Annotated in this window: 55 protein-coding genes, 6 tRNA genes and 1 riboswitch (2 of these 62 only partly in view); of the genes, 36 read left to right on the top strand and 25 right to left on the bottom strand. The window is 67.2% G+C overall.

Translation table 11 applies throughout. The features are described from left to right. The 3 genes in view from ACZ9BC_RS15605 to ACZ9BC_RS15595 are tightly spaced (at most 1 nt apart) and all read left to right on the top strand, a layout consistent with a single transcriptional unit that may run on beyond the window. Positions 1–425 carry the 3' portion of a DUF5998 family protein gene (locus tag ACZ9BC_RS15605; RefSeq protein WP_079597118.1) on the top strand. 319 nt of this gene lie to the left of the window's left edge, so 425 of the gene's 744 nt are visible here — the last part of the coding sequence; its start codon lies beyond the left edge, outside the window; the stop codon is at positions 423–425. Position 426: 1 nt separating this feature from the next. Further along, positions 427–1,650, top strand: coding sequence for an alkaline phosphatase family protein (locus ACZ9BC_RS15600; RefSeq protein ID WP_476246731.1), 1,224 nt, complete (start codon positions 427–429; stop codon positions 1,648–1,650). Beyond that, the gene (locus ACZ9BC_RS15595; protein ID WP_476246730.1) at positions 1,643–2,377 is read left to right on the top strand and encodes a thymidine kinase; all 735 of its coding nucleotides are present in this window, start codon (positions 1,643–1,645) and stop codon (positions 2,375–2,377) included. Before ACZ9BC_RS15600 ends, ACZ9BC_RS15595 begins: the two co-directional genes overlap by 8 nt. A gap of 98 nt (positions 2,378–2,475) precedes the next feature. On the opposite strand, the gene sepH is transcribed toward ACZ9BC_RS15595, so the two are convergent. Then, positions 2,476–3,843, bottom strand: a complete 1,368-nt coding sequence (sepH, locus tag ACZ9BC_RS15590; RefSeq protein WP_476246729.1) for a septation protein SepH — start codon at positions 3,841–3,843, stop codon at positions 2,476–2,478. A 193-nt stretch (positions 3,844–4,036) separates the two neighbouring features. After that, on the bottom strand, positions 4,037–4,525 hold the full coding sequence (locus ACZ9BC_RS15585) for a DUF3093 domain-containing protein (protein WP_476246728.1): 489 nt from the start codon (positions 4,523–4,525) through the stop codon (positions 4,037–4,039). A 146-nt stretch (positions 4,526–4,671) separates the two neighbouring features. Between ACZ9BC_RS15585 and dut the strand changes: the two genes are divergently transcribed. The 4 genes from dut (at position 4,672) to ACZ9BC_RS15565 (ending at position 7,128) form a co-directional block, all read left to right on the top strand. Further along, positions 4,672–5,196 carry a dUTP diphosphatase gene (gene dut, locus ACZ9BC_RS15580; RefSeq protein WP_079597113.1) on the top strand — a complete coding sequence of 175 codons (525 nt, stop codon included), beginning with the start codon at positions 4,672–4,674 and terminating at the stop codon, positions 5,194–5,196. Positions 5,197–5,301: 105 nt separating this feature from the next. Beyond that, on the top strand, positions 5,302–6,015 hold the full coding sequence (locus ACZ9BC_RS15575) for a DUF3710 domain-containing protein (protein WP_476246727.1): 714 nt from the start codon (positions 5,302–5,304) through the stop codon (positions 6,013–6,015). Continuing rightward, positions 6,008–6,364, top strand: a complete 357-nt coding sequence (locus ACZ9BC_RS15570) for a single stranded DNA-binding domain-containing protein (RefSeq protein WP_476246726.1) — start codon at positions 6,008–6,010, stop codon at positions 6,362–6,364. Before ACZ9BC_RS15575 ends, ACZ9BC_RS15570 begins: the two co-directional genes overlap by 8 nt. Continuing rightward, on the top strand, positions 6,361–7,128 hold the full coding sequence (locus ACZ9BC_RS15565) for a DUF3159 domain-containing protein (protein ID WP_476246725.1): 768 nt from the start codon (positions 6,361–6,363) through the stop codon (positions 7,126–7,128). The genes ACZ9BC_RS15570 and ACZ9BC_RS15565 overlap by 4 nt, the downstream gene beginning before the upstream one ends. Before the next feature lie 5 nt (positions 7,129–7,133). On the opposite strand, the gene ACZ9BC_RS15560 is transcribed toward ACZ9BC_RS15565, so the two are convergent. Further along, complete coding sequence (locus tag ACZ9BC_RS15560) at positions 7,134–7,892, bottom strand: potassium channel family protein (RefSeq protein ID WP_476246724.1); 759 nt, start codon at positions 7,890–7,892, stop codon at positions 7,134–7,136. Next, entirely contained in the window at positions 7,889–8,563 is a 675-nt protein-coding gene (locus ACZ9BC_RS15555; RefSeq protein ID WP_476246723.1) for a potassium channel family protein, read from the bottom strand. The genes ACZ9BC_RS15560 and ACZ9BC_RS15555 overlap by 4 nt, the downstream gene beginning before the upstream one ends. 119 nt (positions 8,564–8,682) lie before the next feature. On the opposite strand from ACZ9BC_RS15555, the gene ACZ9BC_RS15550 reads away from it, so the two are divergent. The 8 genes from ACZ9BC_RS15550 (at position 8,683) to ACZ9BC_RS15515 (ending at position 20,319) form a co-directional block, all read left to right on the top strand. Then, positions 8,683–10,659 carry an APC family permease gene (locus tag ACZ9BC_RS15550; protein WP_476246722.1) on the top strand — a complete coding sequence of 659 codons (1,977 nt, stop codon included), beginning with the start codon at positions 8,683–8,685 and terminating at the stop codon, positions 10,657–10,659. Next, positions 10,656–12,047 carry a class I SAM-dependent RNA methyltransferase gene (locus ACZ9BC_RS15545; protein ID WP_476246721.1) on the top strand — a complete coding sequence of 464 codons (1,392 nt, stop codon included), beginning with the start codon at positions 10,656–10,658 and terminating at the stop codon, positions 12,045–12,047. The genes ACZ9BC_RS15550 and ACZ9BC_RS15545 overlap by 4 nt, the downstream gene beginning before the upstream one ends. Before the next feature lie 153 nt (positions 12,048–12,200). Beyond that, on the top strand, positions 12,201–15,026 hold the full coding sequence (locus tag ACZ9BC_RS15540; protein ID WP_476246720.1) for an aconitate hydratase: 2,826 nt from the start codon (positions 12,201–12,203) through the stop codon (positions 15,024–15,026). A gap of 129 nt (positions 15,027–15,155) precedes the next feature. After that, positions 15,156–17,129: a 1-deoxy-D-xylulose-5-phosphate synthase gene (gene dxs / locus ACZ9BC_RS15535; RefSeq protein ID WP_476246719.1), complete on the top strand. Its 1,974-nt coding sequence runs from the start codon at positions 15,156–15,158 to the stop codon at positions 17,127–17,129. Beyond that, positions 17,126–17,743 carry a DUF402 domain-containing protein gene (locus ACZ9BC_RS15530; RefSeq protein WP_476246718.1) on the top strand — a complete coding sequence of 206 codons (618 nt, stop codon included), beginning with the start codon at positions 17,126–17,128 and terminating at the stop codon, positions 17,741–17,743. The genes dxs and ACZ9BC_RS15530 overlap by 4 nt, the downstream gene beginning before the upstream one ends. Next, positions 17,740–18,300, top strand: a complete 561-nt coding sequence (locus tag ACZ9BC_RS15525) for a hypothetical protein (protein WP_476246717.1) — start codon at positions 17,740–17,742, stop codon at positions 18,298–18,300. Before ACZ9BC_RS15530 ends, ACZ9BC_RS15525 begins: the two co-directional genes overlap by 4 nt. A gap of 9 nt (positions 18,301–18,309) precedes the next feature. Then, positions 18,310–19,287, top strand: a complete 978-nt coding sequence (locus ACZ9BC_RS15520) for an aldo/keto reductase (RefSeq protein ID WP_476246716.1) — start codon at positions 18,310–18,312, stop codon at positions 19,285–19,287. A gap of 6 nt (positions 19,288–19,293) precedes the next feature. After that, the gene (locus ACZ9BC_RS15515) at positions 19,294–20,319 is read left to right on the top strand and encodes a nucleoside hydrolase (protein WP_476246715.1); all 1,026 of its coding nucleotides are present in this window, start codon (positions 19,294–19,296) and stop codon (positions 20,317–20,319) included. 5 nt (positions 20,320–20,324) lie between these two features. On the opposite strand, the gene ACZ9BC_RS15510 is transcribed toward ACZ9BC_RS15515, so the two are convergent. Beyond that, on the bottom strand, positions 20,325–21,749 hold the full coding sequence (locus ACZ9BC_RS15510; RefSeq protein ID WP_476246714.1) for a mycothione reductase: 1,425 nt from the start codon (positions 21,747–21,749) through the stop codon (positions 20,325–20,327). Positions 21,750–21,939: 190 nt separating this feature from the next. Here ACZ9BC_RS15510 and ACZ9BC_RS15505 point away from each other — a divergent pair, with 190 nt between their 5' ends. The 3 genes from ACZ9BC_RS15505 to ACZ9BC_RS15495 are packed head-to-tail and all read left to right on the top strand — an operon-like array spanning position 21,940 to position 25,099. Next, a complete protein-coding gene (locus tag ACZ9BC_RS15505) occupies positions 21,940–22,782 on the top strand; it encodes an ECF transporter S component (RefSeq protein ID WP_476246713.1) in 843 nt (280 codons plus the stop codon). A 17-nt stretch (positions 22,783–22,799) separates the two neighbouring features. Beyond that, positions 22,800–23,543, top strand: coding sequence for an energy-coupling factor transporter transmembrane component T (locus ACZ9BC_RS15500; protein WP_476246712.1), 744 nt, complete (start codon positions 22,800–22,802; stop codon positions 23,541–23,543). A gap of 2 nt (positions 23,544–23,545) precedes the next feature. Next, the gene (locus ACZ9BC_RS15495; protein ID WP_476246711.1) at positions 23,546–25,099 is read left to right on the top strand and encodes an ABC transporter ATP-binding protein; all 1,554 of its coding nucleotides are present in this window, start codon (positions 23,546–23,548) and stop codon (positions 25,097–25,099) included. Between the two features lie 10 nt (positions 25,100–25,109). Here the strand turns inward: ACZ9BC_RS15495 and ACZ9BC_RS15490 are convergent, their stop codons facing one another. The 9 genes from ACZ9BC_RS15490 to ACZ9BC_RS15450 form a co-directional block, all read right to left on the bottom strand. After that, positions 25,110–27,290, bottom strand: a complete 2,181-nt coding sequence (locus ACZ9BC_RS15490; RefSeq protein ID WP_476246710.1) for a 3-hydroxyacyl-CoA dehydrogenase NAD-binding domain-containing protein — start codon at positions 27,288–27,290, stop codon at positions 25,110–25,112. After that, complete coding sequence (locus ACZ9BC_RS15485) at positions 27,287–28,555, bottom strand: thiolase family protein (protein ID WP_476246709.1); 1,269 nt, start codon at positions 28,553–28,555, stop codon at positions 27,287–27,289. The genes ACZ9BC_RS15490 and ACZ9BC_RS15485 overlap by 4 nt, the downstream gene beginning before the upstream one ends. Positions 28,556–28,719: 164 nt before the next feature. After that, on the bottom strand, positions 28,720–30,057 hold the full coding sequence (locus ACZ9BC_RS15480) for an HRDC domain-containing protein (protein ID WP_476246708.1): 1,338 nt from the start codon (positions 30,055–30,057) through the stop codon (positions 28,720–28,722). A 55-nt stretch (positions 30,058–30,112) separates the two neighbouring features. After that, positions 30,113–30,763, bottom strand: coding sequence for a DUF3000 domain-containing protein (locus ACZ9BC_RS15475; protein WP_476246707.1), 651 nt, complete (start codon positions 30,761–30,763; stop codon positions 30,113–30,115). 55 nt (positions 30,764–30,818) lie between these two features. After that, complete coding sequence (locus tag ACZ9BC_RS15470; RefSeq protein WP_476246818.1) at positions 30,819–31,916, bottom strand: threonine aldolase family protein; 1,098 nt, start codon at positions 31,914–31,916, stop codon at positions 30,819–30,821. Between the two features lie 58 nt (positions 31,917–31,974). Beyond that, positions 31,975–32,712 carry an SDR family oxidoreductase gene (locus ACZ9BC_RS15465; protein ID WP_476246706.1) on the bottom strand — a complete coding sequence of 246 codons (738 nt, stop codon included), beginning with the start codon at positions 32,710–32,712 and terminating at the stop codon, positions 31,975–31,977. After that, on the bottom strand, positions 32,709–34,076 hold the full coding sequence (locus tag ACZ9BC_RS15460) for a DUF6421 family protein (protein WP_476246705.1): 1,368 nt from the start codon (positions 34,074–34,076) through the stop codon (positions 32,709–32,711). The genes ACZ9BC_RS15465 and ACZ9BC_RS15460 overlap by 4 nt, the downstream gene beginning before the upstream one ends. Positions 34,077–34,221: 145 nt before the next feature. Next, complete coding sequence (gene msrB / locus ACZ9BC_RS15455; RefSeq protein ID WP_476246704.1) at positions 34,222–34,746, bottom strand: peptide-methionine (R)-S-oxide reductase MsrB; 525 nt, start codon at positions 34,744–34,746, stop codon at positions 34,222–34,224. A gap of 14 nt (positions 34,747–34,760) precedes the next feature. Further along, positions 34,761–35,252, bottom strand: coding sequence for a hypothetical protein (locus tag ACZ9BC_RS15450; RefSeq protein WP_079597089.1), 492 nt, complete (start codon positions 35,250–35,252; stop codon positions 34,761–34,763). A gap of 114 nt (positions 35,253–35,366) precedes the next feature. Here ACZ9BC_RS15450 and ACZ9BC_RS15445 point away from each other — a divergent pair, with 114 nt between their 5' ends. After that, on the top strand, positions 35,367–36,656 hold the full coding sequence (locus ACZ9BC_RS15445; RefSeq protein WP_476246703.1) for an alpha/beta hydrolase family protein: 1,290 nt from the start codon (positions 35,367–35,369) through the stop codon (positions 36,654–36,656). 77 nt (positions 36,657–36,733) lie between these two features. Here ACZ9BC_RS15445 and ybaK read toward each other — a convergent pair whose 3' ends face one another. From ybaK to ACZ9BC_RS15430, 3 genes are read right to left on the bottom strand one after another with little or no spacing between them, the layout of a single operon-like run. Further along, entirely contained in the window at positions 36,734–37,246 is a 513-nt protein-coding gene (gene ybaK, locus ACZ9BC_RS15440; protein WP_476246702.1) for a Cys-tRNA(Pro) deacylase, read from the bottom strand. A 5-nt stretch (positions 37,247–37,251) separates the two neighbouring features. Further along, positions 37,252–37,716: a SufE family protein gene (locus tag ACZ9BC_RS15435; RefSeq protein ID WP_476246701.1), complete on the bottom strand. Its 465-nt coding sequence runs from the start codon at positions 37,714–37,716 to the stop codon at positions 37,252–37,254. Positions 37,717–37,746: 30 nt separating this feature from the next. Continuing rightward, positions 37,747–38,670, bottom strand: a complete 924-nt coding sequence (locus ACZ9BC_RS15430; RefSeq protein WP_079597084.1) for a sulfurtransferase — start codon at positions 38,668–38,670, stop codon at positions 37,747–37,749. 228 nt (positions 38,671–38,898) lie between these two features. Here ACZ9BC_RS15430 and zapE point away from each other — a divergent pair, with 228 nt between their 5' ends. Beyond that, entirely contained in the window at positions 38,899–39,936 is a 1,038-nt protein-coding gene (gene zapE, locus ACZ9BC_RS15425; RefSeq protein WP_079597083.1) for a cell division protein ZapE, read from the top strand. Here zapE and ACZ9BC_RS15420 read toward each other — a convergent pair. The 7 genes from ACZ9BC_RS15420 to ACZ9BC_RS15390 form a co-directional block, all read right to left on the bottom strand. After that, positions 39,893–41,167: a benzoate/H(+) symporter BenE family transporter gene (locus ACZ9BC_RS15420; RefSeq protein WP_476246700.1), complete on the bottom strand. Its 1,275-nt coding sequence runs from the start codon at positions 41,165–41,167 to the stop codon at positions 39,893–39,895. The genes zapE and ACZ9BC_RS15420 overlap by 44 nt on opposite strands. Before the next feature lie 142 nt (positions 41,168–41,309). Continuing rightward, positions 41,310–41,573 carry an antitoxin gene (locus ACZ9BC_RS15415; RefSeq protein ID WP_079597232.1) on the bottom strand — a complete coding sequence of 88 codons (264 nt, stop codon included), beginning with the start codon at positions 41,571–41,573 and terminating at the stop codon, positions 41,310–41,312. A 224-nt stretch (positions 41,574–41,797) separates the two neighbouring features. Further along, positions 41,798–41,869, bottom strand: a tRNA-Val gene (locus ACZ9BC_RS15410). 43 nt (positions 41,870–41,912) lie between these two features. Then, positions 41,913–41,985, bottom strand: a tRNA-Gly gene (locus ACZ9BC_RS15405). A gap of 56 nt (positions 41,986–42,041) precedes the next feature. Next, positions 42,042–42,113: transfer RNA gene (locus ACZ9BC_RS15400), tRNA-Val, on the bottom strand. Positions 42,114–42,153: 40 nt separating this feature from the next. After that, positions 42,154–42,224: transfer RNA gene (locus ACZ9BC_RS15395), tRNA-Cys, on the bottom strand. A 45-nt stretch (positions 42,225–42,269) separates the two neighbouring features. Then, positions 42,270–42,342 (bottom strand) — tRNA-Gly (locus tag ACZ9BC_RS15390). A gap of 307 nt (positions 42,343–42,649) precedes the next feature. Between ACZ9BC_RS15390 and ACZ9BC_RS15385 the strand changes: the two genes are divergently transcribed. The 14 genes from ACZ9BC_RS15385 (at position 42,650) to hisF (ending at position 53,869) form a co-directional block, all read left to right on the top strand. Beyond that, positions 42,650–42,724: transfer RNA gene (locus ACZ9BC_RS15385), tRNA-Val, on the top strand. Positions 42,725–42,826: 102 nt separating this feature from the next. After that, positions 42,827–43,687 (top strand): cytochrome, encoded by an 861-nt coding sequence (locus tag ACZ9BC_RS15380; protein ID WP_476246699.1) that lies wholly within the window; start codon positions 42,827–42,829, stop codon positions 43,685–43,687. 63 nt (positions 43,688–43,750) lie between these two features. Then, positions 43,751–44,338 (top strand): peptide deformylase, encoded by a 588-nt coding sequence (gene def / locus ACZ9BC_RS15375; RefSeq protein ID WP_476246698.1) that lies wholly within the window; start codon positions 43,751–43,753, stop codon positions 44,336–44,338. Beyond that, the gene (gene fmt / locus ACZ9BC_RS15370) at positions 44,335–45,255 is read left to right on the top strand and encodes a methionyl-tRNA formyltransferase (protein ID WP_476246697.1); all 921 of its coding nucleotides are present in this window, start codon (positions 44,335–44,337) and stop codon (positions 45,253–45,255) included. Before def ends, fmt begins: the two co-directional genes overlap by 4 nt. Continuing rightward, positions 45,252–46,829 carry an RsmB/NOP family class I SAM-dependent RNA methyltransferase gene (locus ACZ9BC_RS15365; protein WP_476246696.1) on the top strand — a complete coding sequence of 526 codons (1,578 nt, stop codon included), beginning with the start codon at positions 45,252–45,254 and terminating at the stop codon, positions 46,827–46,829. The genes fmt and ACZ9BC_RS15365 overlap by 4 nt, the downstream gene beginning before the upstream one ends. A gap of 11 nt (positions 46,830–46,840) precedes the next feature. Further along, positions 46,841–47,518 (top strand): ribulose-phosphate 3-epimerase, encoded by a 678-nt coding sequence (gene rpe, locus ACZ9BC_RS15360; RefSeq protein ID WP_476246817.1) that lies wholly within the window; start codon positions 46,841–46,843, stop codon positions 47,516–47,518. 39 nt (positions 47,519–47,557) lie between these two features. Then, positions 47,558–47,707: riboswitch (FMN riboswitch) on the top strand. Positions 47,708–48,020: 313 nt separating this feature from the next. Then, positions 48,021–49,106 carry a bifunctional diaminohydroxyphosphoribosylaminopyrimidine deaminase/5-amino-6-(5-phosphoribosylamino)uracil reductase RibD gene (gene ribD / locus ACZ9BC_RS15355; RefSeq protein ID WP_476246816.1) on the top strand — a complete coding sequence of 362 codons (1,086 nt, stop codon included), beginning with the start codon at positions 48,021–48,023 and terminating at the stop codon, positions 49,104–49,106. Then, positions 49,106–49,750: a riboflavin synthase gene (locus ACZ9BC_RS15350; RefSeq protein ID WP_476246695.1), complete on the top strand. Its 645-nt coding sequence runs from the start codon at positions 49,106–49,108 to the stop codon at positions 49,748–49,750. The genes ribD and ACZ9BC_RS15350 overlap by 1 nt, the downstream gene beginning before the upstream one ends. After that, positions 49,747–50,508, top strand: a complete 762-nt coding sequence (gene ribB, locus ACZ9BC_RS15345) for a 3,4-dihydroxy-2-butanone-4-phosphate synthase (RefSeq protein ID WP_476246694.1) — start codon at positions 49,747–49,749, stop codon at positions 50,506–50,508. Before ACZ9BC_RS15350 ends, ribB begins: the two co-directional genes overlap by 4 nt. Next, the gene (ribA, locus tag ACZ9BC_RS15340; protein ID WP_476246693.1) at positions 50,505–51,236 is read left to right on the top strand and encodes a GTP cyclohydrolase II; all 732 of its coding nucleotides are present in this window, start codon (positions 50,505–50,507) and stop codon (positions 51,234–51,236) included. Before ribB ends, ribA begins: the two co-directional genes overlap by 4 nt. 17 nt (positions 51,237–51,253) lie before the next feature. Next, a complete protein-coding gene (ribH, locus tag ACZ9BC_RS15335) occupies positions 51,254–51,739 on the top strand; it encodes a 6,7-dimethyl-8-ribityllumazine synthase (protein ID WP_079597073.1) in 486 nt (161 codons plus the stop codon). A gap of 95 nt (positions 51,740–51,834) precedes the next feature. Then, positions 51,835–52,098 (top strand): phosphoribosyl-ATP diphosphatase, encoded by a 264-nt coding sequence (locus ACZ9BC_RS15330; RefSeq protein WP_009358176.1) that lies wholly within the window; start codon positions 51,835–51,837, stop codon positions 52,096–52,098. An 88-nt stretch (positions 52,099–52,186) separates the two neighbouring features. Next, a complete protein-coding gene (gene hisG / locus ACZ9BC_RS15325) occupies positions 52,187–53,047 on the top strand; it encodes an ATP phosphoribosyltransferase (RefSeq protein WP_476246692.1) in 861 nt (286 codons plus the stop codon). 45 nt (positions 53,048–53,092) lie between these two features. After that, on the top strand, positions 53,093–53,869 hold the full coding sequence (gene hisF / locus ACZ9BC_RS15320) for an imidazole glycerol phosphate synthase subunit HisF (RefSeq protein ID WP_079597071.1): 777 nt from the start codon (positions 53,093–53,095) through the stop codon (positions 53,867–53,869). 67 nt (positions 53,870–53,936) lie between these two features. On the opposite strand, the gene ACZ9BC_RS15315 is transcribed toward hisF, so the two are convergent. Beyond that, a complete protein-coding gene (locus tag ACZ9BC_RS15315) occupies positions 53,937–54,581 on the bottom strand; it encodes a TIGR03085 family metal-binding protein (protein WP_079597230.1) in 645 nt (214 codons plus the stop codon). A gap of 111 nt (positions 54,582–54,692) precedes the next feature. Here ACZ9BC_RS15315 and hisI point away from each other — a divergent pair, with 111 nt between their 5' ends. Beyond that, positions 54,693–55,136 carry a phosphoribosyl-AMP cyclohydrolase gene (hisI, locus tag ACZ9BC_RS15310; protein ID WP_476246691.1) on the top strand — a complete coding sequence of 148 codons (444 nt, stop codon included), beginning with the start codon at positions 54,693–54,695 and terminating at the stop codon, positions 55,134–55,136. Positions 55,137–55,256: 120 nt separating this feature from the next. Continuing rightward, on the top strand, positions 55,257–55,682 hold the beginning of the coding sequence (locus ACZ9BC_RS15305; RefSeq protein ID WP_476246690.1) for an anthranilate synthase component I. Its footprint extends 1,137 nt past the window's final position; the window shows 426 of its 1,563 coding nt (coding positions 1–426); it begins with the start codon at positions 55,257–55,259; its stop codon lies beyond the right edge, outside the window.

Genomic DNA, 55,682 nt, shown 5'->3' with positions numbered 1-55,682 from the left:
AACAGATCGTCGCGCAGATCTCCACCGAATCCGTGCCTGTCTCCCAGATCCGTTCCGTGGTGCTCAGCTATATGTATGCGCAGCCGCAGGACTACAAGCCCTCCGATCCGGTCCGCGAACTGACGCTGTCCATCGCCTGGTCCGGCGGCCAGCGGCTGGATATGGGTCCCGCCAGCTGCGGTGACCCGCAATGCGAGGCGGACCACGGCTACACCGGCACCATCGCCCAGGAGGACATCGTCCTGCGCATCAGCGCGGAGGCGGACGGCCTGCAGGCGGTCCAGGACGCCAAGCTGTTTGCCCGCGCGCTGCGCGCGGTGAACACCGGCTCCAGCAGCCCGGTTCCGCACGTGCAGTCACTGCCGCCAAGGCCCCGCGCCGGTGTGTTCGGCACGCGCCTGAGCCGCGGCCACCAGCAGCGCTGAGATGCCGGAAGAACGCCACCCCGCCCCCAGCGTCCCCTCCGCCCCGGCCGGCCAGGCTTCCGGCCTCCCACCGGCACCGGCCTACGGCCGGCGGTCTGTCGCCGACGTGCTCACCAGCGCGGCGGCAAGCCTCGGTATTGACGGTTTCGCCAACACGCTGGGCCTGCCCGCCGCCTCACGGGTGTGCGTGGTCCTGGCCGATGGCCTTGGACGGAACCTGCTGAAGCAGAAAACCGCACACACCCCGTTCCTGCGGTCGGTCATCCAGGCCGGGCAGGGTGACATTCCGGTCTGGCTCGACTCGGCGTTCCCTTCCACCACCGCAGCCGCGCTGGCAAGCTTTGGGACGGGCCTGCCGCCCGGGCAGCACGGCATGGTGGGCTACGACGTGCTCGACCCGGAGCAGGACAAGGTGGTCAACCTGCTGGGGAACTGGGATCCGGGCGTTGACCCGGAGCAGTGGCAGCCTTTCCCCACCGTGCTTGAGCGCGCTGCCGGGCAGGTGGACGTCACCACCATCAGCCTGCCCCAGTTCGGCGACTCGCCCATGACCCGGGCCGCCCTCCGCGGCGGCCGGTTCCTGCCTGCCACCACAGCCCACGCCCGGACGGCTGCCGCCGCCGAAGCCATGGCCGGTTCCGGCCCGTCGCTGATGTATTTCTACCTGAACGACCTGGACAAGGCCGGACACCGCTACGGCTGCCAGTCGGAGCAATGGGAGCACCAGCTTGAGGAGCTCGATGCCACCATGAAGCGGCTTCACGCCTCCCTTCCGGCCGGCACCAGCATCCTTCTCACTGCCGACCACGGCATGCTGGACGTGCCCGAGCAGCACCGGATTGACTTCTCGGCCGACCCCGCCCTGGTGGACGGCGTCCGGCACACTGCCGGCGAGCCCAGGATGGTGCACCTGTACCTGGAGGAGGGCGGCGACCGGGACCGCCTGCTCGCCGCCTGGCGCGCACGGTTCGGCGGACGGGTCTGGGCCTTCACAAGGGAAGAAGCGCTGGCCGCCGGCCTGTTCGGCGACGTCCGTCCCGCCGTCGAAGGCAGGATCGGTGACATCATGATCGCGGCGCGGGACAGCCTTGCCCTGTACGACACCCGGCGCAGCCGCCCCACCGCCATGGAGGTGGTGGGCCAGCACGGCTCGCTGACGAAAGCCGAGCGGGAGGTTCCGCTGCTGTTTTTCCAGGCCGGCGGCAAGGGTGCCCGCCGTGGCTGAACTCGTGTTTTTCTCCGGCACCATGGACTGCGGCAAATCGACGCTGGCGCTGCAGATGGACTACAACCACCGGGCGAGGGGACGGGGCGGGGTACGGTTCAGCCGGAACGACCGCGCCGGTGAATCCCGGATCTCCAGCCGGCTGGGCCTGGAAAAGGACGCCGTGGAAGTGGGCGACGGTACTGACTTCTGGGAGGAAGTCATGCGGCGGCGCACCCAGGGACAGCGCGTGGACTACCTTATCTGTGACGAAGCCCAGTTCTACTCGCCCGAGCAGGTGGAACAGCTTGCCAAAGTCGTTGACGAGATTGACGTGGACGTTTTTGCCTTCGGCATCACCGCCGATTTCCGCACCCGGCTGTTTCCGGGCTCGCAACGGCTCATCGAGCTGGCGGACCGGGTGCAGGTGCTGCAGGTGGAGGCGCTGTGCTGGTGCGGGCGCCGTGCCACGCACAACGCCAGAACGGTCGACGGCGTGATGGTCACCGAGGGCGCGCAGGTGGTGGTGGGCGACGTGGACATGGCACTGGAGGCGACCGCTTCCGCCGGTGCCGGCAGTACTCCGGTAGTGGGCTATGAGACGCTGTGCCGCCGCCACTACATGAGGCGCGTCACCGCCCATGGTGCCAATCTCATGGCCGAACAGGACCAGTTGCTGCCCTTCGAGGTGGACGCCTGCCTGTGGCGCGGCGCGGGCGGACCCGGCACGGGACAAGGCGCCCCATAGCTCTTAGCGTTCACCGGCCCGGAACGAATTGATGCGGCTGCCACAGTAAGTGATACGCCGCTGGTGCGCGATGGAACTTCGGCGGTTAGCGGACCGTGCTAGTCGCCGCGGGTGCCGAAGACGATCTCGTCCCAGGACGGCACACTGGAACGCTTGGGCCGGGACGGCTGGCGTTCCGGCGCGTCCGTCTCGGGCAACTGGCCTGTTGCAGGAGAGCCCTCGTCGTGGCGTGATGCCCTGCGCCGGACATTTCCACCCAGCAGTTCGTCGAGTCCGGCACCGGAAGACGGGGACGTGCCCGTTCCTGCGCCAGTGCCGAGTGCAGGTCCGGCATCTCCCTCAGCGGATGGCGTGGCCACGGACGGACGAGTGGGGGACGCAACGATGGTGATTTCGCGTGTCTCTGTACTGACGCCGTCGTGCAGCCGCAAGGCCTCTTCGGTTGGATCATGGTGCGGCGGAATGAGGCTGAGCCTGGACAACATCGAGGGGCGGGTGTCGCGCCGGCGGATGAAGGAATCGCCCTTGGCGGCGGGAGCGTCGTCGTTCTTTTCCTGCGGCTCCGGGTCCTGCTCTTCCGGTTCCGGAACGACCTCCGAGGGCCGCGGATGGGCGGCCGGCACGCCGTGCGTCAGCAGCATTGCGAGGGCGTCGTCGGAGTCCTCGTCCACGCCCAGCCGCTGTCCGCGGCGTGACCGGAGCATGTCCAGCAGGCCGTCCGACTCCTTGCCGGGAGACTGGGCAGGCCCGGTGTGGGTGGCGGGGCCGGTGCGTGCGGTGTCCGCATCGGTCTCGAAGTCGAAGGGGCGGTCTGACACGGCCGAGAGGCGCCGGGCGGGGACGGGGCCGTCGAGAGGTTCAAGTTCACTGAGCTGCTGCGCCCAGCGGTTGGCATTGTGCAGGGACCTGCGGGCAGGGCTGAAAGTCCAGAGTGCCGGCGGCTCCTCGCCGATGCCCGCCGTGCCGTCGGTTTTCGGCTCAAAACTGGCCGAAACTGTCCAGGTACCGTCCTGCCGGCGCCAGGAATCCCACTCAACTGTTGAGGGATCGATGCCATGGGCGGACAGCCGATGGGCCACCATCTCGGCCAGGGTTGCCGGGTTGTCACCGAAGGCTGAACGGTAGGCGTCGTGGCCGGGGGAGGGCGTGGCAACCTCCACCTTGCGTGCCTGCTGCGCCACGTACTCCCGTTCCGCCAGGACCGGGCCCTCGTAGCGTTCAACCTTTGCGAGCGGCAGGCCGGACAGTTCGGCAACATCGGCGGCCGTGGCACCGGCACGGATCCGTGCCTGGATATCCCGCGGGGACATGGGAATGGCAGGCCGCTCGGCCGACCGCTTTCCCATTGTCCGGCTCGCCGTCCTCAGCGCTTCGTCGATCGGCAGCTGGAACATCTCGCCGCCGGCACTGCTCAACAGGAGGTGCGTCCCGTCGTCGTGCACGCCTACAAGCCGTAGATCCTGCATACAAATCCTCCACCCTGGCATTACTATCAACCGAAACTCTGCCATCCGCTGCACCTGTTTTGGCTCAAGGGGCAGGGCGCGCCGCGATTTTCCGCAGGATCCGGGCAAGTCCGGGGAAGGAAGGGGCAGGTAACAGGGCTGCAAGTCCTGCTGCAAGGGCTGCGAAGGGCCAGGCCTGAAGCCGGGACGGGCACTACCTGCGGGTCAGGGCCGCGGTGAGTTGGTCGGGATTCCTGGTGGAGGCCAGCCAGTAAGGGGTCCGGTCTGCCGGGTCGGTGATGTCCACCTTCACTACCGGATCGATCCAGCCCCGGATGCAGAGGTATGCCAGTCCGTTGAGCCGCGTCCCGCGTTCCGCTGTTGCTTCCTCGCCGCGGAACTGCTGGACGGCTCCCACGAACTTGCGCTCGATGGTGGCCCGCCCCACGGTCAGGGCGTCTTCGGTCACCATGATGCTGGGGGTGGACAGAATCAGGAGGACGGCAATGATGGCAAAGAGCACCGCTGCGGCGGTGTAGCCGGCGGCCGCACTGATGGGGGCGAACACCAGGATCCCGGCCCCGGAGACGCCGGCCGCGATGATCCACATCCAGGCGTTGGGCCAGAGTTTCTCCTTGTAGATCACCGGCGCTCCCGTGGACGGCTGGTGGGGAACGGGCGCAGGGGAGCTTGATTCGGGCATGCGCCAAGCTTTCCACCTTTGCCTGGCTATTTCATCTTGGCGCTTGGCGGTACATGGTGTGCTGGCCGCGTCCGCCGGAGCGCGTCCTGGAGATGGAGGGCAGCGCCCTAGGACGGATACGGGCACGCGGGTTAGAGTGAGTGACTGTGACTGACCAACCCGCCACACTTGACACTGTTTCCGGCGACGCGCCCGCAGGCCTGGCCGCCGGCGCTCCGGCTCCCACCCTCGAAGTCCAGCTGAAGATGCTGGACCCCGGCCTGGAAGCGCCCTCCTACGCGCACCCGGGCGACGCCGGCGCCGACCTCCGTGCCAGGGAAGACGTCGTCCTGCAGCCGGGGGAGCGCAGGCTTGTCCCCACTGGGGTGGCCATTGCGCTTCCGCATGGCTTCGTGGCCCTGATCCATCCGCGGTCCGGCCTGGCCACCAAGCACGGCCTCACCATCGTGAACGCCCCCGGAACAGTGGATGCAGGCTACCGCGGTGAAATTTCCGTCACGCTGTTGAACACCGATGCGAGCCAGGCCATAGAACTCCGGCGCGGCGATAGAATTGCGCAGATGGTCATCCAGCGCGTCGAGCATGCGCAGTTCATCCCCGTCAACGAATTGAGCGACTCCGTGCGCGGCACGGGAGGCTTCGGGTCAACCGGCGGCTTCAACCTGCCCTGAGCCTGATTCATTTCCCCGGCAGCTGGCCGGCCGGGGACAGCATAGAACGACGGCGGGGCCGCCTTGGGCCGGACCGGAACTTTCATAATTAAGGAGACACCCCTCATGGTCTTTGGGCTCGGCAGGAAAGCCAAGAAGGAACAGGCAGCCGAACCGGACGAGCCGCTGACGGCCGCGGATGCCGCAGAGGCCGTTGCGGACGGCATCGGACGCCGCACCAGCGGGCCGTTCGATGAATCCGAGATCAGCAGCCGCGACGGCTACGTTGACCTTGGCGCGCTCCTGATCACCCCCAGCGAGGGCCTCCAGCTGCGCCTCGAGGTGGAGGAAGCCACCCAGCGCGTTGTCGCGGTCACCCTCGACCTCAACGGGTCCAGCCTCCAGCTGCAGGCGTTCGCCGCCCCGAAGACGGAGGAGCTGTGGGACGAGATCCGCGGCCAGATCGGGCAATCCGTGGGCGCCCAGGGCGGCCAGGTGGAGGAAATTGAAGGCACTTTCGGAACCGAACTCGTGGCCAAGCTTCCCGCAGGCCTCCCCGACGGCAGCCAGGGCTACCGTGTGGCCCGCTTCATCGGCGTCGACGGTCCCCGCTGGTTCCTCCGTGGTGTCCTGGGCGGTGCAGCGGCCCTGGAACGCGAGGCAGCAGAACCACTCGAGGCCCTGTTCCGGCAGGTGGTGGTGATCCGCGGCGACAGCCCCATGCCGCCCCGTGACCTGCTCCAGCTGCGGCTGCCCAAGGACGCAACCACCACGCCGCCCCCGGCTGCCCCCAACCTGCAGGAACCAGAGCGTGGGCCCGAAACCACATCAATTGGCTGATCCTGTGCCAGGGGGAACATCACGCGGCGACGCCCGGATCATCCCCCTCAGCCAACTGCCGCCCAAGGGCCGGGTGCTCTGCCAGGGACGCATCGAATCCATCACCTACGTCCCGGCTGACCGGACGGCCGCCTTCAGTGCCATCGTTTCCGACGCCGAACCCGAACGGGCGGGTGTTGTGCAGGGCCGGCGTGCCAGGCTCCGCGTGGTGTGGCTCGGACGCAGGCGGGTGCCGGGCATTGAAGCGGGAACCGAACTCCGGCTCGAAGGCATGCTGTCCCGCAGTGAGGGCATGCCCACCATGTTCAACCCCCGCTACGAGATACTTTCCCACCAGGAGAACGAATGACCGCGCCCCAGCCCGACCCGTCCCAGCCCGAGGTCAGCGGCCAGGAAAGGGACCCGCGGACGCCCCAGGAGCCCTCGCCCGTTGCCGGCCTCGCCGCCGACTACGCTGCCAAGGCCGGACTGCACCGTACCCACGACGGCCGCGTCGATGTCCTGCGCAGCGCCGGTGGAGTCCAGGGCATCGCCGAAAGCATCCTGCCGGGACTGGTCTTCCTGGTGACCTTCACCATCACCCAGGAACTCTCGCCGTCCCTCATTGCCGCCCTGGCCGCGGCAGCAGTGTTTACCGTCGTCCGGCTCGTCCAGCGGCGGCCCCTCACCCAGGCACTTGCCGGTGTTGTCGGCGTCGGAATTTCCGCCTGGCTGGCCAACACCACCGGGAAGGCCGAGGACTTCTACCTCCTGGGCTTCTTCACCAACGCAGGCTACATCCTGGCGATGGCGGTCTCGGTCTTCGTCAGGTGGCCCGTGGCCGGCCTGCTCTTCGGCTTCATCCGCAACGAGGGCCTTGACTGGCGAAAGGAACCGGACCGGCTCAGGGCCTACGGCGTGGGCACGTGGATCATCGTGGCTGTCCTGGCACTGCGGCTCATCGTCCAGGTTCCGCTGTACCTGATGGGGCAGGACGGTCTTGCCGCACTTGCCACCACCCGGCTTTTGATGGGCGCGCCGCTGTACATCCTGGGTGTCTGGATCGCCTGGCTGGTCACCCGGCCGGCGCCGGCTGACGACCTGGCCGGGGAAGGGCCGGCCGCGAAAGCCTGACCCCCTTAGCCGTCGAAGCCGTCGTCCTCGGGCACCTGCTGCTCCGCGGGCGCGGCAACTGCCGGCTCTTCGGCACCTGGACGCGCCGCACCGGCCGTTTCCGCGGCATCGGCGGAAAGCAGGGCGCGCAGATCGTCCTCCGCCGCGATGGTGGTAACGAAGAACAGCTCGTCGCCCCCGTCGATGACGTCGTCACGGCTGGGAGTGATGGGGGCGTGGTCCCTGAGGATCGCCACCAGGGTGGAATCTTCCGGCCAGCGGATCTCTCCCACGGTCTGGCCAATCACGTGCGAATCATGGGGGACGGTAAATTCGACCAGCGCGGAAACGCCGGTCTGCAGGGTCAGGAGCCGGACCAGGTCGCCGATTTCCACGGCTTCCTCCACCAGCGCGGTCATCAGCTGCGGCGTGTTGACGGCAACGTCCACGCCCCAGGAATCGTTGAACATCCAGTCGTTCTTGGGGTTGTTCACGCGGCCCACGGTGCGGCCGACGCCAAACTCGGTCTTGGCCAGCAGGGAAACCACCAGGTTGACCTTGTCGTCGCCGGTGGCGGACACCACCACATCCGCTTCCTCCACCTTCGCGCCTTGGAGCGTGCTCAGTTCGCAGGCATCGCCCACCAGCCAGTGCGCGCCCCGAAGGCCGCTGCGCCCGATCACTTCCGGCTTAAGGTCGATCAGCAGGATCTCATGCTTGTGCGCCAGCAGTTCCCTGGCGATGGACGATCCGACGCTGCCCGCGCCGACAATAACGACTTTCACTGCATCTCCTTGGCGGGGGCTTTGGCCAGGATCTGGGCGACCTGGGAGCTGCGGTCAACCTGCAGCATGGCGTGTACGGTATCGCCTTCCTGGTAGGCGGTCCCGGCGTCAGGCAGCAGTCCTTCGCCGAAGCGGGTGAGGTAGGCCACGCGGACATCGGCCGCCTTCTCGATGCTGGTGATCCGGTGGCCGATCCAGCCGGCGTCGAGGTCAAGTTCGGCAAGGACCAGGCGTCCGGAGGGTTCACGAAAGTCCCCTGCGAGGTGCTGCTCGGGAAGGATGCGTCGCAGCACCTGGTCGGCGCTCCAGCGCACCGCGGCGACGGTGGGAATGCCGAGGCGCTGATAGATTTCGGCGCGTCCGGGATCGTAGATCCGGGCGACGACGTGGGGGACGTGGAAAGTCTCGCGGGCCACGCGGGTGGCCAGGATGTTGGAGTTGTCACCACTGGACACGGCGGCGAAGGCATATGCCTCATCCACGCCTGCCTGCTTGAGGGTGTCGCGGTCAAAGCCGACGCCGGTGACCTTGCGGCCAGTGAACCCCTGGCGGAGCCGGCGGAAGGCACGGTCGTCCTGGTCGATGATGGCTACGGAATGCCCGGCATCTTCCAGCGTGTGCGCCAGCGTCGCCCCCACCCGGCCACATCCCATAATCACGAAATGCGCCACCGTATCTCCTCTGTAATTCCGTCCAGGTTGTGCAGCTAGAACTCTACCGGCAGCCCGGCAGGTTCCTGCCGCCCCTCAGCCGTCATGACATCACCCGGGAATCCGACTAGCTTTGTGGAGTGCTGACAATATTGAACGCCGTCAAACGCGTGCTGGTGGGCAGGCCATTCCGGAACGACCGCATGGCCCATACGCTGCTTCCGAAGAAGATTGCACTTCCGGTGTACGCGTCCGACGCCCTCTCATCCGTAGCCTACGCGCCGGACGAGATCCTCCTCACCCTGGCGCTGGCCGGTGTCAGCGCGGTGGCGTTCTCGCCCTGGGTGGGGCTGGCCGTGATGGTGGTGCTGCTGACGGTGGTGGCCTCCTACCGGCAAAATGTCCACGCCTACCCGTCAGGCGGTGGCGACTACGAGATCGCCGGCGAAAACCTGGGAAAGTACGCCGGCCTCACCGTGGCGTCGGCGCTGCTGGTGGACTACGTCCTCACGGTGGCCGTGTCCATGTCCTCAGCCGCCGCCTACGTGACCACCGCCATCCCGTCGCTGCACGGACAGCAGGCGGTCATCGCGACCATCGGCGTCGTCATCCTTGCCCTCGTAAACCTGCGCGGCGTCAAGGAAGCGGGGAGCGTCTTCGCCGTCCCGACGTACATCTTTATGGCCTCGATCCTCGGCATGACCGCGGTGGGAATCTTCCAGGCGGCCACCGGCCAACTGGGGGAGGCCCCGTCGGCCGCCTTCACCATCGTGCCCGCACCCGGCTTCGACGAGGGGCTGGTGGGCCTTGCCGGCGCCTTCCTCCTGCTCCGGGCTTTTTCCTCGGGCGCCGCCGCGCTCACCGGCGTCGAAGCAATCAGCAACGGCGTGCCCAACTTCCGTCCGCCTAAGAGCAAGAACGCTGCCACCACCCTGCTGCTCCTGGGCGTGATCGGCGCCACGATGCTGGCCGGCATCATCTACCTGGCCAACGCCACCAAGGTCCACATTGTCCTGGACCCCGCCACCGAGTTCCTGCTGAACGGCAGCCCGCTGCCCGAGGGCTACATCCAGAACCCCGCCATCAGCCAGATTGCCCAGACCATCTTCGGGCCGGGGTCCATCCCGTTCTACATCGTGGTGGCAGCAACCGGCGTCATCCTCGTGTTTGCGGCCAACACCGCCTTCAACGGCTTCCCGGTCCTGGGCTCCATCCTGGCCCAGGACGGCTACCTTCCCCGCCAGCTGCGGACGCGCGGTGACCGTCTCGCGTTCAGCAATGGAGTCCTGGCCCTCGCAGCCGGCGCGCTGGTGCTGGTCATCGCGTTCAACGCGGACGTGACCAAGCTCATCCAGCTCTATATCGTGGGCGTCTTCATCTCCTTCACCGCCAGCCAGCTGGGCATGATCCGGCACTGGGGCCGGGAGCTGAAACTGGCCAAGGACAAAGCGGTCCGGCGCCGCATGCTCAAGTCCCGCACCATCAACAGCATCGGCTTCGGCATGACGGCGCTGGTCCTGGTAATCGTCCTGGTCACCAAGTTCGAGCAGGGCGCGTGGATTGCGCTGCTTGCCATGTTCGTGCTTTTCCTGATCATGTGGAGCATCCGGGCGCACTACGACAACGTGGCCAAGGAGCTGGCAGTGGACGAGGACTCATCGCCGCGCGCTTTGCCCACCAGGGTCCACGCGGTCCTGCTGGTATCCCACGTCCGCAAGCCCGTGCTGCGGGCCCTGGCCTACGCCCGCGCGTCCCGGCCCTCGCGGCTGGACGCCATCACCGTGGACATCGACACGGAGGAGACGGCCCAGACAGTTGCCGACTGGGACAAGCTCGAAATCCCCGTGCCGCTGACAGTGCTGGCAAGCCCCTACCGGGAAACGGTCAACCCCATCATGGAGTACATCAAGCAGATGCGGCTTGATTCACCGCGCGACCTCATCGTGGTGTACATCCCCGAATATGTCGTGGGCAAGTGGTGGGAGCAGCTGGTGCACAACCAGACCGCGCTGCGCATCAAGACACGGCTGCATTTCGAACCCGGGGTCATGGTGGCCAGTGTCCCGTGGCAGCTCAAATCATCCGAAGAAGCAAAGAACCTCCAGGACGTCCAATGATTGCCAGAACATCCACCACACCAGCCCTGACGCCGGATGCCGGCGGGCACGCCGGCGAAGAAGCGGTCCTCGACCTTGGGCCGATTGCCCACGGCGGCCACACCGTTGCCCGGCACGAGGGACGCGTCATCTTTGTCCGGCACGGCATCCCCGGCGAAAAGGTCCGGGTGCGGCTGACGGACGCGGAGGACAAGGCCAAGTTCTGGCGCGCCGACGTCGTCGAAGTGCTGGACGCCTCACCGGACCGCGTGGAGCACTTCTGGCGCCCGGCCGATGCCCGCCGCGCGTGGGGGCACGGCCATCCGCCCGTGGGCGGTGCGGAATTCGGGCACATTACCCTCGCGCGGCAGCGGAGCCTGAAGGCCGAGGTGCTGGCCGAGCAGCTCAGCCGGCTGGCCGGCGTCGAGCACCTGCCGCCGGGGCTGGACGCCAATGCGGTGGAGGCCGTGGGGGAAGCGTCCGACGGCGGCAGCGGGCTGGGGTGGCGGACGCGCGCCAGCTTTTCGGTCACCCCCGGCGGCAAACTTGGCATGCACGCCCACCGGTCCGGGCACATCGTTCCCGTGCGGGAGATGCCGCTGGCCACCGACGCAATCAACAACCTGCGGCTGTGGGACATCGACCTGCAGGGCATCGAACGGGTGGAGGTGGCTGCCCCGGGCAACGGTTCCCGGCCGCTGGTGCTGCTCGCCCCGGCCCCCGGGACAAAAGCCAAGCGGCTCAACGCCATCGCGGCCGCACTGCAGGAGGACGTCTCGGTTGCCTCCTTCGACCCGGCCACGGAAGACGTCCGGCAGGTCCGGGGCCGCATGTGGGTGCAGGAATCGGCGGCGGGGCACGACTACCGGGTCACCGGTGCCGGGTTCTGGCAGATCCACCGCGACGCGCCCGGGGCACTTGTGGGGGCTGTCACAGAATTCCTGCACAGCGGCGGATTCCTGCATGCCGGCGCCGTGGTGGCAGACCTCTATGCCGGTGCCGGCCTTTTCACGGCCGTGCTGGCCGACGCAGTGGGGGAGACGGGCTCCGTGCTGTCCGTGGAAGGTGCTCCCGGAACCAGTCGCGACGCGCGCAAGAACCTGCACGCAGCGCCGCAGGTGGAGATCGTCCAGGGCCGCGTGGAGCGGATCCTCCGCCAAAAACCGCGGAATTTCGACGCCCTGATCCTGGACCCGCCCAGGGCCGGCGCCGGCAAGGCAGTGGTGGGCCAGCTCGTGGCGTCGCAGCCGCGCGCCATTGCCTACGTGTCCTGCGATCCGGCGTCGTTCGCCCGTGACGTAGGTTACTTCCGGCAGTCCGGCTGGGACCTGGCGGGGCTCAGGGCCTTCGACCTCTACCCCCATACCCACCACATGGAGACGGTTGCCCTACTGACTCCCGGCAGATGATGCCACTACTATGGGGCGTAGTAGTCCCACGTCGCGCTCCGTAATCACGGCCGGCCGTGTGCAATTTTCGGGCCCGGAACTAATTAGGGCGTCCTAACTAGCAGGCGGTCAACCGCGCGACAAAGATGAAACTGTTGCGAGAGGAGTCCTGCGATGAGCACTGTGGACAGCTTCGGTTCAAAAGGCAAACTTAATGTAGCCGGAACCGAATACGAAATTTTCCGGTTGAACTCCGTTGAAGGTGCAGAAAACCTTCCGTTCAGCCTCAAGGTATTGCTTGAAAACCTGTTGAGGACCGAGGACGGCGCGAACATCACTGCCGATCACGTTCGCGCCTTGGCCGGCTGGGATCCCAACGCCCAGCCCGATACAGAAATCCAGTTCACGCCGGCACGCGTGATCATGCAGGACTTCACCGGCGTCCCCTGCGTGGTGGACCTGGCGACGATGCGTGAAGCCGTCAAGGAACTGGGTGGAGACCCCAAGCGGGTCAACCCGCTGGCACCTGCCGAAATGGTCATTGACCACTCGGTCCAGATCGATGCATTCGGCAACTCCGGCGCGCTGGAGCGCAACATGGAGATCGAATACCAGCGCAATGGTGAGCGTTACCAGTTCCTGCGTTGGGGCCAGACCGCGTTCGATGACTTCAAGGTGGTTCCCCCGGGAACCGGCATCGTGCACCAGGTCAACATCGAATACCTGGCACGCACCGTCATGACCCGCGAGGTTGACGGCGCCCTCCGCGCCTACCCGGACACCTGCGTCGGTACCGATTCGCACACCACCATGGTCAACGGCCTGGGCGTGCTCGGCTGGGGCGTCGGCGGCATTGAAGCCGAGGCGGCCATGCTCGGCCAGCCCGTCTCCATGCTCATCCCGCGCGTGGTCGGCTTCAAGCTCAGCGGCAGCATCCCCGCCGGCGCCACCGCCACCGACGTTGTGCTGACCATCACCGAGATGCTCCGCAAGCACGGTGTTGTGGGCAAGTTCGTCGAGTTCTACGGCGAAGGCGTGGCCGCAGTGCCGCTCGCCAACCGCGCCACCATCGGCAACATGAGCCCGGAATTCGGTTCCACCGCCGCCATGTTCCCCATCGACGACGTCACGCTGGACTACCTGCGCCTCACCGGCCGGTCGGACCAGAACGTGGCACTCGTGGAATCCTACGCCAAGGAACAGGGCCTCTGGCACGATCCGTCCCGCGACATCAAGTTCTCCGAGTACCTGGAACTTGACCTGTCCACGGTTGTGCCGTCCATCGCCGGCCCCAAGCGCCCGCAGGACCGCATCGAGTTGACTGAGGCCAAGGACGAGTTCCGCCACGACCTCAAGAACTACGTCTCCCACGACGCGAACGCCGGCACGCTGGACGAATCGCTCGAAGAGACGTTCCCCGCCTCGGACGCCCCGTCCTTCACCGGGGGCTCCACCCACATCTCCGACACCGACCGCGAACCGCCGAAGTACTCGGCAGCGCACGGCGGCGCCGGACGCATCTCCAGCCCGGTTCCGGTCAAGATGGCCGACGGACGCGAGTTTGAGCTGGACCACGGAGCGGTGACCATCGCCTCCATCACGTCCTGCACCAACACGTCCAACCCGTCGGTCATGCTGGCCGCCGCCGTGCTGGCCCGCAACGCCGTCGAAAAGGGCCTCACCGCCAAGCCGTGGGTCAAGACCTCCGTCGCCCCCGGCTCGAAGGTTGTCACGGACTACTACGAAAAGTCCGGCCTGACCCCCTACCTGGAGAAGCTGGGCTTCTACATCGTGGGCTACGGCTGCGCCACCTGCATCGGCAACTCCGGCCCGCTGGAAGCCGAAGTCTCCGAGGCAATCCAGGCCAACGACCTCGCCGTCGCTGCTGTCCTCTCGGGCAACCGCAACTTCGAAGGCCGCATCAACCCGGACGTCAAGATGAACTACCTGGCCTCCCCGCCGCTGGTCATCGCATACGCCCTGGCCGGTTCCATGGACTTCGACTTCGAAACCGATGCCCTCGGCAAGGACGAGGCCGGCAACGACGTCTTCCTGAAGGACATCTGGCCCAACCCGGTCGAGGTCCAGCAGGTCATCGACTCCTCGATCGACAAGGAAATGTTCGCCAAGGGCTACGAAGGCGTCTTCGACGGCGACGCGCGCTGGAAGGCGCTCGACACCCCTGCCGGTGACACCTTCGCCTGGGACCCGAACTCCACCTACGTCCGGAAGCCCCCGTACTTCGAGGGCATGCAGGCGCAGCCGGAGCCGGTCAAGGACATCACCGGTGCCCGCGTGCTCCTCAAGCTGGGCGATTCGGTCACCACCGACCACATCTCCCCGGCCGGTTCGTTCAAGTCCGACACCCCTGCCGGCCAGTACCTGCTGGCCAACGGCGTGGAGCGCAAGGACTTCAACTCCTACGGCTCCCGCCGTGGCAACCACGAGGTCATGATTCGCGGAACGTTCGCGAACATCCGCATCAAGAACCAGATCCTGGACGGCGTCGAAGGTGGCTTCACCCGCGACTTCACCCAGGAAGGCGGCCCGCAGGCCTACGTGTACGACGCTGCGCAGAACTACCAGGCAGCCGGCACCCCGCTGGTGGTCCTGGCGGGCAAGGAATACGGTTCCGGCTCGTCCCGTGACTGGGCCGCGAAGGGCACTGCCCTGCTGGGCGTCAAGGCCGTCATCGCCGAGAGCTACGAGCGTATCCACCGCTCCAACCTCATCGGCATGGGCGTCCTGCCGCTGCAGTTCCCGGCCGGCGAGTCCGCCGCGACGCTCGGCCTGGCAGGCACGGAGACGTTCTCCGTTGAGGGCGTCACCGCCCTGAACGAGGGCACCACGCCCAAGACCCTCAAGGTCACCGCAACCGCCGAAGACGGATCCACAAAGTCCTTCGACGCGGTCCTGCGCATCGATACCCCGGGTGAAGCGGACTACTACCGCAACGGCGGCATCCTGCAGTACGTGCTGCGCCAGATCTCCGCGACCTAGCGGTAACTGCCCAGCAGGCACCACCATCCCGAAGCCCCGGCCGGTCACCGACCAGCCGGGGCTTCGGCTTTGCATTTGTACCAAGGCGTTAGAGTTAAACGGCACGTCTACCACCCGAAGGAGGGGTCATTGGGAATCTTGGACACCATCCGGAATCCGCAGGACCTGAACGAGTTAACCGAAGAACAGCTTAAGCAGCTGGCTTCGGAGATCAGGGATTTCCTGATCACGAACGTCTCCCAGACGGGCGGACACCTCGGCCCTAACCTTGGCGTGGTGGAACTTACGCTCGCCGTGCACCGCATCTTCGAATCGCCGCGTGACAGCATCGTCTTCGACACTGGCCACCAGTCGTACGTCCACAAGCTGCTGACCGGCCGCCAGGACTTCAGCACCCTCCGCCAGGAAGGCGGCCTTTCCGGTTACCCGTCCCGGGCCGAGTCAGAGCACGACATCGTGGAAAGCTCGCACGCCTCCTCCTCACTGTCCTGGGCCGACGGCATCTCGCGTGCCCGGCAGCTGACCGGCCAGGGCGACCGGCACGTCGTTGCCGTCGTCGGTGATGGCGCCCTGACCGGCGGCATGGCCTGGGAAGCCATCAACAACATTGCGGCCGACAGGCGGCGCCGCGTCGTCATCGTGGTCAACGACAACGGCAGGTCCTACGCGCCCACCGTTGGCGGTTTCGCGGACTACCTCGCCTCGCTGCGCCCCACCATCGATTCGTTCCGCGCGGCCCCGGCGTACGAGGTGGCGCTGGACTGGTGGAAGAAGAAGCTCCAGAACGGCGGCCCGGCGGGCCAGTTCACCTACAAGAGCCTGCATGCCATGAAGAAGGGCATTAAGGACTGGTGGGCTCCCCAGGGCATGTTCGAGGACCTGGGCATGAAGTACATCGGACCGGTTGACGGCCACAACCTCCAGGCCATGGAGCACGCCCTGGCCACGGCCAAGCACTACAACGGGCCCGTCATTGTGCACGCCATGACCGAGAAGGGTCACGGCTACGCCCCCGCACGTGCCCACGAGGCCGACCAGTTCCACGCCGTCGGCATCATTGATCCCGAAACGGGCGAGCCCACCGGCACCGCGGGAGCCCAGTCCTGGACCTCCGTGTTCGCCAACGAAATCGCGGCCATCGCCGACGAGCGTGACGACGTTGTAGGCATCACCGGCGCCATGCTCATCCCCGTGGGGCTGCACAAGTTCGCTGCCAGGCACCCTGACCGGGTCATCGACGTCGGGATCGCCGAACAGCATGCCCTCACCGCCGCCGCCGGGATGGCCTTCGGCGGCCTGCACCCGGTCGTTGCGGTCTACGCCACGTTCCTCAACCGCGCCTTCGACCAGCTGCTCATGGACGTTGCCCTGCACAAGGCAGGCGTCACCATCGTCCTGGACCGTGCCGGCGTTACCGGACCCGACGGCGCCAGCCACCACGGCATGTGGGACATGTCCATGGTCCAGATCGTTCCGGGGCTCCACCTGGCCGCGCCCCGCGACGCCACCCGGCTCCGCGAGGAGCTCCGGGAGGCTGTTGCCATCAGCGACGCGCCCAGCGTGGTCCGCTTCTCCAAGGGGTCGGTCGGCGCCGAAATTGAGGCGCTGGAACGCCTCAGCGACGGCGTGGACGTCCTGGCCCGCCGTCCCTCCGGGTCCACCGAAAACGATGTCCTGATCATCAGCGTCGGCGCCATGTCAGAGCTTGCCCTGGACGTCGCCAACCGGCTCGGCGCGCAGGGCATCAGCACCACCGTCGTGGACCCGCGCTGGGTGCTTCCGGTCCGCCGTTCCATCATTGCGCTGGCCTCGCACCACCGGCTGGTGATCTGCATCGAGGACGGCGTGCGGGCCGGCGGCGTGGGCTCAAGGATCCGGCAGGAAATGCGCGCCGCGGGCGTGGACACGGCCCTCAACGAGGTGGGCCTGCCGGTTGAGTTCCTGGACCACGGCACCCGCAGCCAGGTCCTGGAACGCGTTGGGCTGACCGCCCAGCAGATAGCGCACGACGTCGTCGCGCAGGTTCTGGGGACAAAGGTTCCGTTCGCGCGTCCCCTGCCGGGGCAGCAGCACCCCACCACCGGCAGCCTTCCCATCCTGTGAGGGGAGAAGTTGAGCTGAAGTATCCGGGGGTCCTGCGGGAGCCGGCGGCGGAGGACCACCCCGCGGGGACCCGTGTTCCGGAACACCTGGAGCCCGGGCAGCTGGTGGTGGCGCGCAACCGCAAGTGGAACGGCAAAGCCCACTGGGTGGTGCCGGGCCGCTACCTGGGCGAGGACCGGCACGGCTGGTGGATTTTCCAGGGCACCAACGAATTCTGTTCCCGGCCCGGTGCCGCCTTCTACACCAAGTCCGACGCCGTGCTCCTGGTACCCCGCGACGGCGACTGGGTTGCCACCTTCTACGATGACGCCCACCCCGGCGGGGTGCGGATCTACATCGACCTGGCCGTCGCGCACGAGTGGAACACCATCCGCCCGAAAGTCACAGAGTTCCACGTCATCGACATGGACCTGGACGTGGTCCGGACGGCCAGCCGCGGTGTCTTTATCGACGACGAGGACGAATTCGCTGAACACCGGGTGGCCATGGACTACCCCACAGCGCTGGCGGAGTCCCTCGAGGCCTCCGCCGAAAAGCTTTACCAGGCCGTCAAGGCACAGCAGGCACCCTTCGACGGCACCGACGTCGAATGGTTCACAAAGGGACGTGGATGAGCGGAATAGTCAGGGTCTACAAGCGCGACGACGAGGGAACCCTCCACTTCCGGGAGGCCTGGTTCGACGAGGACTACGCCCAGTTCGTGATGAACTTCGGCGTCGTGGGACACCAGAGCACAACGGAAGAGACGGACGTTGCCGATCCCGCCGCCGCCGAGGGCCTCCTTGACGCTTTCGCCGTGCAGTGCGCCGAGGACGGCTACGCGGAGATCCCGGAGGGGGAACAGTTCTGGGTGGTGGCCCAGTTCGCCCTGAAAACCAGGGAAGGCACGGACCGGGACCGCTACCTGGAGGAAAAAGCGAAGGACGCCCTCATCAGCCACCTTGCCTGGCGGGGACTCGGTACCGTGGAGCGCTCCGAATTCACCGACTACAAGCTGAATATCTTCTGCCTCTGCCCGGACGTGAACAAGGCCGTCAACGCCATCAAGATCTGCGCCCGCGGCGAGGACCTGGACTTCACCAAGCTCAGCATCGGGGCCGCTCCCTTCAATGAGCCGGCCAACTTCAAACTCAAGCACTCCGCCAAGCCCGCCACCGGCTTCAGCGTCTAAGGAGCGTCCTTGACCACCTACCGCCGCGTTGGGAAGTCAGGCCTGACCGTGTCCACCGTCGGCCTGGGTTGCAACAACCTGGGCCGCGCCAACACCGCCACCGAGACCCAGGAAGCCACGTACGCCGTGGTCTCCGCGGCCCTTGATTCCGGTATCACCCTGTTTGACGTCGCTGACACGTACGGCCGCGAACCCGGGCTGAGCGAAACCATGCTGGGAAAGGCCCTGGGCAACCGGCGCGCGGACGTGGTCCTGGCGACCAAATTTGGCATGGACATGAAGGGTGCCAGCGGCCTCGACTTCGGCGCCCGCGGATCACGGCGCTACATCATCCAGGCGGTGGAAGCCTCCCTGCGCCGGCTGGGCACGGACTGGATCGACCTGTACCAGTTCCACACACCGGACCCGCTGACGCCCATCGAGGAGACCCTCGCCGCGCTCGACGCGCTCGTCAGCAGCGGAAAAGTCCGCTACATCGGCCACTCCAACCGGGCCGGGTGGCAGATCGCGCAGGCCGAGTACGTGGCGCGGCAGCTGGGTGGAGCCCGCTTCATCTCCACCCAAAACCATTACAACCTCCTGGACCGGCGCGCGGAACTCGAGGTGACTCCCGCAGCAGAGGAATTCGGGCTGGGGGTCCTGCCGTACTTCCCGCTGGCCAACGGGCTGCTGACGGGCAAGTACGAGCCCGGCCACGCACCGGAGGGGTCCCGGCTCAGCCATACCCGCACGAACATGGTGCACGACGCCGACTGGGAACAGCTGGGCGCGTTCAGCCGGTTCGCCAAGCAGCGCGGCCTGACCGAAATCGAGGTCGCATTTTCCTGGCTGGCGGCCCAAAAGTCCGTGGCCAGCGTCATTGCCGGTGCCACCAGGCCTGAGCAGGTCCGGCAAAACGCCGCAGCGGCAGACTGGGTGCCCTCCGACGCTGACCTCGCCGAGCTGGACGGCATCTTCCCCGCGGCGCCCAAGATCGCGCTCTTCTAGGCCGCCGTGACCGCCTACCTCCTCGACGTCGACACCGGCATCGACGACGCCCTGGCGCTGGCCTACCTCGCCGCACTTCCGGACACTGAGTTCGTGTCGGTCACGGCAACACCGGGAAACGTCGATGCCGACCAGGTGGCACGCAACACCCTGGCCCTGCTGGAACTGTGCGGCCGGCCCGGCGTGGAAGTGGCCATCGGCGCCCGCCGTCCGCTGTCCATACCGCTGCTGACAACACCTGAAACGCACGGGCCCCAGGGGATAGGCCACGCCGTCCTGCCGGAACCTTCAGGTCAGGTATCGGAGCGGGACGCGGTGGACCTCTGGATCGAACATGCCCGGTCCCGGCCGGAGGAGCTCACGGCATTGATCACGGCGCCGCTGACCAACTTCGCCCTGGCACTCCGCAAGGAGCCGGCACTGCCTGACCTGCTGGCCAAAGTCGTGATCATGGGTGGCTGCTTCTATCAGCAGGGCAACACCACTCCCACCGCGGAATGGAACACCCACGTGGACCCCCATGCGGCCAAGGAGGTCTATGCCGCCTACCGGGGCCGGCCCTTCGACAAGCTGCCCATCGTTTGTTCGCTGGACACCACGGAGCGGATGGAGATGCACCCGGAGCACGTTCGGCAACTGGCGGAAGCGGCGGGGGCCGCGGTCCCCGAGCTCGTGTTCCCGGACCAGCCTGAGGGGCAGCGCAGTACCTCGGACAATGCGCTGGTCAGGCACCTGTCCGATGCCCTGCGCTTCTATTTCGAGTTCCACCGGCTGTACGACCAGGGCTACCTGGCCCACGTCCACGACTTCTTCGCCGCCGGGGTGGCGGCCGGCACCCTGGAATACAGCGCCCGGCCGGCAACGGTGGACGTCGAAACGGCGTCCCCACTGCTGGTCGGAACCACCGTGGCCGATTTCCGGGGGCTGTGGGGCCTCCCGCCAAACGCCCGGGTGGTGTCCGGCAACAACCCGGCGCAGGCCTTTCGCGAACTGGTGTCCGCGGTCGGAAGCCTCGCGGCCCGGGTGGGTTGAGCAACCTACAGCGGGGCATCCTCCGGCAGGTCCACATCCAGCGCCAGCAGGGCGTTCTCCACCACTTCCATCAGGGCAGGGTGGATCCAGAAGGGACCCCGCGCCAGCTGGTGCACCGGCACTGACGTGGCCATCGCCTGGACCAGCGGCTGGATGAGCATTGATGCTTCGTGGCCCAGGATGTGCGCTCCGAGGAGGCGGCCCGTACCGCGCTCCGCGATGAGCTTGACCACGCCTTCCTCGTCCTCCATGGCCCAGCCGTACGCCGTGGACCCGTACTCCTGGATTGCCGTGACGATCTCCGTCCCCGGTGCAGCCTGGGCCCGGGCCTCATCCTCCGTCAGGCCGACCGAGGCCACCTGGGGATTCGAGAAAACCGCCGCAGGGACCGCGGTGTAATCCATGGGCCGCAACCTGCCCGGGTGCTCCAGGTTGTGCGCCACCACCCGGGCTTCCCGGTTGGCCACATGCTTGAGCTGGTAGGAGTTCGTGACGTCGCCCAGCGCGTACACTCCCTCCAGCGGGCGCCCGCCCGAAAGAATCCGGAGGTTCTCATCGACAGCCAGCGTGCCGTCGTCGTCCAGGTCGAAGCCTGCGGCCTCCACGTCCAGCCGGTCCGTGTTGGGCACCCGGCCCGTAGCCATCAGGACAATGTCCGCCGCCACGCTCAGGCTGCGGCCGCCGTCGTCCGAAAACACGGCGGTGGCCCGGCCGTCGCCGCTGTCCTCCACGGACTGCAGGTGGTAGCCAAGCTCCAGCTTCCAACGGCTTGCCGCTGCCACGGCGAAACGCCGCGAAATCTCAGAGTCGTTGCCGCGCAGCAGGCGCCCGGACCGGTTCACCTGGGTCACGTCCGAGCCGAAACCGTGGAAAACGGCAGCGAATTCCGCAGCGATGTACCCGCCGCCAATCACCACCACTTTCTCCGGCGCCCCGTTGATGCGCATGACGGTATCGGACGTATGGACCTGGGGCAGGCCGGTTCCCGGCACGTCCGGAAGGACGGCACGCGAGCCCGCCGCCACCACTACCTGGTCAGCCGTGATGTCCACGCCGGAGGCGGTGCGGAGCGTGCGTGGTCCCGTAAAGCGGGCGTACTCCTCATACAGGTCCACGTGGTCCAATTCATCCGCCCGGTACCGCCGGCCGGCTTGGGATATCCGATCTATCCGGCCATAAATCCTGTCCCGGATGCCGTTCCAGTGCACCTTGTCCAGGGTCAGGTCAACGCCGAGGCGGCCGGCCTCGGCGGGCACTGCCGCCAGCGCCGACGGGTACACAAACATCTTGGTGGGGATGCAGCCCACATTCAGGCACGTGCCGCCGAACACCCCGCCGTCGATCAACGCAACGCGCTTGCCGTCCCAGAAGGGGGTGATCAGTGAATTGCCGGAGCCGGAGCCGATGATGGCCAGGTCGTAGTGGGGCATAAGGGGCAGTCTAGGGCACCGTCGGCCCGGCAGCAGCCGTGCCCCACAACGTCCCGGTAGAATGGTCCGCGGCCCGCCGGTTGCAGTATGTCGTTTGCAGAATCCGGCGGCTGCCACCGAGGTGACATAGGTGGCGTTCCGTTCGGCCCGGGATCTCCGGGCTCCCATGCCAGCACCCTGAAGGAACCCCATGTCATCGCCCTCCCTGACGTTGCCGTCCCCGGCGCCCGCTGCTGCCCGCCGGCGCCGGCTGCTGGAAATCTTTGGCGCCCTGGCCATTGCCGGGACCTACATCTACCTGGTCCTGAACCAGCCCGCGGACATCACCGGCGGACCCGGCAGCGCCTCGGCCCTGATCGCCCTTTCAGGTTTCCTCGTGGGTGCCATCCTGCTCATCGTGGCGGTCCTGCCCACGCTGCCTGCCTCCACCCTCGTGCTGATCCCGGTAGCACTTGTCCTGAACATCGTGCTCGGCCAGTTCGTGGGCAGCACCCTGGTCCCGTTCTACCTTGACGCGATCGGCACGGTCCTGATCGCAGTGCTGGCAGGACCCGCAGCGGGTGCCGCCACCGGAGCACTCAGCAGCATCGTCTGGTCCTTCTTCAATCCCACCGTGCTGCCGTTCGCCGCCGGCGCCGCCCTGATCGGCTGCCTCGCCGGCCTGGCCGCGCGCTACGGACTGTTCCGCCGTTTCTACCTGGCCCCCGTAGCCGGGTTCGCCACCGGCATCATCGGCGGTGTGGTGTCCGCCCCGGTGGCAGCCTTCGTCTTCGGCGGCACGTCCGGCGTGGCCACCGGCGCGATCGTCAGCGCCTTCCGGTCCATGGGGGACACCCTCCTGGCAGCCATCACCAAGCAGGCGCTCATCTCCGACCCCATGGACAAGGCCATCGTCTTCACAGTCGTGGCAGTCCTGGTCCATGCGCTGCCGCGGCGGGCCCGGCTGCAGTTCGCGTTCGTCCGCAGGCACCGCGTCCTGGCCGGAACCACGAAGGAACCGGCAGCAGCGCAGGGCTCCGCACAGACCTCCTGAACAGGAACCACCAGCCCATGCGCCTCCACCCGCTGACCTCCCTGGCCTTTGCCGGCAGCACGGCGGTTATCACGACGGCGGCAGCATGTTGGCCCGTTTCCCTCGCCGTGGGCGCGGGTGCACTGGGCCTGTCAGCTGCCGGTGGCACCGCCCGGCGGCTGGTGCCTGCGGCCGCGGCCGTGCTGGTGCCGCTGGGCCTGTCCCTGCTGATCGTGCACGGGCTGTCCTTTCCCGAGGGCCGGACGGTCCTGGCCCAGATCGGCCCGGCCCGGGTAACCGCCGAAGGCCTGGCCTTCGCCGGGGAACGGGCGGCCCAACTGTCAGCCGCCGTCCTGGCCCTGCTGGTGTTTTCCTTCAGCGTCAACGTTCCGGACCTGGTGGCCGCGTTGTCGTCGCGCGGCGTCCACGGCAGGTTCGGCTTTGTGCTGGCCTCCACCCTGACCCTGCTGCCCGCCATTACTGCGCAGGCGGGACGGATCCGGCAGGCCCAGGAGTCCCGTGGGCTGGTCATCCGGCGCGGGCTGCTGCATAAAGTGGCGGCGTTCCGGCTGCAGGCCATCCCGCTGGTTCTCTCCCTGGTGGAGGACGCCGGAACCCGCGCCGCGGCCCTGGAAGCCCGCGGTTTCAGCAGTCCAGGGCCGCGCACCAGCTACCGGGAGGTCCCCGACTCCGTTATCCAGCGCCTCCTGCGCATGCTCCTGGTCGGGGCGGCTGCGGTTGCCGTCGCTTGGCGGTTATGGCCGGCCGGGGTCGGAGGCTAGGCATGCCGTATTCCGCAGAGCCGGTTATGGCGGCCGGCATCCGGGACTTCACCTTCCACGACGGCGGCGGGCCGGTCCTTCAGGGCGTGGACGTCGCCGTCGTCCCCGGGACCCTAACGGCCGTCCTGGGCACCTCCGGAAGCGGCAAAACAACCTTGGGAAGGCTCCTTGCCGGTTGGCTGCCCCCGGGACCCGGCGGGAACCTCACCGGGTTCCTGGAGCTCACCGGCACCCGGCTTCAGTTCAACGGCAGCGCCGTCGACCCCCGGATTGACCCCGCGCAGTGGGGCCGGCAGGTGGGCTTTGTTCCCCAGGATGCTGGTGCCGTCCTGTCCACGGTCCGGGCCACCGTGGCGGAGGAACTCGCGTTCGGCCTCGAAAGCTCCGCCATGGACCGTACCGCCATGGTGGCAGCCGTTGAGCAGACGGCGGGGCTGCTGGGACTTCGCAACCTGCTGGGGCGGCATCCGGCCCGGCTGTCCGGCGGCCAGCTTCGCCGCCTCGCGATAGGCTGTGCCATCATTACCCGCCCGCCGGTGCTCATCATGGACGAGCCCTTCGCCTCCCTTGACGCTGCGGGCGCCCGAGAATTGGGTGACCTGGTGCGGGGCCTCGTGAAGACCGGCACCGCCGTCGTCATCCTTAGCCAAGTGATGGACGGACTGGTCCGGGAAGCCGATCACTGGATGGTCCTGGCGGACGGCACGGTCACGGCAAGCGGAACGCCCGCCGCGCTGGAGGCAGGGTCACCCGCGGTGTTGGCGGGTATCCGGCGTATCCACGACGAGCGCCGGACGGGCGGCGCTGCGCCGGTTCCCCGCCATGCCGGACATACCGCCCCGGCCCTGGAGCTCCGCGGGGTTTCTTTCGGGTACCGGCAGGACGTCCGTCCCGCCAGGCAGGGCTTCCCGTGGCAACGCCGTCAGGGCTCCCATATCGCTGACATCCGTTCTACGGTGCTGCAGGGAATCGACCTTGCCGTCCATCCCGGCGAGATCGTGGCCGTCACCGGGCCTAATGGTGCGGGAAAATCAACGCTTCTGAGGCACTTCAACGGCCTGCTGAGGCCCACCACCGGAACCGTCCTGGTGCAGGGGGAGGACATTGCCGGAAGACCGGTCGGTTCCACGGCAGCCGCGGTGGGCCTGCTGTTCCAGCACCCGCGCGAGCAGCTGTTCGAACGCACCGTCCTGCGGGAGGTCCGGTTCGGCCTGGACCGGTTGTTTGGGCAGGATGAGGCAGGGGAACGGGCCGCGGCGGCTTTGGCGGCTGTCGGTCTATCAGCGGCAGCCCGCGAACACCCCGCGGAGCTGCCCGCGTCCCGCCAGCGGCTGCTGGCCCTGGCAACAGTTCTGGCCCGCAAACCCGCCGTCCTCGCGCTGGATGAGCCGACCGTCGCCCTCGACGGCGATGGGCTTGCCGTCCTGGACGCGGCAGTCCGGTCCGCGGCGGCGGAGGGCGCCGCCGTCGTGCTGGTCACCCATGACCGGGGTTACGCACGATCGGCGGCGCACCGCACCGTTGCGCTCGACGCCTGCCGGCTGGCGGAAGCCTGAACCGGTCCGGTTATCCCGCGGCGGGGCGGGACGCCCTGCCCGGCGGGAGGAAGGGCTTGCCGTTGACGCGTTCGGAGGCGCCCACCCGGTCCAGATAGGGGGTGATGCCGCCGAGGAACATCGGCCAGCCCGCGCCGAGGATCATGCAGAGGTCGATGTCTTCGGGGCCTGCAACAACGCCCTCGTCCAGCATCAGTCCGATCTCCTGGGCCAGGGCGTCCTGGGTACGGCGCAGGACCTCTTCGCCGGTGGAGGGGTTGGTGCCGAAGGACATCAGTGACAGCGTGGACTGCGGGATTTCATGCGTGCCGTCCGGGGCGGTTTCCCAGAGGGCCTTCACACCGTTGTCGATGAGTTTCTGCAGGTTGGCGGACACCGGGAAGCGGTCGCCGAAAGCGGCGTTGAGCGATTCCTGGACGTGCTGGGCCACCGGCAGCCCCACCATGGCCAGCAGCGTGAAGGGGGTCATCGGCAGGCCCATGGGCCGCAGGGCATTGTCCGCCACGTCTGCCGGGGTGCCCTCGTCGAAGGCAGCGGTGACTTCGCCCATCAGCCGCAGCAGGATGCGGTTGACCACAAACGCGGGCGCATCCTTGACCAGTACCCCGGTCTTCTTGAGCGCTTTGGCCAGTTCAAAGGCGGTGGCGAGGACGGCGTCATCGGTGCGCGGTGCCCTGACGATCTCCAGCAGCGGCATCACGGCCACGGGGTTGAAGAAGTGGAACCCCACCAGCCGTTCCGGATGCTGAAGGTCCTCGGCCATGGCGGTCACGGACAGCGAGGAGGTGTTGGTGGCCAGGATGCAGTCAGGGGTGACGATGGCTTCCAGCTCGGCGAACACCTGCTTCTTGACGTTCAGTTCTTCGAAGACGGCTTCGATGACGAAGTCGGCGTCGGCGAACACGTCCTTGGACACGGATCCCGTCACCAGTGCTTTGGTGCGGTTGGCGGCGTCGGGGCTGATCCGCTGTTTGCCCAGGAGCTTGTCCACTTCGGCGTGGACGTAGCCCACTCCCTTGTCCACGCGGCCCTGGTCGATGTCCGTCATCACCACGGGGACCTTGAGCTGGCGGGCGAAGAGCAGCGCCAGCTGGCTGGCCATCAGGCCGGCGCCCACCACGCCCACCTTGGTGACCGGACGGGCCAGGTTGCGGTCAGGCGCACCGGCGGGGCGCTTGGAGCGTTTTTGGACGAGGTCAAGGAAGGCGTAGACCGTGGCGCGGAACTCGTCGGTCTGCATAAGTTCTGCAAGGGTTTCGCATTCCAGCTCTGCCGATTCCGCCTGGGTCATGGTGCGGTTGGCCTCCAGGAGGTCAAGGACCTTCCCCGGGGCGGGTGCGGCGTGTGAGGTCTTGGCCTCCACGAACCGGCGTCCTGCTGCCACTGCCGCAGCCCACCTGGCTGCGGTATCCTCTGCGTTTGTATCCTGGGCGGCGGGGTCGACGGCGTTGGCACGTTCCGGAACAACGTGGCCGGAGATGACTTCCGCGGCCCATGCCAGGGACTGCTCCAGGAAGTCCGCCGGCTCGAAGATTGCGTCCGCGACGCCGAGGTCGAAGGCCTGGGGTCCGGTCAGCGTCCGGTTGTTGCTGAGCGGGTTTTCGATCATCACCTTCACGGCGTTTTCCGGGCCGATCAGGCGCGGCAGGATGTAGACCCCGCCCCAGCCGGGCACCAGGCCAAGGAAGGCTTCCGGCAGTGCCAGGGCGCCCGCGCCCGTAGAGACAGTGCGATAGGTGGACTGCAGGGCGATTTCCAGCCCGCCGCCCAGGGCTGCGCCGTTGATGAACGCGAAGCTGGGAACCCCCAGGTTGGCGAGCGTGCGGTAGACGTCGTGCCCCAGCTGCGCCATCCACAGCCCGTGTTCCGGCTTCTCGAGTGCCTTCACCGCTGAAAGGTCTGCGCCCGCCACCAGGTAGTAGGGCTTCCCTGTCACGCCGACGCCGACGATCTCGCCGCGGGCGGCCCGCTCCCGGAGGCCTTCGAGCACCTTGCCGAGTTCCACGAGGGTCTTGGGTCCCAGCGTGGTGGGTTTGGAGTGGTCCAGGCCGTTGTCGAGGGTGATGAGGGCGAAGGTTCCCGGGCTTGGCCTGCCGGCGGCGGCCGGCAGTTCGACGTCCCGGACGAGCGCGTGGGTGACGGTTTCGTCGGGGAACAGGGCGGCGAACTCGATGAAATCTGCGGCGCTCATGCCGTGGCTCCTTCAGTTGCCGACGCTGCGGATGTGGTTCCGCTGTAGTCGGGATGGTGGGGGTTTTCCCAGATTACGGTGCCGCCCATGCCCAGGCCCACACACATGGCTGTGATCCCGTAGCGGACACTGGGATCTTCCTCGAACTGGCGGGCGAGCTGGGTCATCAACCGGACGCCTGAGGAAGCAAGGGGATGCCCGACGGCGATCGCGCCGCCGTAGCGGTTGACGCGCGGATCGTCGTCGGCAATGCCGAAGTGGTCCAGGAAGCTGAGGACCTGCACGGCGAAGGCTTCGTTGATTTCGAACAGGCCGATGTCCCCGATGGTGATCCCCGCGTTGTCCAGTGCCTTCTCGGTGGCCGGAACGGGGCCGATGCCCATCACCTCGGGCTCCACACCGGCGTAGGCATAGCTGACCAGGCGCATCTTCACGGGCAGTCCGAGCTCCGCAGCGGCGTCTGCGGAGGCCAACACCGCAGCAGTTGCGCCGTCATTCAGGCCGGCGGAGTTGCCGGCGGTGACCCGGCCGTGCGGGCGGAAAGGTGTCCGCAGGGCGTCCAGGTCCGCCATGGTGGTGCCGGGCCGCGGCGGTTCGTCAACGCTGTGGACAGTCCACCCCTCACCCGGCTTCCGGGCAGCCACCGGAACCAGGTCCGGCTGGATCAGGCCTTTTCCGTAAGCGGCGGCAAGTTTGGCCTGGGACGCGACGGCGTAGGTATCGGCCCGTTGCTTGGTGATGGCCGGGAAGCGGTCGTGCAGGTTCTCGGCAGTGTTGCCCATGTTCAGTGCCGCCGGGTCAACCAGCCGCTCCGACATGAATCGGGGGTTGGGATCGGCGCCGGAGCCCATTGGGTGGTTGCCCATGTGCTCCACCCCGCCGGCAATGACAACGTCGTAGGCGCCGAAGCCAATGCCTCCGGCAGTCGACGTCACGGCAGTCATGGCACCCGCGCACATCCGGTCAATGGCGAACCCGGGGACGGTACGTGGCAGGCCGGCCAGCAGGGCCGCAGTCCTGCCAAGCGTGAGGCCCTGGTCACCGGTCTGGGTGGTGGCGGCGATGGCCACTTCATCCACGCGCTCCGGCGGCAGGGACGGGTTCCGGCGAAGCAGTTCGCGGATGCATTTCACGATCAGGTCATCGGCCCGGGTTCCGGCGTAGATCCCCTTCTCGCCGGCCCGGCCAAATGGTGTTCGGACGCCGTCAACAAAGACGATGTCGCGGACAGTGCGCTGGGATGCGCCGCTTCCGTGGTGGCTCACGTTTAACTCCTCATCGAGACGTAGGCGCCGGAGTGCATGCCGGAGTACGGCAGCATCATGACGGCAGTGAACCCGATGTTACTCGTCAGTAACTTAGCTCGCAAGAGGAGTGTCAGTCCCTTCCGCAGGGGACGGCCAGCGCCGAGCCGAAATAGCGGGAGGGGCTACTGTTCCGCCGTTACGGCCGCAGCCGGCTTGGGCTCCTTGGGCGGCAGGGGCTGCGGGTTGAGGAAAGCGTGGGTGATCAGCGGTGCCGCAAGTTCCACCTGCCACTCGCGTGCCCCCAGGGTTCGCAGTTCAGCGGCCACCGATGCTTCGCTGATTTCGGCCGGGGGACGCCATGCCACGCGCCGCAGGTAATCGGGGGTCAGCAAGTTTTCCAGCGGCAGGTTCAGCTGGTCGGCTTTCTCCTGCAGCAGGGGCCGGGCGGTGGCCAGCCGGGCGGCGGCTTCGGGGTCCCGGTCTGCCCAGACGCGCGGCGGCGGCGGGGCGTTGGTGGCAAGGTGCAGCGGCGGAAGTTCTTCCAGGTCGCGGGCGGTGGCGATGCAGCGCAGCCAACGCGGGGCTTCCCGCTGGGCAGCCCGGCCGTGGAATCCCTTGGTGCCCAGCAGTTGGGGCACCGTGGCGGGCATGGCCTTGGCCGCTGCCACCAGGGCGGAATCCGGGATCAGCCGGCCCGGTGCCACGTCCCTTTTCTGCGCCAGCGAATCGCGCTCCAGCCACAGTTCCCGGACGGCGGCAAGCTGCCGGCGGTCCCTGATCTGGTGCAGGCCGGAGGTCTTCCGCCAGGGGTCGACCCGGGGCGGGGCCACGCCCGCTGCGAGGATGGCGGCAAATTCCTGCTCGGCGTAGTCGAGTTTTCCGTCCGCCTCGAGAAGTTCCACGAGTTCTTCGCGCAGTTCGGTAAGGACCTCGACGTCGAGGGCCGCGTAGCGCAGCCACGGCTCGGGAAGGGGCCGGGTGGACCAGTCGGCGGCCGAGTGCTCCTTGGCGAGGCCGAATCCCAGCAGCTGTTCGATCACCGCGGCCAGGCCAACCCGGGGCAGTCCGGCCAGGCGGGCGGCCAGTTCGGTGTCGAAGAGTTTGTCCGGCCACATGCCGAGCTCTGAGAGGCAGGGCAGGTCCTGGCTGGCGGCGTGCAGGATCCATTCGACGCCGCGGAGGGCATCGTTGATGATGTCCAGGTTCTCGAAGGGTTCGGGGTCGATGAGCCAGGTCCCGGCCCCTTCGCGGCGGATCTGGACCAGGAACGCCCGCTGTCCGTACCGGAATCCGGAAGCGCGTTCGGCGTCGACTCCTGCCGGGCCTGTTCCGGCGGCGATGGCGGCGGCGCAGCGCTCGAGGCCGGCCTGCGTTTCGATGACCAGCGGGACGCCGTCCCGGGGCGCGGCAAGTTCGATGATTTCGGGGATGGGGCTGTCGAAGCCTTCCACCGTGATGTGGGGTGCGGTATCAGCAGCCGGAACGCCGGCCGTGGTGTTTTCCGGAATATTAGGGGTCATGATGCCCCCAGTTTACCGGCCGGCAGGCGGCGGACAGGTGGCGGCAGCGCCATGCCTAGTTCCGCCGCCGGTGCGGCAGGGGTGTCACGCCGTCCGGAAGCGGAGGCAGGCCGGCGAAAGTACACACCATGTCGGACCAGGCCTCGAGGTGCGCCGTGACGTCCGGGGATGCCGGGGTCCACGAGGCGCGGAGCTCTATGTCGATGGAGCCGGGCCGTTCCGCAAGGGTGCCGAAGCTCTCGGAGAGGACCCGGGTGGCAGTTCCGCCGGCTGCCCGGTACTGCGCCTTGTGGTTCTCCAGCGCTTCGACCAGCCAGGTCCAGGCGACTGTTCCGAGCATCTCGTCGTTGCCCATTTCCGGCTCCAGTTCGGCCCGGATGTACGTGACAATCCGGAACTCGCCGTCCCAGACTGCCGAGCCGTCGGGGTCATGGAGCAGGATGAAACGGCCGGTAGCCAGCTCCGTTTCGTCGTCGTTGTCCCCTGTTCCCGCCGCGGAGGCGAGGGCCATCGCGGCGGGGCCGTGCAGGGGAGTGGCGGTTCCGGTGCCCGGTGCCATGACTTCCGCACCCAGCGCGACGGCGAAGGGTGCCAGGCGTGCCGGCGCGGGGATCTCCGCGAGGCGGAGTTCCTTGCGGCACTGGGCTTTCCTGAGGGTTCCCAACGCGTGGAGAAAGTCCGGGGGAACCTGGTCAAGTGCGTTCACCTTCGCAGGTTACGCAACGGGAAGGGGCGGGGCGGGAAGGCTCGCCGCCGGCGGCTTAGCCGGACTGCCCGTTCCGGTGATCGCGGAGTTCATGGCGGATCGCTGCGGCGAAGGCATCGATATCCTCCTCGGTGGTGTCGAAGGAACACATCCAGCGCACTTCACCGGCTGCCTCGTTCCAGTCGTAGAAGCGGAAGGAGGTGCGCAGCTTGTCTGCCACGCCCGGGGGCAGGATGGCGAAGACGCCGTTGGATTCGGTTTTTTGCGTTGGCTGGACGCCGTCGATGGTGTCGACGGCGGCGCGGAGCCGGGCTGCCATGGCGTTGGCATGCGATGCGGACCGCAGCCAGAGGTCGCCCTCGAGCAGGGCAATGAACTGGGCCGACATGAACCGCATCTTCGAGGCCAGCTGCATGTTCATTTTCCGCAGGTAGACCAGGCCGTGGGCTGCCTCCGGGTTCAGTGCCACCACCACTTCACCGAACAGCAGGCCGTTCTTGGTGCCGCCGAAGGAAAGGATGTCCACGCCGGCGTCGCGCGTGAAGGCACGCAGCGGCACCTGGAGGTGCGCTGCGGCGTTGGCCAGCCGTGCGCCGTCCATGTGCAGCTTCATGCCCCTGGCGTGGACGTGGTCGGCGATGGCCCGCACTTCCTCCGGCGTATAGCAGGTGCCAAGCTCGGTGGTCTGCGTAATGGACACGGCCAGCGGCTGGGCGCGGTGCTCGTCGCCCCAGCCCCAGGCCTCCCGGTCGATGAGCTCGGGCGTGAGCTTGCCGTCCGGGGTGGGGACGTGCAGCAGCTTGATGCCGCCGATGCGTTCCGGGGCGCCGTTCTCATCCATGTTGATGTGGGCGGTGGAGGCGCACACCACGGCACCCCAGCGGGGGAGCAGCGACTGCAGGGACAGCACGTTGGCGCCGGTCCCGTTGAACACGGGAAAGCACTCGATGTCCGGCCCGAAATGCTCCACCATCAGCTCGTGCAGCCGGGCGGTGTAGTCGTCCTCCCCGTAGGAGACCTGGTGGCCGTCGTTGGCGGCGGCGAGTGCGGCCAGGACCTCGGGGTGGACGCCGGAGTAGTTGTCCGACGCGAAGCCCCGCACGGTGGGGTCGTGCAGCCGCCACGCGGCCGCTGTTTCTGCTGTTGTTGTCATGCCTTTGCTCACGCTTTCAGTTTATGTACCTTGGATGCGCCGTACAGTCATGGTCCGCTTACGGCGCCAGCCGGAGCCGGGTGCCGTTGACGTCGTCCGCCGGGGAGTTGAAGAGTCCCACGACGGTGGTGGCCAGGTCCTTGACGTCCGTCGCCCCGGGAAAGGACCTTTCGGGATGGCTGCGGCGCAGTGCATCGTCCACCAGGGCCTTCACTACCAGCACGACGGCGGCAGCCCGCCCGCCGCCGTCGGCCGTTGCTGCCTTGCGGAAGCCGTCCGCCATGGCCATGGTCCACGCTTCGGCGGCCGCCTTAGCGGCGACGTAGCTGGCCACTGCCGCCGCTGGCTTGTCGAGAGCGGTGGAAGACACTATGGCGAACCTGCCGTGGCGGGAGGCGGCGATGTCGTCGAAGAAGACCCGGGAGACGTTGCGCAGCGTGGTGACGGCGCCCTGGTGAAGGAAGTCCCAGTCCTCGTCCGACTGGTCCGGGATGCCTTTCGCTCCCCGCCAGCCGCCCACCAGGTGGATGACGCCGTCCACGGGCCCGGCAACGGCGGAGGCTTCGTTCCGCAGCTGCCGCACGTCGTCGAACCTGGCGAGGTCGCACACGAGGGGTGTGACGCCGTCGCCCGCCTCGCGCGCAGCAGCCCCAATCCGCGCCTGGTCGGACCCCACGGTGACCACCCGGTGCCCGGCGTCCCGCAGCGCGCAGGCCACTGCCACCCCGGAGGCTCCGCTGCCGCCCGTCACCAGGACGGTAAGTTTCAGCGGTTCCGGGCCCTGCGGCCCGCTCATAGGGCGGAACTGCCTGTGATTCCGGCGGTGGATTCGATGACCGGGCGCATTTTCTTCTCCAATGCCTCGTAGAACATGGACAGCGGGAATTCATCATCCAGCACCTGGTCCGTCAGGCCGCGCGGGGCGCCGGACAGAGGAAGCGCAGCCGGACCCTTCGCCCAGACGGACGCCGGGTGGGGGGTGACGGTTTCCGAGACCAGCTCGTACGCGGCGAGCCAGTGCGCTGTCTTGGGCCGGTCGATGGAACGCCAGTACAGGTCATCGATCTTTGCCCCGAGTGCAATGACGGCGTCGGCCACTTCGTCCCAGTCGATGGTGAGCCGGGTGTCGGTCCAGTGCAGGACATGCTGCTGGTGGAGCCAGGCAAAGAGGAGCTGTCCGCCCAGGCCGTCGTAGTTCCGGACACGGCTTCCGGTGATGGCGAAACGGAAGATCCGGTCGAAGATGATGGCGTACTGCACCAGCTTGGCGTGCCTGCGTGCCTCCGGGTCGGCGTCGTCGTCCTTCTCAATGCGGACGGACTCCCGGAAGGCGGTGAGGTCGCAGCGCAGTTCCTCCAGGGAGTACAGGAAGAACGGCATGCGCTGCTTGATCATAAAGGGATCAAACGGCAGGTCGCCGCGCATGTGCGTGCGGTCGTGGATGAGGTCCCACATCACGAAGGTGGCTTCCGTGAGGTCCTGGTCGGCCAGCATCTCCGCAGCACCCGCCGGCAGTTCCAGGCAGGTGGTTTCGGCGGCGGCCTTGAGCACGCGGCGGAAGCGGGCCGCCTCGCGGTCGGCGAAGATGGCACCCCAGGTGAACGTGGGGGTTTCGCGCACGGCGACGGTTTCGGGGAAGAGGACCGCCGAGTTGGTGTCATAACCGGCAGTGAAGTCAAGGAAGCGGATGGGGACGAACAGCTTGTTCGAGTAGTCGCCGCCTTCCAGGCCGGCGATGAACTCGGGCCAGATGACCTCGATCAGGACTGCCTCCACCAGGCGGCTGCTGCTGCCGTTCTGGGTGTACATGGGAAAGACCACCAGGTGCTGCAGTCCGTCCCGGCGCTGCTCCTGCGGCTGGAAGGCGAGCAGGGAGGAGAGGAAGTCGGGAACACCGAACCCACCGGCTGCCCAGGCGGAAAAGTCTGCGCAGACGGCGTCCAGGTACGCGGAGTCGTGCGGGAAGGCAGGGGAGAGTGCACTGACGGCGTCAATGATCACCTTGGTGTGGGCGGAGGCTTCACTGTGCGCGGCAGTGTCCGGGATGGACCCGTCCTGGACCTGGAGGGCCTGGAGGGCGGTGGCTGCTGCCTTAACCCGGAGCCAGTCCTGGTTGTTTGCGGAAATCCCGGTGACGGCGGCGGTCAGGGTTTCAGTCATCGTCGGCTGCCTTTCTGGTTGCTTGCTAACTATTGCCGAGCGTAGCAAGCAACCAGCAGGACTAATCTGGAAAGCAGCCTAGCCTAAGAAATGCTGTGGCTAATGAACGGGATGGACCGGGCGAGACATGACCGGCGCTGGGGAATCAGATCCCCGGGTTACCGTCGCTGACCTGCGGCTTTTCGTTCGAAACCAGTTTCAGGGACACGGAGTTGATGCAGTAGCGCTGGTCGGTGGGGGTGCCGTAGCCCTCGCCTTCAAACACGTGGCCCAAATGGGAATCGCAGGTGGCGCAACGGACCTCCACGCGCTGCATGCCCAGCGTGCGGTCATGGATGTATCGGACGGTGCCTTCAGCCAGAGGAGCCCAGAACGACGGCCAGCCGCAATGCGAATCAAATTTCTCGTTGCTGGTGAACAGTTCCGCCCCGCAGGCCCGGCACTGGTAGACCCCCGCGGTGTGGGTATCCCAGTACTCTCCCGTGTAGGGGCGCTCGGTACCGGCCTGGCGCAGGACGTGGTACTCCTCGGGGGTGAGTTCTTCCCGCCACTCGGCGTCGCTTTTCTGGACGGTGGCCTTCCCTGTGGCGGGCTCACCCGGTGCCGCCGTTGGATCTGCCACCGCGTTGGTGGCTTTGTTACCGAAAATGCTGTTGTCGAAGATGCTCATAGGAATGCCAACGCTTAGGAGTCGCCGATAAATCCCGAGCCCGCGTACAGGTGCAGTACGGGGAGGCCCAGCTGGTCCTGGGCTTTGTTGGCCCAGTCGGTATGGAAGGTATCGGCCACGGCGTGCGGCCGGGTGATCACCACTGCCTGTGAGGCGCCCGTTTCGCGGACCCTGGATACCAGCCCGTTGACCGCGCCGCCGTCCACAACTTCGCCCGTGACGCCGCTGCCCAGTCCTTCCAGCGCAGCCAGCGACACGGCAAGGGTTTCCGATGCCTGCGCCCGCTCGGTGGTGGGGTCCGGAGTGTGGGACGTGAGCTCGCGGAAGGCTTTGGCGATGTCCAGCATGGACAGGTTCTCCAGGAAGTCCACCAGCAGGTGCCGCTCGGTGTTTGCCGGCACCAGCACCAGCAGGCTGGAATCCGATCCGTCCACGAGCCGTTCTATGTTCAGGCGGTCGTCCGCCCCCAGGGGTTCTTCGGTCAGGATGACGATGGGATCACTCATGGCCTTAGCCTAGCCCTGTGCATGGGGCACCGCACTCAATCCTGGGCTCCGTTCAAGGCCGCCCACCGCGGTGCGGAATGTGGGCTTCCGTTTAGAGGCGGTAAGAATAGTGCCATGGCTCTTTTCCAGCGCACCAGCCCTGCCCCTGTTGTCCGCACCCCCGAGGACGGCGGAATGTCCCTGGGGGCCAAGTGGGCCATCGGCGGGGCCATTGGCGGGGTTTCCCTGGCCGGGCTCCTCGCCACGGGTTCGTCTGCGCTAGCCGTCTACTTTGCGCGCCGTGTCATCACGCCGTCCCGGCAGAGGACGGCCGACCAGGAAGTGCTGGCCGTCATCCGGGACGGCCAGCAGCAGCAGGTGATCCTGGCAGCCACTGACGACACCACGATGGAGGGGGTTTACGGATTCTTTTTCGACGGCGGCAAGGGGCACGCGCGCATCGGCCGCATCGTCTCCTATTCGCCCGCTGAAAGGACGGTCCTGCGCGAGGTGGAGGCCGTCTATTCCGGTGACCTCTCCTCGGCGCGCTGGGGTTGGTGGAGCGGTGCCACCTACCCGGACCCGGCCGCCGTCGGAATTCCTGCAGAGGACGTAATGATCCCGGTGGACCGCGGCGAAGCGCCGGCCTGGCTGGTACGCGCCGGAGGTACCGCCCGGACCTGGGCGGTGATGGTGCACGGGCGCGGCGCCACCCGGCAGGAGGCGCTGCGCGCGGTGGGGCCGGCGCTGGAGCTTGGACTCACCAGCCTGGTGGTGTCCTACCGGAACGACGGGCTGGCGCCGTCGGCGGACGATGGCCGGTATGGCCTGGGTTCCACCGAGTGGCGGGATGTCGAGGCTGCCATCGAGTTTGCGCTGGGCAAGGGAGCCGAGGAGATCGTGCTGTTCGGCTGGTCGATGGGAGGCGCCATCTGTCTCCAGACCGCCGATCTGTCCCGTTACCGCCACCTGATCCGCGCCATGGTGCTCGATGCGCCGGTGATCGACTGGGTGAACGTCCTGGCCCACCACGCACAGCTGAACCGCATCCCGTCGCTGGTGGGCCGCTACGGGCAGCTGATGCTGGGGCACCCGCTCGGCCGCCGGCTCACCGGCCTCGCCGCCCCCGTTGACCTCAAAGCGATGGACTGGGTGTCGCGCGCCGTGGAGCTGCGGACTCCCACGCTGATCCTGCACAGCGTGGACGACGAGTACGTGCCGTACAAACCGTCAGCCCTGCTGGCCGAACGGAACCCGGAGATGGTCACGTTCGAGACCTTCAGCCGTGCGCGGCACACGAAAGAGTGGAACGTTGATCCGGAGCGGTGGGAGAGGCTGGTGAAGGCGTGGCTGCGGCAACAGCTGGCCCCGCGGCTGAACCCCGGTGCGGCGAATGCCGCCGCGTCCCCGCGCCCTGCCCAGTAGGGGACGCAGTCAGCTGAGGAGCGCGCTGCTGACGTTCTCAGGCGAAGCGTTGCCGCCGGACAGGGCCTGCTCTTCGCTCACTCGTGCCCGTGGCCCTGCGCCAGCGAGCTGATGGGCGCTGTCACGGCGTCGGTCAGCCGCACCAGGTCGGCGGGCGCGAGCTCGATGTCCAGGCCGCGTCTGCCTCCCGAGACCAGCAGGGTACCCAGCGCCAGCGCACTGGAATCCAGCACGGCAGGGGAGGGGAGCCGCTGGCCCAACGGAGAGATGCCGCCGAGGACGTAGCCGGTCCGCCGCTGGGCAGCCGCGGGATCCGCCATGGCAGCCTTCTTGGAACCCAACGCGGCGGCGAAGGCCTTGAGGTCGAGGGTTCCGCTGACGGGCACGATGCCTATCGCCAGCTTGCCCTCGACCTCCACCATCAGGGTTTTGAAGACCCTGGCGGGGTCGATGCCGAGGACTTCCGCAGCCTCCGCGCCGTAGCTGGCAGCGGACGGATCATGGGTGTAGGGGTGCAGCACAAAGGGAACCCCGGCTGCGGTCAGTGCCGCTGTGGCCGGAGTTCCCTGTGCGGTGCTTTTGCGTGCCATGCCCTCTAGGCGCGCACGCCGGACGTGGCGGCTACCTTGCGTTTGATCCGCCCGAGCATTGCCGTCATGCCCCGCATCCGGAGCGGCGTGATGGCCCGGGTGAGGCCGAGCAGTTCGGGCATGTCGTCCGGCACTGACAGGATCTCACCGGGCGTCAGCCCGTCCAGGCCCTCATGCAGCACGCCGGCGAAACCGCGCGTGGTGGGGGCCTCGGGCGGGGCCTTGAAGAACAGCCGCACGGCGGCAGCTGCCGGGCCGTCGTCGTTCTTCTCCGTCTCGATGGTGAGGAACAGCGGGGACTGGCACTCCACAACCTGCTCCAGCAGCTCAGGGTGGTCCTTGAGCCGGTCCGGAAGCTCGGGCAGTCCCTCCGAGAATTCCAGCAGCAGCTGGAGCCTCTCGGGTTCGGTCAGGGCCTGGAAGTCGTCCACGATCGCCGCCAGGGCGGAAGGCAGGGCTTGAGTAGTCATCAGTGCAATTCTACGCGGGAGGAACTCCCGTCAGACTCCTGCCGGAACGGGAAAGGAACCGCGCTCGGCGCCCTTGACGATGGGGACGCGGACGGCGTTGCCCCACTCGGTCCAGGAGCCGTCGTAGTTGCGGACGGACTCGAAGCCCAGGAGGTACTTAAGGGCGAACCAGGTGTGGCTGGAACGCTCGCCGATGCGGCAGTAGGCCACGACGTCGTCACCTTCAGCAAGACCTGCTTCGCCAAGGTACAGGGCCTCAAGTTCCTCACGGCTGCGGTAGGTGCCGTCAGCGGCGGCGGCGCGTGCCCACGGGATGGAAGCGGCGGTGGGGATGTGACCGCCGCGAAGCGCGCCCTCCTCCGGGTAGGCAGGCATGTGGGTGCGCTGGCCGGTGTATTCCTCGGGGGAGCGGACGTCGATGAGGGGCTTGCCCAGGTGCGCCAGGACATCCTCCTTGAACGCGCGGATGGGAGCGTCATTGCGCTCGACCTCGGGGTAGCTGCCGCGTGCGGGGGCCGGCTTCTCCTTGGTCAGCTCACGGCCTTCGGCAATCCACTTGTCGCGGCCGCCGTCCAGCAGGCGGACGTCCTGGTGGCCGAAAAGGGTGAAGACCCACAGCGCGTAGGCGGCCCACCAGTTGGACTTGTCGCCGTAGATGACCACGGTGCTGTCGCGGGAGATGCCTTTTGATGCCGCGAGCTCGGCAAAGGCGGCGCCGTCCACGTAGTCCCGGGTCACCTCGTCGTTCAGGTCGGTGTGCCAGTCGATCTTCACTGCACCCGGAATGTGGCCGGTTTCGTAAAGGAGGACGTCCTCATCGGATTCGACGACAACCAGCTCACCGTTGGCTACCGCGCCGCTTTCGATGGCCGCGGCAAGCCATTCGGTGGAGACCAGCCGCTCGGGGTGGGCGTAGGCAGCGAATTTCTCGTTCTGTTCAACGGGGTAGGGCATAGCTTGGGCCTTTCATTGAGAACACGGGAGGACAGCTGAATGTGGAAGGGCGCCGGTGGTGGGACCTGGTCCCACACTAGCCAGCGCCCCACGCGATGTCCGTATTCCGTTAACAGGACGAAATGTTGCCTTCATCACGCATCCGGCTGGCGGGGCGAATGAAGCCCGGGGCTGCAGCGTGTTGCCGGTATCCTTTCTGGGGACCTCCTACCAGCAGAACGGACCACCTTGGTACAGATCGAACAGCTTGCCGCCCGCACTCCGGCAGTTTCGGTGGATGAACTCCTTAAGGGATTCTTTCCATCGCCGCGATTCGGCCAGGTCTCCTTTGCCAGCTACCGGCCGGATCCCAAACAGCCCAGCCAGGCCGCAGCGGTCCGCGCCCTTCAGGGCTTTGCCGAGGGCGTGGGGTCGGGCGACGGCGGCGGCCTGTTCAAGAAGCTGTTCGGCAAGAAGGACACCTCCCGTGCCGGGATCTACCTGGATGGCGGCTTCGGCGTGGGCAAGACCCACCTGCTTGCGTCCCTCTGGCATGCGGCGCCGGGCCCCAAGGCCTTCGGCACTTTCGTGGAATACACCAATCTGGTGGGTGCCCTGTCCTTCCGCAAAACCGTGGATGCGCTGAGCAGCTACAAACTTGTCTGCATCGACGAATTTGAACTCGACGATCCGGGCGACACCGTCCTGATGTCGCGGCTCATGCGCGAGCTGGCCGACGCCGGCGTCAAGCTTGCCGCCACATCCAACACCCTCCCGGGCTCCCTGGGCGACGGCCGGTTCGCCGCCGTGGACTTCCAGCGCGAAATCCAGGTCCTGGCTGACCAGTTCGACGTGATCCGGATCGACGGCGAGGACTTCCGCCACCGCGGACTGCCCGCCGCCCCGGCACCACTGAAGAACAGCGAACTCTCGTCCCACATGAAGGCGGAGTTCGACGGCAAGACTGTGGCGCAGGACGAGTTCGCCACGCTGATCCACCACCTCGCGGGCGTGCACCCCAGCCGCTACCGGCAGCTGATCGACGGCATCGACGGAGTGGTGTGGCGCAACGTGGAAACCATCACCGAGCAGGCAGTGGCGCTGCGGTTCGTGGTCCTCGCCGACCGCCTCTATGACAAGGACGTTCCCATCCTTGCCAGCGGCGTCCCGTTCGACAAGCTCTTCACTGAGGAGATGATGACGGGCGGCTACATGAAGAAGTACTTCCGCGCCGTCTCCCGCCTCACCGCCCTGGCCCGCGAGGGCCAGAACCACGAACCGTCCTGACGGGCTTCTCGTCCGCCGGGGACCGGTCGCCGCGCTGAACGAGCAGTGACCGCACCGCCAGGCCGGCAAGAAGGGCCCAAAAGGCCGAGCCGATCCCTGCGAAGGCGAGCCCGGAAGCCGCCATCAGGAAAGTGACGGACGGGGCGATCCGGTCCTCTGCGTCCGCCAGCGCGGACGAGACCGCCCCGGCCAGGGTTCCCAGCAGCGCCAGTCCCGCCACCGCCTCCAGCATCCCGGCGGGTGCGGCGTTTACCACCGTTACCAGGGCGGCGGAGAAGGCAGCCAGTATCAGGTAGGCCAACCCCGAGGTGAAACCGGCCACCCAGCGCCTGCTCCGGTCGCTGCCGGCCTCTTCGCCGGCGGCAAGGGCCGCGCTGAGGGCAGCAAGATTTATTGCGTGCCCGCCGAACGGTGCACCAAGGACAGTGCCGGTGCCCGTCACCAGCATGGAAGGGCGCCAGGGGGTTTCGTATCCGAAGGACCGGAGGACAGCCACGCCGGGCACGTTCTGGGAGGCCATGGTCACCACGAACAGTGGAAGGGCAATTCCCGCCATGGCCTGCAGGCTGAACGTGGGAGTGGTCCAGACGGGAGCCGGCAGGAAGTTTCCGGCGCCCAGCCCGCTCCCGCCGGCCGCAAGCGAGATGCCGATGACGCCAAGTGCCACCAGCAGGGCAGCCGGAACCGCCCAGCGCGGCGCGAATTTCATCATCAGCAGCCAGCAGACGATCACCGGGGCCACAAACAGCGGGACGCTTCCCAGGGCTTTGAACGGCGCCAGGCACAGCTGCAGGAGGACTCCGGCAAGCATGGCCTGCGCCAGGGTGGCGGGAATCCTGGACATCAGCCGGCCAAGCGCGGGAACCAGGCCCGTCAGGGCTATCAGGATTCCGGTGGCGATGAAGGCCCCGACGGCGGCCGGCCACCCGCCGTCGGCTGTTCCGGATGCGGCAAGGAGCGCTGCGCCGGGCGTGGACCAGGCAAGTGTCACGGGGACTTTGGAGCGCCAGGCCAGCAGGAGCACGCCGACGCCGACAGCCAGGGTCAGGGCCAGCAGGCCGGAAGCCGCCTGGGCCGGGTCGGCGCCCACCGCCTTGAGGCCGGCCAGCACCACGGCGAAGGATGAGGTGAAGCCCACCAAGGCGGTGACGATGCCTGCAACAACGGGCCGGGAGTCGAATCCGGACAGCTGGCCGGCCTGGTGGGATTTAAGTGGGGAGGACTTCGCCATACCCGCAGGTTACCGGCGCCTCCGCTCGAACAGGCAATCGGAAGCGGCACCTGCTGCTCAAAAACGCCAAAGGCGCGGGTGCCGCCTCCCGGCGGGACCCGCGCCCCCTTGACGTGCTAGGGCAAGGCCCTGGCCAAATCCTTTACGGAGTCCTGTCAGCCGGCGGAACCGGGTTGACGGGAGTGACCGGGGGAACCTGCTCGGCGGCAGGTGCCTGGCCCGGGGTTCCGTTCTTGTCAATGAGCTTGGAAGCGCCATTCTGGATCTTGTCGACGTGGCCCGAGTACTTGCCTCCGGTCTTTGTGTCGACGAAATCGCCGGCCTTGCTGATGCCGTTCTTGATGGCCTGCTCGTTGCCATGGATGAGACCCTGAGCCTTGCCCTTTAGATCGTCAATTAGTCCCACGAGCACCTCCCTTCAATCGCGGAGCCAGGTCGCTCCTCGCGCCTTCGATCCTAGCCCTGCCCGGGAAGGCTGCCAAGGAAATTGGGGGCTTTCGGTGTTCGCCCGGAGCGGATGCCGCACGCTGCCCCATCAGTTGGGGTTCCTGTCACCAGGTTTTGGCAACTGGATCTGATGGGGCACCCGGGGAAACGAAAAAAGCAGCTCCGAAGAGCTGCTTGAAAGTGTGGGCGATACTGGGATCGAACCAGTGACCTCTTCCGTGTCAGGGAAGCGCGCTACCGCTGCGCCAATCGCCCGGAACCGGAAGCCCGGCTTATGGGTTTTTGCAAGAAGTAAGAGAGCGGACGACGAGATTCGAACTCGCGACATCCACCTTGGCAAGGTGGTGCTCTACCAGCTGAGCTACGTCCGCGTGTGCAGTATTTTCCGGCCGGAGCCGGACTGCGTAAGGCAAGTTTCCTTGCCGAGTGGGCGATACTGGGATCGAACCAGTGACCTCTTCCGTGTCAGGGAAGCGCGCTACCGCTGCGCCAATCGCCCATTGCATCCGGATTCTCTCCGGAAACCATGGTTTTCACCGAGGTGGGTACGGGATTCGAACCCGTGTATACGGCTTTGCAGGCCGCTGCCTCGCCTCTCGGCCAACCCACCGTGTAAGCGTGATTCCGGGGAATCCTGCCGTGACAGTGTCCTGCGAGCGGACGACGAGATTCGAACTCGCGACATCCACCTTGGCAAGGTGGTGCTCTACCAGCTGAGCTACGTCCGCATTTTGGAGAGGTGATTCGCTGCCGTTCCCGGCATTTCCTCGCGTTCCAACGAGTAAAAACAATATAGGAGGTTCCGGGATTCTCCAAATCGGGTGCTGGGCCGGGGCCGGCAATGCGCCCGCTTCCCTGTAATGGCGCGGTTCCCGGAGAGTTACAGGCGCGTAATTCCCGACGGCGGGAGCGTACCTGGCGCTTATAGGGCCGGCTTCCTCAGGGCTTTCCCGGTGTCGTTTCCTTGCGGGCGGTTGTCCGATGAATGCCGATTTTTGAATTGGCCGGATGGTGGGCTAGCATTCAAATGCATCAGGGCGATTGGCGCAGTGGTAGCGCGCTTCGTTCACACCGAAGAGGTCACTGGTTCGAACCCAGTATCGCCCACCAAAGATTGGTCCGTTTCCGCTCGTTAGCAGTGGAAACGGGCCTTTTTTGTGCCCGGACCTGAGCCCGGAGTTTTTGTCGGCCCCCTGTGAAAGAGTCTTTTGTATGACTGATCCACTTCTCGCCCACGCCACTGAGTACGGCCGGATGTACGCGCGGTCCACATCCGAGCAGTTCTCGGTACCGTCCATCACTACGGTGATTGGCCAGCAGCCGCACGGGCTGGACGGCTGGTTCGGGTACATGGGTGCCAGCAGCCTGGCCAAGGATCCCCTGTTGGCAGACTGCCTGGGCAGCCCCGCCAAAATCAAGCAGGCCGTGAACCGTGCCGCCAAGGCTGCCGAAACCTACCGGGACGAAGCTGCCAAAAGGGGGGACCGGGTCCATAACTACTGCGAACAGGTGGCACTCCGGGCGCTCGGCCGGCCGCATGCCATGAAGGAGACCCGTGAGGCCCTGGCGGTCAACGGCGAGGAAGCCTTTGCCGTCCGGTTCGACGAATGGTGGGAGCTGTACGGGGTGGAGCCCATCGCTCCGGAAATTACCGTGTGGAACCACGCTGTCGGCTATGCCGGCACGCTGGACCTGGTGGCGCGAATTAACGGCCGCGTCTGCCTGATCGATTACAAGACCAAGGGCACCACCCGTGACGGCCTGGTCAAGCCGCTGGATGACAAGGTGGTCATGCAGCTGGTGGCCGGGATGAAGGCCGAGGAAAGCCTGGTTGATCCGGTGGCGGGAACCTGGGAACCGTGGAAGTACGGCGAAAACCCCGTGCTGCTGGCGGTCGCCATCGGTGAAACGGAAGTCCGTCCGGTCCGCGCCAATCCTGAAGTACTGAAGCACCACTGGTGGAAGTTCTGCGCGCTGCGGCGGGTGTGGGAGCTCTCCGCGGACACGATCAGCGCAGGCACTGCGCTGCTGCCCATTGCCCCGCCGCCGCTGGCACAGGTGCGCACCGCGTAGGAACGGTCACAGCACCTAAACTGGATTGGTCCCCTTTGCCGCAACCTTAAGGAAAAACAGCGCATGGCTATTCTGAATATCCGCATCATTGGTGATCCTGTGCTGCGCACAGTCGCCGATCCCGTGACGGAATTCGGGCCTGAGCTTGCCAGACTGGTCGCGGACATGACCGAAACCATGGAGGACGTGGAGGGTGCAGGCCTCGCCGCGCCCCAGGTGGGCGTCAGCAAGCGCGTCTTTACGTACCGGATCAACGGCGTCGAGGGACACATCATCAATCCGGTGCTGGACAACAGCGAGGATTATCAGCCCGATGAGGTGGAAGGCTGCCTTTCCATCCCCGGCCTGGGCTTTCCTGTAAGGCGCTTCCGCGCCACCCGTGTCACCGGCGTGGATGTCAACGGGAACCCGGTGTCCGTCGACGCTGAGGGGATGCTGGCGCGCTGCTTCCAGCACGAGAATGACCACCTGGACGGCATCCTCTACACGGACCGCCTGGAAGGGGAGGACCGGAAGGCCGCCCTGCGTTCCATCCGGAACGCCAACTACGGGGCAGTCACGGAACGCACGACGGCGAAACGCGCCAAGACAGTAGGGTCAAGTTTCGGCGGCTCCAGCTTTGGTGCCGGCGCGGCTGGTACCAACGGGTGAGGGTCCTCTTCGCAGGGACGCCAGCCGTCGCCGTCCCGTCCCTGAATGCTCTCGTCGAGGCAGGCTTTGACGTTGTTGCCGTCCTGACGCGCCCGGACGCCCCCATCGGGCGCAAACGCGTGCTCACGCCGTCGCCCGTTGCCGCCCGTGCCGCCGAACTCGGGATAGAGGTCATCCGTGCAGCCCGCGTTGATGCCGAAGCCACTGCCAGCATCGCAGCCGTCAATCCCGATGTTGCGGCCATCGTGGCTTATGGCGGACTGGTCCCGCCCGCGGCCCTTGCCATACCCCGCCACGGTTGGGTCAACCTCCACTTTTCACTGCTGCCCGCCTGGCGCGGAGCGGCGCCCGTGCAGCGTTCAGTGATGGCGGGCGACGATGTCACCGGCGCCGTCACGTTCCGGCTTGAGGAAGGCCTGGACACCGGTCCTGTTTATGGCACCCTGACCGAGACGGTGGGTCCGGATGACACCGCCGGTGAACTGCTCGAACGGCTTTCCCGCAGCGGCGCGGTCCTCCTGGCACAGACGCTCTCGGCAATCGAAGCGGGGAAGGCCTCGCCGCAGCCCCAGTCCGGTGACGTATCACTCGCACCGAAACTCGCGCTCGAGGACGGCCGCCTCAACTGGGGCCATCCCGCCCTGGCCCTGGGACGGCGGGCACGGGGTGTCACTCCTGAGCCGGGTGCCTGGACGATGCTGCACGGGCAACGCGTCAAACTGGAACCACTCCGGCTCCGCCCCGATGTCTCCGGGCTGGCGCCCGGCTCGGTGGCAGTCGAAGGCAAAAGCGTCCTGGTGGGCACCGGCTCCCACGCTGTGGAACTGACCCGGATCCAGCCCGCCGGTAAAAAGATGATGTCCGCTGCCGACTGGGCACGCGGTTTGGGTTCACTGGAAAGCGTGGTGTTCGAATGAGCGGGTCCGGCGGCAATTCAGGGGGGCAGGGAAACGCGGGCGGACGTGGCGCCGGTCAAGGCGGCCGCGGCAAGGGCGGCCCGCGGGACGACAGCCGGCGCAACGCCCAGGGCCGCGAACGCAATCGCGGCCCGCAGCGGAACTTCACAGGGAACGCCCCGTCCCAGCGCACCCGTCGGGCGGATCCCGCACGCCTTGTGGCGTTCGAGGTGCTGCGCGCCGTAGCGGCCGAGGACGCTTACGCCAACCTGGTCCTGCCAACCCGGATCCGCCACCACGGACTGGACAAGCGCGATGCCGGCTTCGCCACTGAACTCAGCTACGGGGCCCTCCGTGGCCAGGGCACCTACGACGCCATCCTGGCACGCTGCGTGGACCGGCCGCTGGACCAGCTTGACCCGGCCATCCTGGATGCCCTGCGCATCGGGACCCATCAGCTGCTCGCCATGCGGGTCCCTGCCCATGCTGCCCTGGACCAGACCGTGGGCCTGGCCCGCGCCGTTATCGGTGCAGGTCCGTCAGCGCTGATCAACGCCGTGCTTCGCAAAGTCACAGCCCACAGCCTCGACGAATGGCTCGACCTGCTGGTGGACGGCGAAACTGATGAAACCAGGATCGCTTCCCTCCGCCATGCCCACCCGGAGTGGATTGTCCGTGCAATGCGCCAGTCCCTGGTGGCGCACGGACGCCCGGTGGCGGAGATCAACGAACTCCTGGAAGCAGACAACGCCGCCCCCGTGGTTAACCTGGTGGCCCTCCCGGGGCTGGGGAGCCTGGACGAGGCGCTGGAAAACGGCGCAACCCCGGGGGAACTGGTGGAAGGGTCGGCGCTGTCCAGCGGCGGGGACCTGGGCCGGCTTTCCTCCGTCCGCGAAGGCACCACCCGCGTCCAGGATGTGGGCTCACAGCTCGTGGCCCGCGCCATGGCGGCGGTGGACCTCGGCCCTGACGGCGCCGGTGACGGAAACGCTGAAGCCTGGCTGGACCTGTGCGCCGGCCCGGGCGGGAAGGCGGCGCTGCTCGGCGCCCTTGCCAGGGAACGGGGAGCCACCCTGCTGGCCAACGAACCGGCGCCGCACCGCGCCAAGCTCGTCAGCCAGGCGCTCTCTGCCGTTCCCCGCGACACCTGGCAGGTCCGTACCGGTGACGGCCGCGAGGTCGGCACTGAACAGCCGGAGTCATACCACCGCGTACTGGTAGACGTTCCGTGCAGCGGACTGGGAGCCCTCCGCCGCCGTCCGGAGTCCCGGTGGCGCCGTTCGCCGAAGGACCTGACGGACCTTGGTCCCCTGCAGCGGGAGCTCCTTGCCTCGGCCCTGGCTGCCGTCCGGCCGGGGGGAGTGGTGGCCTATGTCACCTGCTCGCCGCATCCGGCCGAAACCAAGGCCGTGGTGGCGGATGCCCTCCGCAAGCGCGACGACCTCGAACTCCTCGACGCCGGTGCGGCCCTGGACGCCGTCAGCCTGACGGGAAGCCTGGGTGCCGGGCACGAGTCCACGGCGCAGCTCTGGCCACATGTCCACCGCACCGACGCCATGTTCCTCGCCCTCATCAGGAAGAAGCAGAAACAGTGAAAGGCACCCTTGTGACGCAATGCTGCATCAACCCGAGCATCCTCTCCGCCGACTTCGTCAACCTTGAGGCTGAACTGCAGCGCATCAGCAATGCCGACGCCGTGCACGTGGATGTCATGGACAACCACTTCGTGCCCAACCTGACCATCGGGCTGCCCGTAGTGCAGCGGATCCAGGCCGTCAGCCCGGTCCCGCTTGACGCGCACCTGATGATTTCCGACGCCGACCGCTGGGCACCCGGCTTCGCCGACGCCGGCCTGGCCTCGGTGACGTTCCACGCCGAGGCGTCCATCGCCCCCGTGAAGCTGGCCCGTGAACTGCGGAGCAGGGGCTCCAAGGCCGGGATGGCCCTGCGGCCCGCCACTCCGGTGGAGCCCTACCTGGATATGCTGCAGGAACTGGACATGCTGCTGATCATGACCGTGGAACCGGGCTTCGGCGGCCAGGCGTTCCTGGACGTGACGCTGCCCAAGATCCGCCGCGCGAGGGCTGCGATCGACGGGTCAGGAATCGGCGTTGCCATCCAGGTGGACGGCGGGATCACTGAAGAGACGATCACCCGCGCTGCGGAAGCGGGCGCCAACGTCTTTGTGGCCGGCTCTGCCGTCTACGGCGCCGATGATCCTGCCGCTGCCATCGACCGGCTGCGGCAGGAAGGCGCGCGGACGTTACGCGCAGCGTCGGAATAACCGGGAGTAGGTTGCGGTTGTGGCACAATAACAAAACACATACGTGCTCCGGGGTCGGTGTAAGTCCGAACCGGCGGTGACAGTCCGCGACCCGCGAGCCGGTGGTTTTCCTCGGAGAATCCCGGCAGACGGTTGAACCGGTGAAATTCCGGTACCGACAGTTAAAGTCTGGATGAGAGAAGCACGTACAGCTGTATCTGCGGGGCCGTCGGCTCCGCAGCGTTCTGCTGTCGTATACCCCCGGAGCCATCGCGGTTCGAGAGGGAAGGAACGACACAGGAATGAACCCCAAGCGATGGCTCTTTGATGCCGATAACACTGCTGCTTCACTGGCAGCCACCCCCGCTGTGGTGGCAGCCGCATGACGGTCAGCAACCCGCCCGTTACGGCGCAAAGCAAAAACCTCCGTCCGGACGCCACCGGAACCCTGCAATCCGGACACCCGGGACTGAGCCCCGCCGCCGGAACCGTCACAGCCTTCAACGCCACTGAAACCGCTGCCATGGAGGCCGCCCTCCAAGCAGCCCTGCAGGGGCCGCGCGGGGCGAACCCGCTGGTGGGCGCCGTCGTCGTCGATCCCGAAGGTCGCACCCTCGTCACCGGATTCCACCGCGGCGCGGGAACTGCGCACGCGGAGGCTGACGCGATCGCGCAGGCCAATGCCGCAGGGCTGAACCTGAGCGGATGCACCATGGTGGTGACGCTGGAGCCGTGCAACCACGTGGGCCGTACCGGCCCCTGCGCCGAGGCCATCATCGCCGCCGGCATCACCGACGTGGTGTACGCCGTGGATGATCCCCATGACCCCGCCGCCGGCGGAGCCGCAACGCTCCGTTCCGCGGGGGTCCGGGTACGCAGCGGACTCGGCGCCGCCGAATCTTTGGACCTGAACCGCCGCTGGTTCGAGGCGGTGGCTGCCCGGCGTCCCTTCGTCACGCTGCATATCGCGCAGACCCTCGACGGACGCATCGCCGCCGAGGACGGCACCAGCCAGTGGATCTCAAGTCCGGAATCCCTGATCGACAATCACGCCATCCGCACCCGCATCGACGCCATCCTGGTGGGCACGCAGACTGTGTTGGTGGACAATCCGAGGCTGACAGCCCGTGATCCCCAGGGAGCACCCGCTGCCAAGCAGCCGGTGCGTGCCGTCATGGGACTCCGTGACATCCCGGCCGGGGCCGCCATCCGCGGTGACGACGGCCTGGCCGTGCACCTTCCCACCCGGGAACCCCGGGAGGCCCTGTCCACGCTCTACGCATCCGGCGCCCGCCACATCATGGTGGAGGGAGGCTCGCGCATCCTCAGCGCGTTCCTCACCGCCGGGCTGGTTGATGAACTCATCGTGTACCTCGCCCCCACCCTGCTGGGTTCCGGAACCCCGGCCCTGAACGGCCTGGGCATCACCAGCCTTCCGGACGCCCAGCAATGGGAGTGGGACGCGTCCGACGGCGGCGCGGTGCGTACGCTGGGCCGCGACCTGAGACTTCACCTGAGACCGCAACGGACCGTTGCCCTCGATCCACAACCAGCACTCAACCCACAATCGTCCCGCGGCAGCGCGGAGCAAGCCCAGGGAGGCTACTGATGTTTACCGGAATTATTGCCGAACAGGGACACGTCCTGTCCGTGGACCGTGACGGCGACACCAGCGCCACAGTCCGGCTCCAGGCACCAAGCACCACGGAGGGCCTTGCCCTGGGTGGCTCGATCGCAGTCAACGGTGTCTGCCTCACGGCCACGGAAATTGACGGCAAGGAGTTCAGCGTGGACGTCATGGGGGAGACCCTGGTCCGCAGCACCATCGGCGAACTCGCTGCGGGCGACTCCGTGAACCTGGAACGCTGCGTCCCGGCCGGCGGACGGCTGGACGGCCATGTGGTCCAGGGCCACGTGGACGGGGTGGGAGTCCTGCTGGAGCGGGAGCCGCTGGGCAACTGGGAACGCCTCCGCTTCGGTGTACCCGCCAACTTGGCCCGCTACATCGCCGAAAAAGGGTCCATCGCCATCGACGGCGTATCCCTCACCGTCACGGCCGTCAGTGCCGCCACCGAACCCGAGCCATGGTTCGAAGTGGGTCTGATTCCCACCACCCTGGCGGAGACCGGCCTGGGCGCCAAACGTACGGGCAGCCGGGTCAACCTCGAGGTGGACGTCCTGGCCAAGTACACCGAACGCCTGCTGGCGTTCAGTACGTCCCGCCCCGCCGCTGCCGAAGGAGGCGCACGATGAACGCCGCCCTCCGACTCCAGCCCGAAGTAGCCGGCGCCGCCGGTTCCGGGGCCGGCAGTGCCCTGGCCGGCAACGCCCAGGCGGAACCTGGCCGCGCACTTGATTCCATCGAGGACGCAGTACGGGCGATGGCGGCCGGCCGGCCGGTGCTTGTGGTGGACAACGAGGACCGGGAAAACGAAGGCGACATCATCTTCGCCGCCCAGCACGCCACCCCGGCGCTGATGGGATGGACCATCCGCTACAGCTCCGGCGTCATCTGCGTCCCGCTCTCCGGCGACCGCGCGGATGCCCTTGCACTGCCGTCCATGGTGACAGTGAATGAAGATGCCAAGGGAACCGCCTACACTGTCTCCTGCGATGCGGCCGTCGGTGTCAGCACCGGGATCTCGGCCACGGACCGGGCCCTCACGGCCCGGGTGCTGGCGGATCCGCAGTCCGTGCCCGCGTCCGTCACCCGGCCGGGGCATATATTCCCGCTCCGTGCAGTTGACGGAGGTGTGCGGGAACGCCCGGGCCACACGGAGGCCGCGGTGGACCTGTGCCGCCTGGCCGGCCTTGAGCCGGTGGGCGTCATTGCAGAAGTGGTGTACGACGACGGCGAGATGATGCGCCTGGACGGGCTCCGCGCCTTTGCGGCAGAGCATGGCTGCCCCTTGGTCTCCATTGAGGACCTGGCGGCCTACCTCGCAGCAGGGGCGGGGGTTTCGAACGACAGCACCCGGGACGTTCCGGGCGGGAAGAAGGAGACAAGATGACGGCGTCCGCAGCCAGCGACGGCATGCATCAGGATGGCCACCGGACGGGACGCACCGGCAGCGGTGTTGTCCCCCATCCGGTCAGCGGCGGCCCCATCGTGCAGCTGCCCACCGCTTTCGGCGATTTCGTGGCGCAGGCATGGACAGACCTTGTGACCGGCGTTGAACACCTGGCCGTGAGTTCCCCCAACCCGCCCCGCGACGGCAAGGCACCCCTGGTCCGCCTGCACTCCGAATGCCTCACCGGCGATGTGTTCGGCTCCTACCGGTGTGACTGTGGCGAGCAGCTGGCCTATGCGCTCGAAGTGATCCACGAGCACGGCGGCACACTGCTGTACCTGCGCGGCCAGGAAGGCCGCGGCATCGGCCTCGCGAACAAGATCAAGGCCTACGCACTGCAGGAGGCCGGCTTCGACACGGTGGAGGCCAATGAGCAGTTGGGACTCCCCGTGGATGCGCGCTCTTACAACGCCGCGGCCCAGGTGCTGGCCGAGATGGGCCTCCACGAGGTCCGGCTGCTGAGCAACAATCCGGACAAGCAGAACAGGCTGGCACGTGCCGGCGTCAAGGTAGTCGAAATGGTCCCCACCGAAGTACCGTCCCGGGACCAGAACATCCGCTACCTGCAGACCAAAAAGCACCGGATGGAGCACCGCCTGGTCCTGGACAACCACGTGGCAGCTGTGCCTGTGACCACCCCCGACACTTTTATCCACGAACAAGACTGAACGGAACAGACGAACCTATGAGCGGACACGGCGCCCCCGACATCGACCTCAGCACCCTCAACCCCGCCGAAACGTCGCAGCTGCGGCTGGCGATCGTGGCGGCCAGCTGGCACACCCAGATCATGGACGGACTCCTCGACGGAGCCCTGCGCGCGGCGAAGGATGCCGGCATCGCCGAGCCCACCGTCCTGCGCGTCCCCGGCAGCTTCGAGCTGCCGGTCGCTGCCGCGCGGCTGGCACCGCACTTCGACGCCGTCGTGGCACTCGGCGTCGTCATCCGCGGTGGCACGCCGCACTTCGACTACGTCTGCCAGGCTGCGACGTCGGGACTCACCGACGTCAGCGTGGCCACCGGCGTACCCGTAGGCTTCGGCGTCCTCACCTGTGACACGGAACAGCAGGGCCTGGACCGCGCCGGCCTCCCGGGCTCCAAGGAAGACAAGGGCCACGAGGCCGTCACCGCGGCGCTGGCTACCGCCGTCGTCCTCAAGCAGTACTCCTAACATGCGAGGGGCGCGGTGTGTATTCGCTCACATCGCGCCCGTCATGCAACGGCCCGGGAAGCGCCCTTCGGGCCGCAGCAAGTAGGCTGGAGGGCGTGAAGAATTTCGAGACGCTGTTCGCTGAGCTCAGCGAGAAGGCAGCCACCCGCCCGGAAGGCTCCCGCACCGTCGCTGAATTGGAGTCCGGTGTTCACGGCATCGGCAAAAAAGTCGTTGAGGAAGCAGCCGAGGTTTGGATGGCTGCCGAATATGAATCCGATGAAGCCGCGGCAGAGGAAATCTCCCAGCTGCTGTACCACCTGCAGGTTCTGATGCTCGCCAAAGGCCTGACCCTGGAAGACGTCTACAAGCATCTGTAGCCACCGGTCCGGCGCGCCTCGAGCCGCCGTGCCCGCTGTGGCCTGCATTGCCTGAACACCTAGACCTCCCAATCCAGAAAGATTTCCCATGCTGCGAGTAGCCGTCCCCAATAAGGGATCCCTGTCCGAAGCCGCCTCCGCCATGCTGTCCGAAGCCGGATACCGCCAGCGCCGCGATACCCGCGAACTGGTCATGGTGGACCCGGACAATGACATCGAGTTCTTCTTCCTCCGCCCGCGCGACATCGCCGTGTACGTCGGCCAGGGAACGCTCGACGTCGGCATCACCGGCCGGGACCTGCTGCTGGACGCAGAGGTGGAGGCAGAGGAGCTGCTTCCGCTGGGGTTCGCCGCCTCCACTTTCCGCTTCGCCGGCCCGGTCGGGGATTTCGGGAAGGTTGAGGAGCTGGAAGGCAAGCGCCTGGCCACCAGCTACGACGGACTCCTCCGCACCTACCTGGCCGAACGCGGCATCAACGCCAAGGTGGTCCGCCTGGACGGAGCCGTGGAATCCTCGGTCCGGCTTGGCGTGGCCGACGCCATCGCCGACGTCGTGGAGACCGGCAACACGCTCAAGGCCGCCGGTATGGAAATCTTTGGCGATCCGATCCTCAAGTCCGAGGCAGTCCTGATCCGCCGTACCGGCGAAGGCGGCGCCGCCAACGGCACCGCCAGGGAAATCGACGTCCTCATCCGGCGCCTGCAGGGCGTCCTGGTGGCGCGGCAGTACGTCCTGATGGACTATGACATCCGCAAGGAGCTCGTGGAACAGGCCGCCGCCCTGACCCCCGGCCTGGAATCGCCCACCGTGTCCCCGCTGCGGGACTCCGACTGGGTTGCTGTCCGGTCCATGGTGCCCAAGAAGGAAACCAACCGGATCATGGATGAGCTCTACGACCTCGGCGCCCGCGCCATCCTGGTCAGCAGCATCCACGCCTGCCGCATCTGAGCCGGCCCGCGCAGCAGTACCAACCGCAACATTCCAGGAGTTCCCATGGCAGTAGCAGTACGCGTCATTCCCTGCCTTGACGTGGACGCCGGGCGCGTCGTCAAAGGCGTCAACTTCGAAGGCCTCCGCGACGCGGGCGATCCCGTGGAGCTGGCGCACCGTTACGACAATGCGGGAGCCGACGAACTGACGTTCCTTGACGTGACGGCGTCATCGGGCAACCGCGAGACCACCTTCGACGTGGTCCGCCGCACCGCGGAGGAAGTGTTCATTCCCCTGTGCGTGGGCGGCGGCGTCCGCGGCGTGGCCGAAGTGGACAAGCTGCTGCGCTTCGGTGCGGACAAAGCGGCCATCAACACCGCCGCCGTGGCCCGCCCGGACGTCATCGACGAAATCACCCGGCACTTCGGTTCGCAGGTCCTCGTCCTGTCAGTCGATGCCCGCCGCACCCGCCCCGGGTCCAAGCCCACGCCGTCGGGCTTCGAGGTGACCACCCACGGCGGGCGCACCGGCACCGGAATCGACGCCATCGAATGGGCCAAGGAAGCAGCCGACCGTGGCGTGGGGGAGATCCTGCTCAACTCCATCGACGCGGACGGCACCAAGGACGGCTTCGACCTGGAAATGATCCGCATGGTCCGCGCTGCCGTCAAGGTTCCGCTCATCGCCTCGGGCGGCGCCGGGGAACCGGCCCACTTCCCGCCCGCGGTGGCGGCAGGTGCCGACGCCGTGCTGGCTGCATCGATTTTCCACTGGGGTCCGAACGACATGATGCACCAGGTCAAGGACGCCATCAGGGCAGCAGGCTTCGAAGTCCGCTGATCCCCACCCGCCCCCTAACCTCGCTTCGCTTCGGCCAGGGAACCCTGCGGGCGTGGGCCCAGCGCTTTTAGAGCCCTACTTCGGCTGACTGGAGGAGTGCGACGGCGTCCGGCTGGCCTTCGAACGTGACGAGGGCGTGGCGGGTGCGGCCGTGGGCGTGCATCAGCAGTTCACCCGGCTCGCCGACAATGGCCACCGAGACGGGTGCACGCTTGGCGACGTGGCGGGGACCCGAGGGGCGCACGAGCACGATGCCAAGGTCGACGCCCCGGTACAGGATGGCGGCACGCTTCACGAGTTCGTCCCACAGGGCATCGGAGTAGGCCTCGTCCAATGCCCGTGGCGCCCAGCGGTCCACGGCACGGCGGACGTCCTCGGTGTGCACGAAGTATTCAATGAGGTTGGAGCTTTCGTCCAGCGCCTTGATGTTCATGGGGGAGAGGGCGGGCGGCCCGGCGCGGAAGGTGTTCACCAGCCCGGCATAGTCCTCCGCGGTGGTCAGCTTCGCGGCCAGCCTGGCGGTGGCCTGGTCCGACGCTTTGGCCAGGCGTTTGATGATCAGGCCCAGTCCCACGGCAGCCTTGCGCTCACGCAGGTACAGGTGCGCGGCAAGATCCCTGGTACGCCAGCCCTTGCACAGTGTGGGCGCATCGGGACCGGCCGCAAGCAGGGTTTCGGCCAGGACTTCTCGGGACGGTTCGACGTAATGCATCACTTGTGAAACTAGCACGAGAGGCCGGAAGTTGGGCAGCGTACCAGCGGCTGCTGGCGTGCCTTTGTTCACATCCGATCCGGGTCCGACGAAGGCACTAGACTTGACCTGATGTCTGAGCAGCCCGCCCCCGCCCAAACCCCCGGTTCCGCCGTGCCTGGAGCCCCCTCCAGCGCCCCTGCAGCGGCCCTCACTGAAAGCCCGCTGCCTTCCGCGCTGGCCGCCGCCCTGAAACGCGACAACGCAGGCCTGGTAGCCGCCGTCGTGCAGCAGTTCGACACCAACGAGGTCCTCATGCTCGGCTGGATGGACGACGAAGCCCTCCACAGGACCATGACCACCGGCCGCGTGACGTTTTACTCACGCTCCCGGCAGGAGTACTGGCGCAAGGGGGACACCTCCGGCCACGTCCAGTGGGTCAAGTCCGTTGCCATGGACTGCGACGGCGATGCCCTGCTGGTGCGCGTCGACCAGGTGGGTGCCGCCTGCCACACCGGCACCCGGACCTGCTTCGACGGCCGGGAACTGAACGTCACCACGGCCCAGGCGGGCTGAAACCGGAGCAGTGGCCGCGCGGGCATCCGCTGCCGTCGCAGCAGCAGCTCCGGCCCTCTGCAAGAAATTCAAGGCGTCCGGCCAGGCCGGCCCTCACAAGAACAGGCGGAAAGCATAGCCATGCAGGACCTTGGAATCATCAGCCCGAGCCTGGAGGAATTCCGGGAACTGGCCGGCCACAGCCGTGTCATTCCCGTCAGGCTCAAGGTGCTCGCGGACGCCGAAACGCCCATCGGCCTGTACCGGAAGCTGGCGCAGGGCCAGCCCGGGACCTTCCTGATGGAGTCCGCAGCAGTGGGCGGTGCCTGGTCCCGCTACTCCTTTATCGGTGCAAAGTCACGGGCTACCTTGACCACCAAGGACGGAAACGCACACTGGCTGGGGGAGCCGCCGGTGGGAGTGCCGCTGGACGGCAGCCCGGTGGACGCCATCCGGGACACCATCGATGCCCTGCGCACCGACCGGTTCGACGGCCTGCCGCCCTTCACCTCCGGCCTGGTGGGTTTCCTTGGCTGGGAGACCGTCCGGCACTGGGAGCGGCTGGTG

It is taken from the genome of Pseudarthrobacter sp. TE3704, from assembly GCF_056279405.1.
Note: the sequence above shows the minus strand (reverse complement) of the source record. Positions and strands in the feature narration are given on the sequence as shown.

Bases quoted from the DNA above. Each gene is read 5' to 3' on its own strand.
- ACZ9BC_RS15600 (WP_476246731.1), top strand. From the start codon at position 427: ATGCCGGAAGAACGCCACCCCGCCCCCAGCGTCCCCTCCGCCCCGGCC.
- sepH (WP_476246729.1), bottom strand. From the start codon at position 3,843: ATGCAGGATCTACGGCTTGTAGGCGTGCACGACGACGGGACGCACCTC.
- ACZ9BC_RS15585 (WP_476246728.1), bottom strand. From the start codon at position 4,525: ATGCCCGAATCAAGCTCCCCTGCGCCCGTTCCCCACCAGCCGTCCACG.
- ACZ9BC_RS15575 (WP_476246727.1), top strand. From the start codon at position 5,302: ATGGTCTTTGGGCTCGGCAGGAAAGCCAAGAAGGAACAGGCAGCCGAA.
- ACZ9BC_RS15565 (WP_476246725.1), top strand. From the start codon at position 6,361: ATGACCGCGCCCCAGCCCGACCCGTCCCAGCCCGAGGTCAGCGGCCAG.
- ACZ9BC_RS15545 (WP_476246721.1), top strand. From the start codon at position 10,656: ATGATTGCCAGAACATCCACCACACCAGCCCTGACGCCGGATGCCGGC.
- ACZ9BC_RS15540 (WP_476246720.1), top strand. From the start codon at position 12,201: ATGAGCACTGTGGACAGCTTCGGTTCAAAAGGCAAACTTAATGTAGCC.
- ACZ9BC_RS15525 (WP_476246717.1), top strand. From the start codon at position 17,740: ATGAGCGGAATAGTCAGGGTCTACAAGCGCGACGACGAGGGAACCCTC.
- ACZ9BC_RS15510 (WP_476246714.1), bottom strand. From the start codon at position 21,749: ATGCCCCACTACGACCTGGCCATCATCGGCTCCGGCTCCGGCAATTCA.
- ACZ9BC_RS15505 (WP_476246713.1), top strand. From the start codon at position 21,940: ATGTCATCGCCCTCCCTGACGTTGCCGTCCCCGGCGCCCGCTGCTGCC.
- ACZ9BC_RS15500 (WP_476246712.1), top strand. From the start codon at position 22,800: ATGCGCCTCCACCCGCTGACCTCCCTGGCCTTTGCCGGCAGCACGGCG.
- ACZ9BC_RS15495 (WP_476246711.1), top strand. From the start codon at position 23,546: ATGCCGTATTCCGCAGAGCCGGTTATGGCGGCCGGCATCCGGGACTTC.
- ACZ9BC_RS15490 (WP_476246710.1), bottom strand. From the start codon at position 27,290: ATGAGCGCCGCAGATTTCATCGAGTTCGCCGCCCTGTTCCCCGACGAA.
- ACZ9BC_RS15480 (WP_476246708.1), bottom strand. From the start codon at position 30,057: ATGACCCCTAATATTCCGGAAAACACCACGGCCGGCGTTCCGGCTGCT.
- ACZ9BC_RS15470 (WP_476246818.1), bottom strand. From the start codon at position 31,916: ATGACAACAACAGCAGAAACAGCGGCCGCGTGGCGGCTGCACGACCCC.
- ACZ9BC_RS15465 (WP_476246706.1), bottom strand. From the start codon at position 32,712: ATGAGCGGGCCGCAGGGCCCGGAACCGCTGAAACTTACCGTCCTGGTG.
- ACZ9BC_RS15460 (WP_476246705.1), bottom strand. From the start codon at position 34,076: ATGACTGAAACCCTGACCGCCGCCGTCACCGGGATTTCCGCAAACAAC.
- msrB (WP_476246704.1), bottom strand. From the start codon at position 34,746: ATGAGCATCTTCGACAACAGCATTTTCGGTAACAAAGCCACCAACGCG.
- ACZ9BC_RS15450 (WP_079597089.1), bottom strand. From the start codon at position 35,252: ATGAGTGATCCCATCGTCATCCTGACCGAAGAACCCCTGGGGGCGGAC.
- ACZ9BC_RS15445 (WP_476246703.1), top strand. From the start codon at position 35,367: ATGGCTCTTTTCCAGCGCACCAGCCCTGCCCCTGTTGTCCGCACCCCC.
- ybaK (WP_476246702.1), bottom strand. From the start codon at position 37,246: ATGGCACGCAAAAGCACCGCACAGGGAACTCCGGCCACAGCGGCACTG.
- ACZ9BC_RS15435 (WP_476246701.1), bottom strand. From the start codon at position 37,716: ATGACTACTCAAGCCCTGCCTTCCGCCCTGGCGGCGATCGTGGACGAC.
- ACZ9BC_RS15430 (WP_079597084.1), bottom strand. From the start codon at position 38,670: ATGCCCTACCCCGTTGAACAGAACGAGAAATTCGCTGCCTACGCCCAC.
- ACZ9BC_RS15420 (WP_476246700.1), bottom strand. From the start codon at position 41,167: ATGGCGAAGTCCTCCCCACTTAAATCCCACCAGGCCGGCCAGCTGTCC.
- ACZ9BC_RS15380 (WP_476246699.1), top strand. From the start codon at position 42,827: ATGACTGATCCACTTCTCGCCCACGCCACTGAGTACGGCCGGATGTAC.
- def (WP_476246698.1), top strand. From the start codon at position 43,751: ATGGCTATTCTGAATATCCGCATCATTGGTGATCCTGTGCTGCGCACA.
- ACZ9BC_RS15365 (WP_476246696.1), top strand. From the start codon at position 45,252: ATGAGCGGGTCCGGCGGCAATTCAGGGGGGCAGGGAAACGCGGGCGGA.
- ribD (WP_476246816.1), top strand. From the start codon at position 48,021: ATGGAGGCCGCCCTCCAAGCAGCCCTGCAGGGGCCGCGCGGGGCGAAC.
- ACZ9BC_RS15350 (WP_476246695.1), top strand. From the start codon at position 49,106: ATGTTTACCGGAATTATTGCCGAACAGGGACACGTCCTGTCCGTGGAC.
- ribB (WP_476246694.1), top strand. From the start codon at position 49,747: ATGAACGCCGCCCTCCGACTCCAGCCCGAAGTAGCCGGCGCCGCCGGT.
- ribA (WP_476246693.1), top strand. From the start codon at position 50,505: ATGACGGCGTCCGCAGCCAGCGACGGCATGCATCAGGATGGCCACCGG.
- ribH (WP_079597073.1), top strand. From the start codon at position 51,254: ATGAGCGGACACGGCGCCCCCGACATCGACCTCAGCACCCTCAACCCC.
- hisG (WP_476246692.1), top strand. From the start codon at position 52,187: ATGCTGCGAGTAGCCGTCCCCAATAAGGGATCCCTGTCCGAAGCCGCC.
- hisF (WP_079597071.1), top strand. From the start codon at position 53,093: ATGGCAGTAGCAGTACGCGTCATTCCCTGCCTTGACGTGGACGCCGGG.
- ACZ9BC_RS15315 (WP_079597230.1), bottom strand. From the start codon at position 54,581: ATGCATTACGTCGAACCGTCCCGAGAAGTCCTGGCCGAAACCCTGCTT.
- hisI (WP_476246691.1), top strand. From the start codon at position 54,693: ATGTCTGAGCAGCCCGCCCCCGCCCAAACCCCCGGTTCCGCCGTGCCT.